Below are 57,671 nucleotides of genomic sequence, written 5' to 3' on the forward strand. Positions count from 1 at the left end.
CATTCGGATGTCAGGTAAATCAGTTCTTCTTTCGGGATAGTTTGTCCCTGCGTTTGTTGTGCTAACAGTAAAACACAACCGAAAGCAAGGATTTTATTAAACTTGTTCAGGAGCATGCTAAAAATTTAGAGTTCTTATTTCCGGGGCGGTAATCCATGCAGGGTTACCGGGGTTGCCCGGGCATTCAGGTCGTATACAATTCGTCCGGCGCGAATCGTAAGTTCACATTCGAGTTTATCAGTTGCCTTTACCTTATAACCGGTATAATCAAAGAGCCCGAAATTTCCTTTGCGAACACCCAGGATCGCAATATCTGCTACAGCACCTTCTGACAGATGCCCCAGTTCCTCGCGTTTGATTACCTGTGCGGGTGTCCAGGTACTGGCTTTGATTACCTCCTGCAGTGGCATACCCATTTGCAAAAACTTCGACATGCAGGTAAGCTGATCCTTCATCGCAGCATTCATACTGCCCACATGCAGGTCCGTTGAAATGGTGGTTGGGAAAAATTTCTCTTTTGCTGCTATCAGTGCCTGTGAGTAAGAGAAACTGATACCACCATAACCTACATCAAATACAATCCCCCTTTTTCGTGCTTCATACACAAAGGGTTTGATTTTTTTGGTAGTTGTATCTGCAATGAATTCACGTCCGTTCACTTGTGCATAACAGTGGGTAAAAATATCACCCGGACGCAAATGCTCAAGGAACAGCGACTTAAGTGAGAGAGGCGGTTGGGAGCCACCAAAGTCGATCATCACCGGAATACCACCAGCGAGATTACCTGCTTTTACCGCATTGTCTACTGGTGTCCAGTCAGGGCGACTGTAATGCGCTACTTTAAAGCCGACGATATGTTCTTTATTGGCAAGTGCCACGCGAGCTGCTTCTTCCGGGATCATATCCGTAGTATCGGACTCGTATTTGCCGCCGCGCATACCGTGTCCAACAATATTCAGAAAAGCCAGCACCCTGGTTTGTGATTGCTGAATGGTCTGTTTTTTATACAGATCAAAGTTCCGCCAGCCAGGAGAACCTGCATCCACCACGGTAGTAACGCCTACCCGAAAGGTGAATCCATCCGGAGGCAGTGCACTCGGGGCATCCATATAGGCCTGATCTGCATGATTTCCCCAGAAATTGTGCGTATGCATGTCGATAAGGCCAGGTGTTACATATAGTCCCTTGGCATCCACCACCTGTACCGCATCCCCCGGAATCGACCTGGCAATTTTTACAATCTTTCCTTTATCAATAGCGATATCCATGATTCCATTGATACCATTTTTCGGATCAATTACATGTCCGCCTTTGATAACAATGGCATAAGTCTGAGCCTGAATCGCGGAACAGAAAACCAATCCGGACAGGCAAAGGGCAAGCAATTTTTTCATCATGCTAAGAGGCTTTGTAATTCTTCTTTGATTCTACGGGCAACGATCTTGTCTTCTCCTGGCTTAAGCATCCAGGCCGTAACATTGATCCCTTTTTTACCACCACCTACTTCAATAGAGGGACTTCCATTTCTAAGACGTTCCTGCAACTCTTTTCCTTCTGGTGTTTTACCGGATTTCTCCCAGCTAATAGAAAGATTCGGTGTGATATTACCACCCTGAGGAACCCAGATTTTTGTTTCCACATCCTTCACAGATTTCGCAGCAGCTTCAATCAGCGCAATGCTTTTTTCCCACTGCTTCCATTCCTTATCGTGATCTCTGGCAATGTATTGCTCCAGTGCTACATACATGCCCAGTATTTCTTCCTTGTTCACTTTCATACCCCGGCCGATGTTGAAACCACGTGGTGGCATATGCAGGCGGGCAGCCTGTATGATGGACTTACGTCCCATTAATAAACCCGCGCTTTGCGGACCGCGAATGGCTTTACCACCTGAAATCTGCACCATATCAAAACCCATATCATTGAACTTCCAGAGATTCGAAACCGGAGGCACATCTGCTGCGATATCAATACTGGTGGGAATACCATGTTTTTTACCCAGGGCCACCCATTCTTCCTGTGAAATTTTTCCTCCCTGTGAGATGTTCAGAAAATGCATCAGGGCTGTTTTTTCATTGATGGCGCGCTCCAGTTCTTCCACTGTTTCAATGGCCACAATCTTACAACCGGTATTGATAAATGCGTGATTGTAGACAATGTCATGCGCTTTCTGACAGATCACTTCTGATTTCATGCCAGTGCCTGCAATATGAGGAAGCGCTTCCACTTTTTTCTGATCCATTCCGGTAAGGATACCGGCCAAACCAAGCGTCATTGCCGAGAAAGCCCCGGAGGTCACAACAGCTGATTCGGAGTGAACCATTTTCGCGATACGTTCGCCGACTTTATCCTGCAATTCATCCAGCATGCAGAACTGATCAGCTCCATAATTGATGGCATCCAGCACATAATCGTGCATGAGAGAACCTGTCATATAGGTCAGGGTACCGGTTGCATTGATAAACGTACGTACGCCCAATTCCTTGAACAGATCCCGCTTGGGTGCTGCCATAGGTGAACCTGTACCTGCAAAAGCGTCTAGACCACCCGCTAATCCGCCAACCGGTAGCAGGCCAAGGCCTTTTATTACATCCCTTCTTTTCATGGGTTGTTATTGTGGGGTTATTTATATGCGATACAATCGATTTCTACCAGAGAATCTCCAGGCACACCACCTTTTGCAACGGCAACGGTTGTACGAACCGGAGGATTTTTACCAAAACGGCCTATGTACACTTCATTCATCGCTTTGTAATCAGCGATATCATTCAGGTATACATTCACCTTCAGCACTTTTTCCATGGATGATCCTGCTTTGATCAGTTCTTTTTCCAACTCTTTTAATACATGGTCTGTATGTGCTTTTACATCGCCATCGAAATGGGCGCCTTTGCCCGCAATAAATACCAAACCATTATAAGTGGTGGATCCGGAAAACAGGGGTACACCCTGGAAATCCGTTACATTTTTCACTTCCTTTTCCGGGGCACTGTTCCCTGCCGCTTTAGCTGCAGCAGATATACCGGTAACACCCAGAATGGATGCAAACAGTGATTTCAAAACAGATCGTCTTTGTGTAGCCATGGTATTCAGTTTTATTATTTAGAAGTTGATTTGCCAGCTTTGAATTCCCTTCCTGGAAATTCCACCCGAAATTGTTCTACATTTCCCTGGTCCTGCATGGTAACATATGCCGTTCTGCCATCCGGACCACCAAATGCGATATTCGTTGGGCGTTTACCCATCAGCGTTATCTCCTCCAGTTTGGTGCCATCCGGTGCAAGCATCAGAATCGTACCTTTTCCAAATCTTGTTACATAAAGATTTCCCTTCTGATCGCAACGCATGCCATCCAGTCCATGATCAGTAAACTCATAGAACAATTGCTTGTTTTTGACAGAACCATCAGCACCCAGGTCATAGACCCAGATTTTACGCTGTACGGATTCACCTACATAGAGCTTTTTATTATCCGGACTCACTTCCACTCCATTCGTTGTGCCCATGGTGTCCAGCAAATGAGTTGTACCATTGGGATCGATTCTCCACAATTGACCGGTACCATTTTTCCAGCTTGGATCACTGGCATATATCCGGTCTTTATTATCAATAGCCAGATCGTTGGGCTGGTTCATGCGTGGTTCATGTGCCAGCAGACTGATCTTTTTGGTACGCGGATCCACTTTCCACACATTATGTTTGGTATAGTCTGCCAGTAATAATTGGCCTTTGCTGTTAATCCGGATCCCATTGGCGATACTGCCTTCCGGAAGCACCAGCCAAACAGTGGCTGTACCATCTGGTTTCACCTGACCAATCGTGCCCTGTTTTTCGTAATTCACGGCATAGAGATTTCCTTTGCCATCTACAGCAGGACCTTCCACGCCGCTGGTAAAGGAATTCACCGGCGTAAGCAGGGTTGATTTATGCAATACCTCAGGCTGCGCTGTTGCCGAGCTCGTCAACATTACCGCTGCTACCAATAAAACTGCCTTCGCTTGTCCTTTCATTATTTCTTTCTGAGTACAGGGGAACTATTTTCCCCTAGTTAGTTATTGATTTTAATCTGTTGCAATCGGCCATCTGCATCTAGTCGCCATTCCCTACCGGATTTTCTTTCTTTACCAACCAACACAAAACCGGTAGGATCTTTCAATAGTTGCACCTGTTTTGCATCCTTCCAGTTGAGGCCCGGATACTTTTTTCTAAGCTCTTCCATTCCGGATGCATATTGTTTGTGTTGTTCCCGGTGATCTCTTTGAAGGTAATAATATTTCCAAAGCGATCGCTGCATTTCAAGTGTTTCAGCAGAAATAAAGGCAGCGGGACCAGCCTCTTCTGAAAACAGTATATATCCCCAGCGTTCCGGCATGTGCAGATCCACTCTGCCCTGGGGTGACCAAACAATGTAATGAGGTTGCGCTATACGACCGGATGCATCCTTTTGTTTCTGATACACTCCATTCACCACATCCAGTTTCCAGTTTACATGAGAAAAATTCATACGTGCAATTTGTCCGTTACGCGGTGCCAGTGGTATAGCCAATTCCACATCCCATCCTTCGTCTATATCACCAGGCTGATTCAATGTTCCGCGCAGGCGAACAGCTTTTTTTAATCCGGGAAATTCAAAATCGGAATCCCCCTTTCCTCCATCGCGGTAAGCTTTGGAAAGTATTAAATCCCAGGTGGTACCAAATGCATTAATCTGGAATTCAATATACTGCTGCATATCCCCGTCCATATCGATGAAAAACTCCAGTGCGTTATCCATAAATACGGCAGTGTCTTTTTTAGTCAGACTTGCCCATAACTGGGGTTGCTCCAACTGTGCAAATACATAGAGATACTGTTCATCCCAGCAGAGCTTGAGTGCTGATTTATTCCCTGTTGGACCACCTGCAATATCCCGGAAATTCGATGTGAACGGAATTTTTTGCCAAATCGCTTCATTGGCAAATCCATCTACCTCAATCGCCTGGTTTGTTTTAACAGCCCGGTATTGCGGAGGTGTAGTTAACAGCGGCTTTAATTTTTCCTCGGTTACTCCATCCGGCAAATAGGCCGCTTTTTGAGCAGCTACCGGTACTATACAAACGAAGCAAAGGCATACCGCCAGCAATCGGTTTATGGTTATTTTTTCCAACTGGTTTTATTTCGAATAAGATAACACAATAGGTCGCGCAATGCCATTCTGGTCGTATACAATCTTTCCTCCAAGGATCGTCATTTCGCAAACCAGTTTTTGGTTGGAGGTGATCTTTGCACCGCTCCGATCCCAGAATCCAAAGTTCCCGGGCATCTGTTGCAATATTGCCAGATCCGCTTCTGCGCCAACACTGAGATGCCCCAGATCTTTACGCTGAATCGCCAATGCAGGCGACCAGGTACTGGCTTTAATTACTTCTTTCAAATCCATCTTCAGGGCAAGAAAGGTATTCATCACATTGAGCATATCTTTCATGGAAGCATTCATACTGCCGATATGCAAATCGGTACTGATGGTATTGGGATAGAACCCTGCTGCCGCGGCTGGTTGCGCCTGTGATAGCACAAAACTGGCACCGCCATAACCCACATCGAAAATGATCCCGCGTTCCTGTGCTTTTTTTACAAAGGGCTTGAGCTTCCGGGTTGCTGGATCTACAATGGGTTCACGACGGTTGAGTTCTGTAAAGGCATGCGTATAGATATCACCCGGACGTAAATGCTGAAAGAACAATTCTTCAATGGAGAGGGGCGGAGGATCACTGCCACCAAAGTCAATGATCACCGGCAGGTTGGTCAGTCTGCCAGCTTCAACTGCCCGATCCACCGGAATCCATTCTCTTCGCTCATAGTGAGCTACTTTGAAACCTACAATATGATCCGGGAATTGTTTGGCAACTGCAGCCGCCATTCGTGCATTCATATCCGTAGTATCCTGTTCCCAGGCACCACCCCGCATACCCTCTCCCACGATGTTCAGAAAAGAGAGGATCCGCGTTCTGCTGTTATCAATTATGTTCCGTTTGAAAACAGTAAAATTTTTCCATCCCGCACCACCACAATCAACGGAAGTAGTAACTCCATTACGCAGGGTGAAGCCATCCGGAGCCACTGCTGTTAAGCCATTGCTCAAATAATGATCCGGTTCCGTTCCAAAGAAATAATGACCATGAATGTCTATGAGTCCGGGTACCACCAGCATACCCGCAGCCATCACCACCTGTTTGGCGCCTGTCGTATCCAACTGTTTTTGAACCGCCACAATTTTTCCATCGCGGATGCCTACATCCAGTATGGCATCAATGCCATTTTTGGGATCGATTACCCTCCCACCTTTTATCACGATGGAATAGGATTGAGCCTGCACCCAGCCGGAAAAAAGCAACAGGCCAATCAGGAGTTGTATACTTTTTCTCATGCTGATTTTTTTAATTCTTCCAGGATGCGTTTGGCCACGATTTTATATTCCCCTTCGCGCAGCATAAAAACAGTGAGGCTGATGCCTTTGTCATTTGCCAGCACTTCAATAGAGGGAGCACCATTACGAAGAGCAAGCTGCAGTTCAGCAGGCTTGAGAGAGATATCACCTGTACTCCATTGAATATTCAGCGTGGGCGTATGATTGGCCAAAGGCGGAATCACAATTTCTGTCTGGATGCCCTTGCGCTGTTTGGCCTGTGCCGCAATGTATTCCACCTGGTTCATCCAGTCTTTCCATTCCTTATCGTGATCAATGCTGACATATTTTTCCAGTGCGGCCAGCATGCCTACAATTTCTTCCTTGTTTACTTTCATACCTCTTCCAATGGTTCCGCCTCTTGGAGGAGCACTTAACCTCGCTGCCTTGATCAGGTCCTTTCTTCCCATGAGGATGCCGGCACTCTGGGGGCCTCTTAATGCTTTTCCTCCGGAAATACAAACCAGGTCAAACCCCATCTCGTTGAAGCGCCAGAGATTTTCTACCGGTGGCACATCCGCCGCGATATCAATCATCGTAGGAACACCATGTTTCTTGCCTGCAGCCACCCATTCTTCATGGGAGATCTTTCCCAGGTTGGCGTGGGCATTCAGAAACCAGAGCATCGCGGTCTGCTCATTGATGGCTTTATGCAGCTCCTCCAATGTTTCAATTTCAACAATTCGTACACCCGTGTTCGTTAGTGCATGTACATATCCGCTGTTATGTGATTTCTGAACCAGCACTACTGATTTCATTCCATCCAGGCGGGGCAGCTGGGCAATCTTTTTGAGATCGGTTCCGGTGAGTACACCTGCGGTTCCCAATACCATGGCCGACCAGCAGCCGGCAGTAACAGTTGCCGCTTCCGCGCGACATATCTTAGCAATCCGCTCTCCCACTTTATCCTGAACTTCGTCCAGCATTACATAGGATTTTGAAACCGCATTGATGGCTTCCATTACTTCCGGATACATCAGGGAGGCTGTCATGGCTGTATAGGTTCCGGCAGCATTGATAAAGGAGCGCAAACCCAGCTCGGTTATATAATCTTTCTTAGGCGCTGGCATGGCAAATCCGCCGAGCGGTAAAGCTGCTCCTGCTGGCGCAACAGATAAATATTTCAGTAACTCTCTTCTTTTCATGTTGGCATTTTTAATAGTTAAATCCTCGAGCTTAGCAGCACCTGTTTCCCCTCTATACTCACTTCAAAGAGACCGGAGGAAACCAGCAACTTCACTACCATTTTAAGATTCAGGCCCGTAGATATAAATCCGGAAAATTGTTGTTCGGGTAGCTGGCCGGTTACAGTAAAATCAACCTGGTATTTTTCTTTCAGCACTGCCAGTAACTGATTGATATCCTGGTCCTCAAAAACCAGGTAACGGGCATCCTGATCCTGGGTTATTTCTTTCAGCAGCGATGCTGATTCAATCAATTTGGATTCAAACCGCAGGTAGCCATCTTCGGTAGTATTTACAAAACTAACTTTTGACAACTGTTGCAGTTTGGGCTCTACATAAAGCGCCGCCAGCATTGCAGAAACCGGCTCCTCGCCTACCCGAAGATCCGCCTGCGTACAGCGATGCACCAGTGAAGCAGGTTTCAGGTAAAAATAGAGGGAAGCAGTAAACAGCAATCCAAAACAGGTAATGGCAAAATGTCTTACCCAATTAATGGCAGGTTTGCGATAGGATGTCTTTTCAGCCTGTTGTACCTTATTCAATAATATCTCCAGCTGTTGTTCCCGCCTGGCTTCCAGGTTCATGATACCTGGATTTGCAGCCCCATCCAATTCACTTCGCTCCATAGTTTCCATCAGTTGAAGCAGGGATGCTTCATCCAGTTCTCCACTTAAAAAGCGGTCAATGACAGATTGGAAAGGTTGTTTATCCGGCATAGGTATGTGCTTAGAAAATATGCAGGAAAATAATCAGCAGGGTATAACCCAATGAATATCGTAGTTCTCTTAGTGCTTTGGTTAAATGATTTTCAACTGTTTTAGGTGATATCTGAAGCAGCGCCGCAATTTCCTTATGACTCAATTGTTCTTCCCTGCTCAGTTTATATACTTGTTTACATTTCGTAGACAACTGATTCACGATGGAATTTATGTGGTGCAGCAATTCCTTTTCTTCCATCTGTTCCTGGCTGCTGACCTGCTGGTATTGGTTGGCCAATGCGGCAAAAGCATCTGCATGTACTTTACCAGCTTTGATTTTCCGGATCACTTCATAGCGCACAGAAGCAGACAGATAAGCAGATAAGGAAGCAGTGATCGCCAATGAATGCCGGTTGTTCCAGATACGCACAAAGATTTCCTGGATAATATCTTCACAGGCAGGCTCATCCTTCAAAAGGGCATACGCTTTGCGAAATAAATTCTCCCAATACCGGCGATACAAGATGGCCAGTGCTTCCTCATTGTTATTCCGCATCCGGATCAGCAGTTCTTCATCCCGAATAGTTGCCTCCTCCATGAGTTCTAGTTTAAGCGTTATTTGGATCCTGTTTGAGTATTGAGTTCTTTTCTTACTTCACTTACTTCTTCCGGACTGATCGCACTGGCTGAATTACCAAACTGTGAACGTATATAAGTAAGCACCTGTGCAATGTCATCATCTTTCAAAAACCGGTGTTGCGGCATATTGGAATTATAAGGTTTGCCATTTACCTCGATGGGGCCATCCATCCCCATCAATACCAGGCGTATCAGGCGATTCTTATCACCAGTCACCCAATCGGTATTTCCTAAAGGAGGAAAGCGGTTTCCATCACCCTGGCCATTTTTCTGGTGACAACCACTGCAATACCGGTTGTATATTTTTTCACTATTGGTAACCAATCCGGCTTCGAGATCATCTTTCTTTATATCGGGAGTACGAATATGCGCCTGCAGTTTTCTCGCTTCCATCGAAGCCAGCTGTTTTTTGCCAAACTTCTTCTTGCCGGTATACATTACCCGCCAGATTTTTCCGTGTTCGGTATCACTGAAATACATGGAACCATCCGGCCCCATACTGATGCCCATAGGACGATAACGTGCATTGTTTACATTTACAATTGGATCCACTTCTGCGAAGCCATCGGCAAACACTTCCCACTCGCCTGTAGGCTGATTGTTTTTAAAAGGAACAAAAACAATAATATAACCCGCCTGCGGGTAAGGGGCCCTGTTAGTAGAACCATGAAAGGCTATGAAAGCACCATTTTTATAGTGCGCAGGAAACTGATCACCGGTGTAAAAGAACAAATCATTGGGAGCCCAGTGCCCGGGAAATCCTATAAGCGGATCTACATATTTACCGGAACTGTCAGCAATTTTTCCATCGCCACCATATTCCGGTGCGAGTATGCGCTTTCCAACCAGTTGATCATAGTAGTAGTAGGGCCATCCTGCATCATCGCCTTCCTTTAGCTTGAGAAATTCTTCTGAAGGAAGCATCGCACTCTGCCAGGGAGTGTAGAGGTCAGGATACAACCGATAGAGATCATCTCTTCCATGATGCACCACATAGAGTGCATCGTCTGCATGATTCCAGTCCATTCCAACTATGCTGCGCAATCCGGTAGCATATCGTACGCCATCTTCCTGGCGCTGGTTGAGTTTATTGGCATCGAATTTCCAGACACCACCATGGTCATCGAGCCAGGGACAGGGATTAATACCCGGGGAGCCCGGCACCCGGTTTTTTTCCTGGCAATTGTTATTGGGTGCACCAAATGCAACATAGATATTTCCTTTCTTATCAAAGGCAATAGGTTTGGCGATATGCTCATGGCGACCATGTGCATGATCATCTATTACCACTGTTTCAATTGGACCGGTTGGTACCAGTTTACCAGGCTCCAGTTTCTGGCGAAACACATATAATTCGGAACTAAAATAAATATAGCCATTATGAACTTTCATGGCAGTTCCATAACTGCCTTTATCCTCGTAATTACCGAATTTAACCACCTGGTCGGCTTTGCCATCGCCATTGGTATCACGGATGGCTGCATTACCACCAATACTGTCGGGGAACCGAAGTTTCACATAGATATCACCGTTAGTATTAACAGTAATATGGCGGGCTCGTTCCCGCAAACTGTCCACCACCACTACCGCCTCGAATCCATCGGGCAGAAAAAGTCCGCCGTTTTCAGGATCGGCCTTGGGCAAAGTGGTTGGACTGATACCCGATGTACATATCAGCAATACTACTAATCCGAGCAATTTGATCCGCCTCATGGTTGGGAGCAATTTAATTTTGGTACAGGCGTGCCATAGGTATGTTACAGAAAGCCTTGTTTTGTAATCAGGTAATTCGATAAATCTCCTGAAGAATACGAATGGCAACAATCCTCCCTAGGAGTCAGAAATGGGGCTGATCCCCTACTATATTTTCAGGATTTTATATTCCCCTGATTCACCAAGTCTTTCACATAAGCAGAAAACATAAACTATCCCTATTCTCTTATTTCTTTTTCCAAATGCTCTCTAGTGGCGTATACCGAACAGCAGGTGCATTCAGGTTGGTATACAAGCTGGACGGGAAAAACAGCGCGGTCATAACAGTGAGGCCATCATCCGCAAGCAATTCAACTGAACTATGATCCATTACTACTGTCCACTTTATTGAATCTCCGGCTGCTATGCGAGGTGCGTAGAGCCGTTTTGCAAAATCCGGATGAAAAGATGCCTCTCCTGCCTTGGTACGGTCTATGTAATAACGATTGCTCTCCTTGTCAAAACCCAATCTGAGTTCTTCCCCGGCTTCATTGGAAAAAATCCATTCTACCTGTTGCAGCGGAATGGCAGCCAATTCAAATCGGGCAGGTAATTGAAGGGCTGCTGGATCTGTAGTAGTTGATCCCGCCAATTGATTCAACTCGTTTAACAAAGTTGATTGCAGGTAATACTCATTTCCAACTTTCTGGAGTGCCAGTTCCCGCACCAGCGTAGTTGCACTTCTCCAGTTTTGAGTAGGCACCTGGTTGGCATAAGCCCAGTTACTCATCCAGCCAATCAATAATGTACGATTACCGGTATTGGACCAGGTTACACCGGCATAATTATCCGGACCAAAATCCATCCAACGGGTATCTGTATGCGAAGCAGTGAAATCCCTGCCATCAAAATCTCCGACAAAATATTGGGTACCGGAACCCCCATTAGGTGCACCCGGATTCATGTTTACGATTAATACCCATTTTTCTTTTCCATCTGCAAGAAATGAAACCAGGTCCGGACATTCCCACACGCCACCATGCGCACCTTTATCCGCACCAAAGGATGATTCATAGCTCCAGCTTTTAAGATCCGGTGAGGAATAAAATTCGATATGATCTTTCACGGCCAGGGTCATGATCCATTTGTTGACACCCGCCATCCAAAACACTTTGGGGTCCCGGAAATCAGTACCCTCCGGTTTTCGCAGTACCGGATTGCCTTCGTATTTGGTCCAGGTTTTACCTTCATCATTGCTATAGGCCAGACTTTGGTATTGAAAATCCTTACCCCGGGTTTTTTCTCCATCCGAAGAATGGTGGGTAAAGATGGCGACCAGTGGCCCTTTTCCATCTTTGCCTAATCCTGAAGTATTCTGCTGATCATACACCGCACTGCCGGAGAAAATCCAACCCAGACTATCCGGGAAAAGTTTAATGGACTGTTCCTCCCAATGCACCAGGTCAGTACTGGTAGCATGCCCCCAATGCATAGGTCCCCATACCGTACTATCCGGATAATGCTGAAAGAAGAGATGATATACCCCATTGATATACACCATTCCATTGGGATCATTCATCCAACCTGATTTGGGCGTGAAATGGAGTTGAGGGCGATAGGGCTCCTCATAAACGGAAGACACCAAACCAGCTTCCGGCGCAGCAGCTTCTCCGCAGGAACTGAGTTTACCAAGGCAAAACAGGAGGACAGATGAAACAAAAAAAGTCCGGAATCTCATGGCAGTAATATTAATCCTAATATACCCATTTATTAAACTGCGGTTACATTTTATTCTCCATCGGCAAATAGTAAGTATACCAATTGTATTACTTAAAAATTTACCGATATGAGACTACTTTGTAAAAAACCAATCTCCCTGATAGCCATCGCATTCGCAGGAACTTTCCTTTTCAGCAGTTGTCAGAAAGAAGAATGGGCTCCGCTCGATGAAGTGTTAAACGGTTCCGGAGAAAGAGGCAATAATTCCTCCACAGGTAATGGGTCCTCTGCTATTCTTTTAGTGATTGATGAGGAAAGCATCGACAACGGCAACCCACCCAATAATTTCTCCGAAAGAGATGTAAACGACCAGATCGCAACAGTCGGACAAAGAAGCACCCTGCGTTATTTCCAAAGCAATGTGGGCAAATCCATCAATCTCTACACCGGAGAAGTTGGAGATGAAGGCTGGCATGCACTGAAAACTATTCCCAATAGCTGGAAAGCAGCCGGACCCACCAGCAACGGATCACAAAATTTCCTTAAGGCCGGACCAGGACTCGGTGGCGGCAATGATGACCGCGAGGTATTGTTGGACAAAATCCCGAATGTTACTCCCCTGCGAGCAACTGGCTTAAAAATGTTAATCGGACAAACCGTATTAGCGGTTGTGTATGACAGTGATATCAGTATTAATTACGGTCCGCTCAATGGAAACCTGCAAGGTGCCAACCTGGGCATGGTAGCACTCAAAGTAGAACAGGTAACCAAGCGCACCGATGGATCCAGTGGTTCCTTACCTGTTGTAAAAGTAAAAATCCTGAGTGTCGAATCCGTGAAAGGGTTACCCCTGAAATTATTCAGCAACGCGCCAGTTCCCCGTTCCTCCTCTGAACCCTTTGATATAAATCCGCCAGCAACAGCAGCTGCTGTACAGCTGACTACTGCTCCATAGTTGTTTTTCAGTTTAGGTTCTGACCGACCAACCGTATCCCACAAAAAAGGCTGCCCTTAATTCGGCAGCCTTTTTGTTATAAGCGTACATTCATTTCCGTTAGTACTTCCTTGATTGCGCTGAGCAAGGCTTCAATATCCTTGGGGAATATATAACCGATATTGCCAATCCGGAAAGCATCCATCAGACTTAGCTTACCCGGATAAATAACCAGTCCCCGGTCACTCAATGCCTGGTAAAACTTCATGAAATCAAAGTTCGGGTCCTGCGGGTACAGGAAGGAACTGATAATATGTCCCTGTATATCGTGCTCCAGGTAATATTTGAAACCCATCGCCTGCATGCCGGCATCCAGCATGGCTTTGTTTTTCTTGTACCTGGCTTCGCGTGCAACAATTCCACCTTCTATATCCAGTTCCCGGATTGCCTGGCGGAAAGCCAGCAAACTATGGGTGGGAGGCGTAAACCGAAACTGTCCATTTTTCTCCAACCCATTCCATTGATCATACAGATCCAGACTCAGACTCCTGGCCTGGCCCTGCGCTTTCAGCAGTTCTGATTTTTTACACAGTACAAAAGAGAATCCCGGCACCCCTTCAATGCATTTATTAGAAGAAGAAACCAGGAAATCAATCTGCATGGCTTTGATATCCATCTGCACACCACCAAAACTGCTCATGGCATCCACAATAAACACCTTACCGGCCTGCTTACAGATCGCACCAATTTCAGTAATCGGATTAAATAGCCCGGTGGTGGTTTCACTGTGAATACAGGCAACATGCGTAACACCTGGATGCTGCGACAATACCTCCTGCACCGCATTCGGAGTTACAATCTCATTTTCGGGAAAGGTTTTTACGATATGCGTAATACCATGCACTTTGGCCATTTTCACAATGCGTTCACCATAAGCGCCATTTACCAAAACCAGTAATTGATCATTTTTACCAACTACGGAGCTGATCACCGACTCTACACCAAATGTTCCGGATCCCTGCATCAATACGGTTTCATATCCTTCCTGCTGCGATACACCGCCCAGGCGCAATAATTCTGACCGGATTTCTTTTACCACTGCAATGAATGCATCATCTCTTGATCCCAGATCATGCAACATGGCTTCTTTCACAGTTGGAGAAGTTGATAGCGGTCCGGGTGTAAATAATAATTTATCAGCCATTTTTATTCAGTTTAATAAATTGAAAAGTCCTGTAATTTTTTTGCAACCGGCGACTTCATGCCCAGTTTGCGATTGAAGAAAAAGGAGAGCAGCAATAAGAGCGCGATACAAAAGAGCGTAGTGAAATAACTGAAGTTCAGCAACACCTTACTCCATTGCAGATCGCGCATGAAGAATTGTTTGTATAAGAGTAATCCCACACTTCCCAGGTAACCGATGGAATCACAGATATAAATGAAAAATCCGGCATTGGCTTTCAGTTTGAATAAGGCGATGATCCGTTCAAACACTGCCACCTGTATGGGGATATAAGCCAGAAAAAGTCCCATCCCCAACAAGAGCATCCACCAATAAGGTTCAATCAGTTTGTACTGAAACAAGAGGGAGGAGAGTCCGCTTAGCAGGATCCCAAATCCCATTAACTGTAAGGTAAACCAGAAACCTTTGATATTACTCCGGAAGAAGGACAGTGAACCTACCACCAAAATAACCACCGCACCGGTTACCAATTCAGTCTGACTGAACACCGTGATATCCCTGCTGGGCTGAATTTCCTCCCAGATCTCCACGGAAAAATTATCGCGAAAATCACGCAGGGTTGCCAGCAAGGAATACAATAATACCATCGAACCAATGCCCCAACCCAATTCGCGCACTACTTTTCTTTTGTCCTCCTGTGTCATGGGGAGGCGCTCTACCCGCAACAATTTGTCGGTATCAGAGGGTGGCGGAATGCGCGATAACATCCATACGAAAAACAGAAACAGAGGTAAGAACAAGGCGCCAATAAATGCCGGCATCCAGAATTCAGAAATCCCCGGAAAAACTTTGGCAATAAACAGGTAAATCGTTTTCAGGATACCGGAGGATACAATCAGGCTAATGCTCAATCCCATGCCCAGCGTTTCGGTAAACCGCCTTCCTTCCAGGTAACTGAATACGATACCCCATACCATGCCCAGGGGCAATCCATTAAAAAATAAAGAGATGAAATTATAAGGAGGTGGTACCAGTCCGAATATTACCAGGCTGATCTCTGCAATCAGGATCAGGCTAACGATCAGGACTATCCGCTTCGAAGCAGTAAGCTCTGAAATCACTTTTATCCCGATAAACTTACTCAGCATATAACCCAATACCTGCGCAATGATCAGCACCGCTTTATAATTCATGCCCATCCATTCCAGTCCGGCATAAGTGCCTGCATTAAAGGGTTTGCGAAAGGCATACACACAGAAATACGCACCAAAAGCCGCCACCATCGACCAGGTTATGAATAAGAGTTTGGAACTTTCCAATTTACGTGTGAGTGCCTGCATCTAGAATATTACCAGGGTAAGGAATAGGTTTTCACGTAACTGAAACATTTCATTGCTTCAATCACGCCTTCTTTAATACCAAGACCGGAATCTTTAACACCACCAAAGGGAGATGACTCAATACGATAACCAGGCACCTCATTGATATTCACCGTACCCATGCGCAATTCCTTCACCAGGCGGATCGCGTGTTGCATATTATTGGTAACTACACCTGAAGACAAACCAAAGGCTGTTGAATTACTGATTTCAATCGCTTCTTCAATGGTTTTGAATTTGATCACAGGAGCCAGCGGACCAAAAGATTCCTGCACTACCATGCGAGCAGTTGGAGGCACATCCGCGATGACGGTTGGCTCCAGCAAGGCACCGGACCGTTTGCCACCAAAAACAATTTTAGCACCCATTGCAACTGCTTCCTTCGCAACGGTTTCCAGGTAAATGGCGGAAGCTTCATCAATAACAGTACCTACAATCGTATTTTCATCAGCAGGATCACCGGATACATATTCTGCAGCCTTTTTCACCAGCGCTTCTACAAACTGATCATAGATAGATTCCTGCACCAGGATGCGCTTCACTGCCGTACAACGTTGTCCGCTGTTTTTGAAAGAACCTTCAGCCGCCAGTGTCACTGCCAGCTTCATATCTGCATCTTCCAGCACGATCAATGGATCATTGCCACCCAATTCAAGAATTACTTTTTTATAGCCGGCTGTGGAAGCAATGTGTTTACCTACTGCCACACTTCCTGTAAAGGATACCAGCTCAATTCTCGGATCCTGCGTCAGGGGTTCTGCGATCTCCTTAGTGGGACCTAACAGCACACTCAACATATGTGGAGGCAATCCTGCTTCGTACAACAACTCCACCAGCTTGATAGCAGTGAGTGGTGTTTTTTCTGATGGTTTTAAAATCACCGGTGTACCTACTGCAATAGCCGGAATAATTTTGTGCACCACCTGGTTCAATGGATGATTAAAGGGAGTGATACAAAGTGCCACGGTCAGGGGCTCCCGCAAGGTAAAGATCTTTCGCGCTTTGCCATTGGGAGATATATCACAGCTGAAAATCTGTCCGTCGTCTTTGAGTGCTTCCATCGCCGCAAAGAGCAATACATCGTGCGCGCGACCTGTCTCATACCTTGCATCCCGGATGCACAAACCAGCTTCAGCACTAATCAATTGTGCAAACTCTTCCTTTCGCTCCATCAGCAATATGCGGGTGCGATCTATAATGGAATAGCGATCAAAACGACTCAGTTTTTTTCCTCCGGCAAGGGCCTTTTCAATAGCTCTTTCGCCATCCTTTTTACCTGCCAGCGCCACTCTTCCAACCACCCGGTTATCGTAAGGAGATTTTACTTCGTGAAAGGTATCTGACAGAATTTTTTCTCCTGCCACATACCCATACCAGTCTTTCAACTGGGTTGTATTAGCACTCATATTGAGTATTTGATAAGATTAAACAATGGTACCGTTGATGGTAAAATCAAATATGTCAAAGTTGCGGGGATCGCCGCCGGCCTTGATCCGATAGGCTGGCTTCAATGGATGAGAAAGCACCATGGGTACCATTTCCTCATATCGACCACCATGGGAACGCAAGGTTCCATCGAGGGCTGCCAGATCATGATAAGAAGCCCGGCGACCGAGAACCACATCACGCGCAGACAATACCACCAAATCACCAATCCGGTCTTCGGGTTGCTCCAGCACATGCACTGCCATGGTCCGATCATACACTTCGGTTATGCCTTGCTGTTGCATCAGCCAGTTTTTCACTTCTTCTACTTTCTCTGTTGCATCCAGGTGCACCACCACATAGGAACCCAATGCTCCGTGGTGTTTCACATAAGGATCGGTAATCGGACAAATCACTCTGAATCCCAGGTCGCCAAATTGCTGCTCCAGCATCTCTTCTACAAATAATACCTGCGGACTTCCATCTGCTTTTACCTTGGCATTCATACCATGATCCGCGGTTGCACCTACCACTGCACCCAGCTCCATGAGTTCACCAATGAGTTTATCCTGCGCTTCATAGAAGGCCAGTGATTCCGGCGCTTCCGGTGCATAGGTATGCTGCATGTAATCGGTAAGAGAGAGATACAGAAAATCTGCTAATCCCGCCTTGATAAAGGCCACACCTGCTTTCAGCACAAACAAGCTCGCATCTGCACTGTAAATGGCAGGCGTAGCTGTTCCTACGATCGCTTCCACATTTTCAATTCCATGGGTTTCCAGTTGTGCAAGATTGGCTTTCTCTGCAGAGATCGCTATGCCCTTCATCTTATAAGAAAGTATATCCCGCAGTTTTTCTTTGGCTGTAACCACCGCTACTTTTCTGCCCGCATCTGCCGCGGCCGCCAGTATGGTGCCACTTCTCAAATAGGAAGCGGAATTCATCATCACTTCCTGCTTCAGCTGGGTATCATAGAGATAGTTCCCACAGATTCCATGCACTTTGGGACTCACCCCCGTTACAATGGAAGAATTATTCACGTTGGTGAAAGAGGGCAATGCGCCTCTTACCATGCCCCGGTATCCGGACACGCTCATTTTCTGGATATTCGGCAGCCTGCCATGTGCCATGGTGATATCCAGGTATTCATCAGCAGATCCATCCATACAAATCACCACTATAGGTTTGGCAGGTGGATCGTAGTGCCGTCCATTTACCTCAAAGGACTTGGTATTCATGTTGGGTTGTTTAGTGATATAAAACTTTTTGTTTAGTATAAATATACAGCAAATAAACAAAAAGCTCCGGAATACACAAGTTTTTTCTGTTAGCTAATTATTAAGGAAGGATTAGCGGCTTATGAAGAAATAAATCACCAGCATCAGGGTATCGCTGGTACCGGGGTTGGAAAGCCGATGCCCCAGGCGCCCATCAAAGAAGATAGAATCACCCTCTGCCAGCAGGTAGTCTTTGCCATCAATTTCATATTTCAGACTGCCCCGAATGATGTATTTATATTCAAAGGCTTCCGTATGAACCAGGCGTTTCCGGGAGGCCCCTTTTTTCAATTCCAGCAATACAATATCGGTGCTTCCCCCGGCAATGGTTCTGGTTAGTATGCGTTTGTATTCAAATCCTTTGTCAGCTTCTTTTTGAATCGTCCGGTAGTCGGATTTTTTCACAATCAATACCGGCGCCTCACCTGAGACGGATCGCAACTCTTCAAAAAAATCAGGTAGATTAATCTGGAGTGATAAGATCACTTTCATCAGAACAGGCAGGGAAGGGATCGCCCGGTTGTTCTCAATCTGGGAGATTAATCCCTTGCTTACCTCCGCGCGATCCGCCAGGGCCTGTACCGTAATTCCTTTTGCCTTACGAACTTCCTTGATCTTGTTGCCAATCTGAATGAGCAGGTCTTCTTGCATCGTTCAAATTACAACTCTGAAAGGAAACTTACCAGGTCACGGATTTCTTTTTTGGAAAGAACATCACCCATTGCCGGCATACTGGATGTGGCATCAATCCGCTTTTCGATTTGTGCCTTCTCATAGTTGACCGGCGCCGCATCTCCTGATTTCACCAGCAGGCTGGTTGCTTTCTCCTCCTGTAAAATGCCAGATATCGTTTCTCCTCCTTTCAATTTCAGGGTGACCATGCCATAACCTGGCGACAATCGGGCACTCGGGTTCACCAGGGCTTCCAGTATCTGTACCCTCGTAATTCGTTTGGAGATATCATTCAACCTCGGACCTGCATTCCCGCCATAATCATCAATTGCATGACATCTTATACACTGTGCCGCCTGGTTGCTATAAAAGATTCTTCTGCCACGTTCCGCCCGTCCGCCATACATGGCTGCTGAATAGGCTGCCAGCGCATTGCCCTGATCCAGTTTCGCAGTGATACCTTTTAACCGATCCTTTAAGGCCGCGGATCCTGTACTGTCAATGGCTTCCTCTAATTCAATCCGTATATCCGGTGATAAACTTCCTGCTTCCAGTTTGCTGAGCTGTTGCTCAAATACCGGCTGTGATTGGGCCACCGGTACTTTCCCCAATGTCAGTAATGCTGCCTGCTTTTCTTCTGTGGATCTGGTATTGATCACATCCGACAAGAGGCTTGCCATCAGATTAGCTGGCAAGGTTGCTTTACCCAAGAGATCAATACCCGCCACCCGTACTTCTTTTTCTTTATCAGACAGCGCCTGCTTAATAGCATCGCCCATGTTTTCATATTTCAGATCAGCCAATGATAAGAGGGCAGCCCTCCGCACTTTGGAATCGGTATCTTTTTTGAGCACGGAACCCAACACCTGGGTAGCCGGACGAATCTGCAACTTGCTCACCGCCTGTGTGGCTGCTAATCGCACAGCCGCATCCCGGTTAGTCATCAACGTTATCAATGGCTGCCCGGCCTGCTGCTGAACAGGAGCCGGATCACGTTTCACTTCTCCTCTTAACCGGCCATCTACCCTGTCCAACACCGAGGGCTTCACCCAGGTACTCAGGGCCGTGATGGCTTCCACCCGCATTGGTGCAGGCTGTGCCTCCATGGCTGCATAAGCCAACAGGTTTTGCATCGCTTTCTCTGTTCCAACTCTCAGGTTGGCATTGATTGCTCTGCGGATCAGCGCTTCATTTTTGAACCTGGTTGTCACCAACAAATCTCCCAATGCCGGCAAAGCTTCGGGAATTGACAAATCATCATTGATCGCACGGGCAGTTTCTGTTACTATAAATTCATTGTTGTCTTTTAAGAAGACCGCGATACCCGGGTTCGCCATCCGGCGCAAGGCTACTACTGCTGCAATGCGCAAGGCAGTGGAACTATCATTCGCCAAGGCCAAAACAGGCTTTGCATCTCCGATTCTTGCCAGGGCCAGACTACCTGCATGTCTTAGATAAGCATCTTCGTCATTGTTTGCACGCAGCATGTCAATGATTGGCTGCACGGCAGGTGCATGTGCTATTCTCCCCAATGCTTCGGCTGCAAAGAAACGTACTCTTGCCTGCTCATCTTTCAACAGGGGAAGCAATGCAGCTCCTGCTGCTTTGTATTTGATATCTCCCAGCCATTTTGCTGTCTGGCTGCGGATTTCGGGATCTGTATCTTTTAAATAAGGCAGTAATACCTGCGCATGACTATCTTTTTTCCTGGCCAACTGACAGATGCCCCAAATTGCGTGTATACGTGCCAGTTGGTTTCCGGTTTGCTTCAGTGCTGCTTCAAAAATTTTCATCGAGCCCTCGCCTCTTTTCGCCAGCTCAAACTGTGCCTTCATGCGTACCCGCATATCTTCATGACTCAGCAATTCACTCAGTTTTTGCTCACCCTCTTTACTGAAATCTGCCGCCAGCAAGGCTTTTACCTGCTTTCTTATTTCTGTTGCCGCCAGCTTCTCATCATCCAGTTTCCAGATCCGGCCAAACAAGCCGGTACCCCAACCATCAATCCAGTCGGCGATATACAAAGCACCATCCGGACCAAAATCAAGTCCCGTTGGCAAAACCCCTCCCACTACTTTTTTAGTGCTGCCCAATTCAAAGCTCGCACCTTTTGGTTTCAGCGTAAATCCATGTACCCCCGAACCAGCCGCACTGCCCACAAACTCCGCAACAAAAAAATGATTTTTATACTCCGGACTCAGAGCCGTACCAGGATTGTACACAAAACCAGCCGGACCGCTAACATAATTCGTAATACAAGGTGTGATATAGGCAGCCTGTCCCTCCCAACGCGGCAGGTACATTTTCTCCTCCATCCAAACTTTATAGGTGTTGTTATCCGGATCATTGTATTTACCATACTGCCAGTTGGATCGCCAGCCTGCATCTGAACCATTCACGATATACACCAGGCGCTCACGCTCACCGGCATGATCGCCATCATTGTCTTCACTGATCAGATTCCCATACTGATCAAAAGCAAATTCATGTGTATTACGCAATCCGTGTGCGAAGATTTCAAAATCAGATCCATCCGGATTGGAGCGTGCTATCACGCCACTGTTTGGATGCTCATATTTGGTACCATCAGGTCCCTTTCCATTAAATCCAATATCCCCAATCTGCCAGTAGATCTTGCCATCGGGGCCCATTTCCACTCCCGACATACCATGCCCGCTGAATCCAATATGAATCCCATAGCCGGTTGAAATGGAAGTCTTTTCATCCGGAATACCATCGCCATTTTTATCTTTCATTCTCCACAAATCGGGAGCTACGGCCACATACAGATCATTGCCATCTGCCAGCACACCACCTGCCACATCGGTTACCTCATCATGAAAATCATTCACCACCATCCTGGAAACATCCGCCACTCCATCACCATCTGCATCCTCCAGGCGATAGACCACTTCTGTCTCTACAGTAAGATCTCGCCAGTCGCGGGAACTATCTCCATTTACATCTGTCAGCCAGCCATTCCGCGCACTATTCTCCGGAGCCAGTTCCGTATGCAGGAATTTTCGTCTATCCTCCACCGTTTGTAAGGAGATGGAAGCGATTTCCCAATCGCGATGCGCGCGAATATCAAATTCCGAATTTACCTGCCGGTTGGTTTTATTGTAATACACTCTACCCAGGTCATCCACATCAATTGCTACAGGTGAAATCACCAGTGAATCTATACCCCAGAGCTTCATAGTCAGGGTACTGCCACTGTCCACCGGCGGATTGATCAGTTTAGCTACAGAATCAGCAAATCGGTTGGTATAGGAAGGTTCAAACTCTTTTACCGGAAGCTGATCCGTTTTTTCCTTACAGGCATACACAAAAAAGAGCAAACCGGCGGCAAGGCAACCATATTTCATAGACAGCGCATTGTTGGATGTTAGGAATAGATGTAAAAATTACGCTTTTTACTGTCAGCAGCAAAGCCAGTTAAGAAATGGATAAAAATCGCTAAAAGATTGGCTATTTTCATCCTTATGAAGCAGTTCCTACTCTCAATCGTATTAGTAATTGTAGTCACTATTTGTTTTGCCCAGGGCGATCAGCGCACAAATTGGTACAACCCATTGAATGCGGGCGTCCCGGTTATTGAAGGCAGGTTGTGGCAATCGGGGCTCGATCAGCCATATGACAGATTACCCGCCCATGCCATTCCGGTGGTGAGAAAAGAAGTGATGAACCTGGCCAGGAATTCAGCTGGCACCTATATCCGGTTTACTACCAGTTCCAACAACATCACAGTACGATACCAGGTAGCAGGCGGCTTACAGCTTCCGCACATGCCGGCTACCGGAGTTAGTGGTGTAGACCTCTATGCATTGGACCAGAAAGGCAACTGGCATTGGATACGCGGAAAGTATTCCTTTGGTGATACCATTCGATATAATTTCAGTCCGGTTGATTCCTCCATTCAACTAAAAGAATTCAGACTTTATTTACCTCTATACAATACGGTTAGATGGATGGAACTGGGAGTGCCTGAAAGAAATTCACTGCAATGGATAACCGCAACCAATGAAGCGCCGATTGTATTATATGGAACTTCCATTTTGCAGGGTGCCTGCGCCAGCAGAGCCGGACTTGCATGGACCAATATTTTGGGAAGAAAACTAAAGGAACCCCTTGTGAACCTTGGATTTTCCGGCAATGGCAGAATGGAGAAAGAATTGATTGATCTGATTGCAGAAAAACCTGCGAAACTGGTAGTGTTGGATTGTATGCCGAATCTCAGCAACCTGGCTACCTATCCAAAAGAAGAACTATTGAAACGTTACCGGTATGCGGTGGAAAAACTCCGGGCGGGCAACCCCAAACTGCCCATACTGTTAGTAGAACATTGCTGCGGATTGCCTGGCACCAACCTGGATAGCGAACAACGAGCTGCCTACCAGCAGGCCAGTGAAACCATCGCATCCATCTATCAGCAATTACAAAAGGAGGGGCACCAACAACTTTATCTGCTAACCGCTCCAACCATCAATTTTGATCAGGAAAGCACAGTTGATGGCACCCACCCCAATGATATCGGTATGATGAAATATGCGGAGGCCTATGAGCAACTCATTGGCCGGATTTTTTCGTCGCTGAACTAGGATTTTTCTCCGGGTATCCATCCTTCGACTTTTCATATGTCCCCTTCTCCTCATTCTGGCTCTCCTTATAGGGAGGCTTTTTTGAAGTAGAGCGGGGTTTGGTAGCTCTTGCTACTTTTTTCTTTTTGTCCAATGTGGAGGAGTTGGTAGACTTTTCCATAATTGAATGTTTTATCAGGAAAGTAAGATGCGACATTCTTCCGCGCAATGCCTGCACAGCGTAGCACATTCCCTGCAATGATCATGATCGTGTTGCTCACATTCCATCGCGCAGGACTCACATATTTCCGCGCATAAGGGTAACAGTGAAAATACAAACGGACTTTGCATCGAAAGCAAATCAGCCATCGCTTTAGTAATACTGGAACATTCCATATTCAGCTGAATGCAATTCCGCATATGATGCAGGTGTTCTTCCTTCAAACAACTGGCTGCGCAGTAGCTGGAAGCTGCATAGGCCCTTAAGCAGGCATCCACACAGGCTTTGTATTTTACGTGAAGATTATCCATGTTATTTGTTTTTAAATTAAGAAACCGTTAATGTCATTGGCGCAAGCATCGACTGAAGCAACTCCTTCAACTTCTGTGTATTGGAATGAATGGACAGAACTACCAGATTCGCTGCTGAATAATAGTATTTCATTAGTCGCTCTGGTTTCTGTCCGGTAAACAACCATTTCCAGCTACAACGCGAATTTTCCATATGCAGATCCAGCTCAGCCAGTCCTTTACAGAAGGACGAATCAGGCAAATCCATTGTACCACCCATGAAATACAATTGCCCCTTTCCTGTTGGTGGAAGGCACTTTAGAATTTCAGGCAATAACTGGATGGTAGCTTCGGGTTTTGAAAAATCATCCTGGATCATCAGAATGAAATCATTGGCTGGTATGCCCAGTGCCTGTCTGGCCAGGATACGATCCATCGGCACAAAATTGATACTTCGATAATCACGGCGTTCGCCGGAAATGAATTGAATATCACCTAGAGTAAAAGAACCTGGCAAGGCAAGTCGGGCTTCATTGGATAAGATAGCGCTGTTTCTCATACCCTATATCCCAAAAGATTGTGCCAGTAAATGTTAAAGGGAAAGTAGGCCAGCTCAGGAGAAACGGGGCATTTTAACCTCAGTTTAATGTGGCATTTTCTACCCTAAGAGCCTGAGTTCCATAGCCAGTTTGAGTAACTGCTGGGTAGTTTTTACATTCAGCTTCTGCATCAGATTTTTGCGATGTGTTTCCACCGTAAACGGACTCAAAAACAGTTTATCTGCAATCTGCGGACCGGTTAGTCCCTCATACAACAGTGTCAGTATCTCTTTTTCCCTCCTCGTAAGAATGGGCTTGGCACTGATCGCGTGCTGTACCGAGTTAAACTGTTCCAAAATTTTCTGGTTGGCGGCCTTACTGAGGTAAATGGCGCCGTTCATTACTTCATCAATAGCTTTTACCAGCTCCTCTCTTTCCATATTTTTCAGCAGGTACCCATTTCCTCCATTGGCCAGGAAGCTGCTGATAATCCCCGCCTCATTGGTGGAGGTTAACCCAATAATGCGGGTTGTTTTATTGAACCCACGAATCGCACTGCACAATTGCATGCCATCCGTATCAGGCAGGTTGATATCCAGCAAAACCACATCGGGTTCCTGCTCACGAATCTGCTCCAGTGCAGCAGCACCGGTTTTGCAAATCCCGATCACCGACAAATAACCGGAGCTTCCTATCATCGTCGAAACGCCTTCCCCAACCAATGGATGATCATCCACAATCAGTATTCGTATCATGCGACTGCTTCTTTTTCATTCAATAAAAACTCCATCAGGATAGTGGTTCCAATACCTTTTTCAGAATCAATGGACAATTGTCCGTTCAGATAATTCACCCGGCTCTTCACAGATGACAAGCCTGCATGCACGCCCCCATCCGATGGCTCCAGATCAAACCCGGCCCCATTATCTTCCACGGTGACGGTCAACCGATCTCCCAGTTTATTAAACTGTATAATGGCTTCGGTTGCGCGTGCATGTTTGATGATATTGTTCAGCAATTCCTGGATGATCCGGTACAACATCACTTCTGTTGATGCATTCAGTCGTTGCTCCATACCATAATCAAGCATAGTCACCTGTAATTGCCGCGATGCCGATATACTATTGCAAAACTCCTGCACCGCCTGCAACAAACCCAGTTTGATCAGCACATCGGGCATCATGTTGTGCGCGATCCGCCGCACTTCCTGTGCCGCAGTATCTACCAGTTCATAACTTTTGGAAAACAGTTGATTTTCCCTGAGCATTTCGTTCTCATGCTGCAAGGCACTGAAATGCATTTTCACCGTGGAGAACAAGCCTCCCAATCCATCGTGCAGATCTTTGGCAATGCGCGACCGCTCCATTTCTTGGCCATTTACCATGGACTGCAGGGATACCACCTGCTGCTGTCTTTCCAGCATATTGATTTGCTCGAATTGCAGCGCCCGATCCTTTTCCGCAATGATTCTTTTCTGCCGGTTGACGAAATACAACAAGCCAAGAATAAACACCAGTGCCGCACCTACCAACCCTCCTATCCACAATTGTTTGTTCCGCTTCGCCAGTGAAAACTGCTTAGACAAATTATCCAACTGCAGGAATGCAATCTCGGTTTCCTTTTTCTGGTGTTGGTATTTTGATTCCAGGAAATTGATCTCCCTGGTTTTCTCCTGGTCATAAATCAACCCACTGATCTGACGCGCCTCCCGTTCAAATTGATACGCTTTTGCATAGTCGCCTTTTTTCGCATAAGCTTCTGCCAGTAAGCTGGCTGATTTCCGCATGATGTTTTTCAGATTAGACGCAGCCGCAGAGTCATACGAAACATGCAACTGACGAATGGCAGCGGGTATATCCTCCTGTAAATAAGCAATTCGTCCCGCCCGGTAATAGCCATCTGCCAGTTCATTTTTCAACTTTAATTCCTTCGCCAGGTTAATCGCATCCTGTGCATATCCCAAAGCAGCCGGGTATAGTTTCTCCACATCCGCATAATAATCGGCACTGAGTTTGGCATGCATCATTGAATAATCTTTTTGCTGAAATGCACTCCAGTCGTAATTCTTAACCCCCGCTCCCATCTGATCCAGCATCTGTTTGGCACGCGCCAGGCTATCCGCCGCGAGATAATTCAGGTGATACTCATAATAGTATTCCATCTTCAGCCGGTTGCTGATGGAATCAAAATAGATCCTGGTCTTATTGAGGTAATCAATCGCTTTAACAGGAATCTGCAATTGCCGGTAATCACTCGCGATATTCAGGTAAATGAGCGCCCGGTTATTATAATTGACCGGAACAATTTTCTCCACTATTTCCATGGCCCTCAACCTGTTTTCCAGTGAGCTGCTGAAATCACCATTGATATTATAAATGCCTCCCAGGTTGTTAAAAGCCATCATCTGGAATCGGTTCTTCAAACTATCATTTGAAAGTTTTTCTGCACCGGCAATCACTCCATTAAAGCGTTCTATACTTTCCGCCCAGTTGGATTTACTGCGTTGATAATTGCCAAGCAGCAACTGCCCCTGTAATACGCCCGCGGCATACTTGACTTTTTCCGCCAGCTGTATGGCAGCGTTGAGTCGTTCAAGCCCTACACTATCCTGCTGATTCTTCAGTTCATAATTGGCTAATGTTTGCATGGCATCCACCCGGGCAGTGTCTGAGTTGGCCGACTGAATTACTGCCTTTAAACTGTCTTCGTTTAGCTTTTGTGCCATTGCAGTGCCACCTCCTAACATCAAAAGAAGTACCCCTGCCACCAGTAACCGGGATCTGATTCCAGCCATATTGTTTTCTTAATTGTGCGATAAGTTATAACTGTTCTGCGGATTCCTTTCTACCTCCATTCAGGTATTTTTTTTGGCCAAAATCCACCCGGTTCCGGTATTGAATCGGGCTGACCGAAATACAAACTTTACAGCAGAAAATTTATTGTATGTCGCTTAGAATTAGCTTATTGATAGCCGTTATGGCAAGCTGTTTCGCCTCCCTGGCGCAGGAAGAACCCGCCAATAAAAGGGTTTCCCCCAAGGAGTTTGCCATCCCCGCCTCCCCCATTTTTGATATCATGGGTGTTACCCCCTCCCAGGTGAACCGCACAGCTGATATCAAAGACTTCAAGGTGGATTGGTCTTTTAAATCATGGCGACTCAATCCCAATCTTGCCCTGCAATCGCAGCCGATCTGGGAACTCTTCTACCACCGGAAAGACCTTACCAAGTACCAGGCGGCCTCCAACTTTATGCGCAAGCTGGCTTCCCTGGATCTTTCCATCGGATCGATTCAGGATGAAAATGAAGACCGCCGGATTGGCTTTGCCCTGAAAGCCAACCTCTTCCGGCAGCATGATCCCCTGATGGCAAAAGATCTCTATGCGGATATCAGTGACCGTTATAAGCAGGAAAAAGAAGACCTGCAGGCCACGCTCAAACAACTCGAGCAGCAACTCGATAGCACCACCAACATCCTGGAAAAACCGGGACTACGGGAGCAGATCCGTTCCACAGAAGAACAATTATTATCCATCAACTCCAGGCGCAACAATGAGATCACCGAACGTGCTAAAATCTTCACTGCCGAACACTGGAATGCCAGCTCCCTGGATATCGCCTTTGGTCGGGTCTATTCTTACCAGACCGATCCTGAAGGATCGCTGAAATCACTCCGACTCAATCGCAACACTGCATATGCCGGCTGGATCAATGGCAGTTTAGGACTTGGAAAAAAGTTCCTCTTATCCGGCCTGTTCAGAACAAGCTGGTACGAAGAAGAACTGGAGTTCCAGTTGCGCAATACTCAAACCGGTGAAGAACAGACTACCCTTGCCGTGGCAGAAAACATGCTCTTTACCATGGGCGCGAATATCAGATACGGAGGCCCTTACTTCAATTTCTTCGCCGAATTCCTCTATGAACAAAAAGGATTGAAGACACCCCTTGAAGCGTTGGAAAAAGCATTTGGTGCACCCGCCGGATTTGAAGTAGTTGGCAATACCGTGAAATGGGATGTGGTACAACCGAATACCATCAGCTTTGGTGGCGACTGGCGATTCAACCGAAGTGTAGTGCTCAACTATGGCATGCGCTGCATCTTTGACAAGAGCTGGACTTTCACGCGCTTTATTCCTGTAGTATCCATCGCCTGTATGATGCGATAAGTTATAGCCCCTCAACCATTACCATAAACATAAATTAACCTGTATGAAGAAGACGAATGTTCTCATCGCTAGCAGCCTGCTGTTCAGCAATGCGCTGCTGGCTCAATTCTCTGCAATCAAAATGCCAATGGCACCTGGTGTGCGCAAAGCAACTGCTACTGTCAACCTCAATGGCCTGAGCACCACCCAGGCAAAAGTGTCGGTTGTATATGGCACCGATTCCATGGCAGTGGTGAATGCATTTAATATGCAACGTCGAGATCCATCCAAATATTTTGAATCACCAGCAACGCTCACTGCTGGAGCCAATGGCACAGCTAATGCTACTGTGATATTTCCCCACAAGGACAAAGCTGCCGGCAGAAGAGAACGGGTCTTTAATCCGGGCACCAAACTTTTTTATGCCTGGGCAAGAACCAACACGCCTGCAGGAGCAAGCAGTGAATTGACCCTGAATAGTCCGGTTAGAAGTTTCACTATGCCGCGCCCACTCACGATTGCTTACCTGGGTGATTCCTATGCATCGGGAGAAGGAGCCAAAGGGCAGGCCTGGCTGAATGAAGCCTGCCATCGCTCCGCTAATAGTGGAGGTGAACTGGCCATACGCAAATTAAAGAGAGAAAGAACCGATATCGAAATTGATTACATCAATACTACCTGCAGTGGAGCAAGATTGATAGATTTTTATGCCGTTGCACAACCCATAGAGCCTGGTAAACCTGGAACAAAACAAGGACTCCAGGTAGATCTGGTGGATGCCTGGCTAAATAGAAACGGATACGACGCATTGGATATTCTCCTGGCAGATGGAGGAGGAAATGATGTTGGCTTTGCGAATGTTGTAACAGCGGGACTGCTTTCTTTCTTTCAGAATGTGAGAGATGATCAAACCCTGATGACCACCGCACGCAACGCCCTGAACAAACTGCCTGATAATTTCAGTTTGTTCAAATTATACCTGGAATCAAAAATGGAAGTAGGTCGTGTCATCTGGTTTAACTATCCCAACCCAATGACTGGTAACCCTATAGGTAACGGCAGACACGATGCCAATCTTTGCAAGCAGGATCATATCAGAGCAGGTAATCCGCTTGATTGCTGGGGAGTGTTGGAAAACCAGATGGACAATACAGACTGGCAATTTGTGCACGATAATATTTTCCTCGTTTTAAATCAGAAAGTTAGAGAAGCTGCTACTACACACGGGTGGGATTTGGTAGATGTTTCCAGTCGCGCTTTACGAAATGGCATCTGTAATTGTGAAGGTTATTTCAATACAGTTGGGCAATCATTAGCATCACAAGGAGATCAAAACGGTACCATGCATCCGAATGCAACTGGTTTTAGAGAAATCTACCGCGATCCTTTATACACCCAATTAAATACCTCTATTGACCGTGTACAAAAAGATTATATCGCGGATGCCAAAGCAAGAGCCATAGAAGCCGCCAAGCAAAAAGCAAGGGCACAGATGGCATTTAAAGCCCGAATGAATCAACTGACACAGATGGTATCGGAACAAAATCAATTCAGCAGTCAGATTAAAAAACTTCAACTGCTGAAACCCCAGCCTGCGCTTACCCCCAAATCCCTCAAGCAATAAACCTGTCACTATGACCAGATTCAGCACCACCGGAACAGCACTGTTGCTGTTCCTCCTCATCCCCCATCTCTCCAGGGCACAGAATGCCGCCGAGAACAATTGTTTCCGACATTTTAACCCCACTGCCACCGGCCAGCATAACGCCAACCAGTACCTGATCTCACTGATCAGCAGGCTTACCTATCCGGAGCGATTGGGTGCAGATTTGCGGGCCGACAGAAGAAGAGTGCCTGTTCCGGAAGCTGAGTTTGAAACCAAATTCAGAGAGCGAACGGCCAACTGGTTTTATGATCCGGCTACTGAACCCAAGGAACCTGTGTTCAATGAAACCAGCTGGTTACAACTCTCCAACAATTGCAAAGGGGATATACCCGCGGCAGACTGGACAATGCTGGAGGACCTGTACTACAATGCTACCAAAAGACCGAGGCCTACTAAATTAGCGGCGCCTGTCCTGGCCAATAACCGGCCCCTCAGTACAGTGAATGATCAGATCAAAGTAAGGCCGGTCAACCAAAGCCCGACATTGGACCCGCCGACCTTTAAAAAAACCGCAGATGGAAGAATTGTTGAAATGCGCAGTTTCACTACGCGTGGAGAAGAGATCATGCGCAGAAATCAAAGCACCAAACACGATTGCCAGCGCATTCGTGAAAACTTTGTGGCGGAGCTCAACCGGTATAAAATAGCCCTGGATCAATACCGTGCAGCCGTGATCAGTTTTGAAGCAGCTTTGCCGCGTATTCATTATATCAGCACCAATACCATGCAGGATCCGGAAGCAGTATTGATCTCCACTCCGCAATACATAATATTGGCGTTTCGTGGGACGGATGAGTACCTGGAATGTTATCCTTCCACCAGTTGCTGGCCACCTTTGAAAGCACAAACCTTATTTGCCAACCTGCAGGTGTTTCCGATACCGGCGATCCGGCATCCCAACATACCGGGACGAATACACAGTGGCTGGTATGCTTCTGCTGAAAAGATTGAGGCGCAGCTTGTTCGCCTGCTGAATCAATACAATGCCAGGAACAAACGGGTATGGTTAGCCGGACATAGTAAAGGCGCAGGCGAAGCAATTATCTTTGGCGCGATGTTAATCCGCCAGCACAACATCCCTGTGCAAAGCATTTATACCTTTGGTGGCACCAGCACCGTAGGCGATGCGACCTTCAGCAATTTCCTGAACAATTATTTCTGTTCTAACGGTCAGGCAAGGTTGCAGCGATTTGAGGTAATTCATGATTATGTAGCCAGCAGTGATTTGCATTTACTGGATAAAGCGCTCTTCCCCTATGAGCCGGCAGGCAAACGATGTTTTTATGACAACATCACACCGCAAGGCAGGTTCTTTTTCGCCAAAGCAGAAAGAAACAGTGCCAGCAAACTGACAGACGGAGAAGCAGTATTATCACTCACACTAAATCCCTGTCAGCATATCATTGATAATTACTGCAGGTCTGCTTATTACTTATTGCAGCGAACCAGCGGTGTTCGACCTAATATGCCCAACCTGCCTGCCTGGCATGGAGATGATGCCAAGACCTGTACGACGAATTGAAAGGGGGAAGAAAGGAGGAAGGGAAGAAAGGACACGGGAAGAAAATATGCAACCTGTCTTATGGATTGATTTTCCAAATTTTATCGGAGGATGGCAGGTACTCAGGCAAGGCCGCCGAACCATACCAGGGAAGCAAATCGTAGCCGAGCAGGTTGTTTTTGATGGCAGGATCTGTTTGCAACAGTTCTTTCGCCTCTTCTACCGACTTGACCTTATCGAGGATGAAAATACCCCTATACCCTAGTTCATTCTTGCCAAAAGGTCCGGCTACGATCAGCTTACCCGCAGCCACCAGTTTATTCATGTTCTCCATATGTCCTCTGAAACTTTCACTAACCAGGGTTTTATCAGCAGTGGTATTGCTGCCTGTTTTCAGAATAACCAGGAAATAACTTTTCATACCATAGTCATCGGCACCTAATTTTTCGGCCAGGGCCTTATCGTAGTTAGGGTTCCCAACAGTAGAGTCTTTTGGAGACTTGGTTTGCGCATTGGCGAGGTTAACTGCCAGGAGAGATAAAAGGATGTATAGGTATTTCATTATTGATTCTATTGATTACACTGAATAAATTTCCACTTTTTTGTAGATTTTAATTGACATTTTACCCTTCCAAACGATTGTACCGCTCCACTAACAACTCCCTATACTTTTCCTTAAACTCATCTGAAAGAAAAGAGATATCAATCAAATCAAGCGCCAGTTGTTTATTCTTAAAAAGACGTGCAAACACACCCTCAATCTGGCGATTTGTTAGCCCAAGGTTTTGACCATATTCAATAAACCGGGTTCTATTGAATTTACTTTTTCTTGCTGAAATGGTAAGTGCCAATTCTTCTTTATCGGCGGGATTAACAATGGCTACATTGAGCAGATCATAAGCTGGAGCCAGGCTCCATTCCCCATTCGCCTGCGCGATCATGGAAAAATTTTTTAGATGCATGTCATTGTTGCCGGTTAAAAAACAGAAGACCGTTAATTCGAAAAAATCCGAAATATCAAGAAGTGTATTAGCTGCATAATTAGTGATGGCCTTTCCAACTTTCTCCATGGATCCTTTATACTTATCATAAGCTTCCAGTATTTGAAACATATCAAGCATATGAATTTTATCACCTTCAGGAGTCCGGTCTATTCGTTTTGTTATATAGGCCAATTCACCCGATGACAAACGAATCAAACTGGAAGGAACCACCTTTAAGCCAAATGCTCCGGCCATTTTCATGGTCAGGTGTTCATTTGCCGGCATTTCAGGATAATCGGAATGAGGTGGTTTCAGGATATAATTCCCTCCCAGCGTTCCAACAATAGTAAGTCGGGGTTTATTTTCTCCTCCTAATATCTCTTTAGTAACAGTCAATGAGAGTTTAGGTTGAACACCAGGAACTGACACACTTCGTTGTACAATACTTGTTGCCAGTTCTGCCATTTGACCAAACGTGTAGCCGAGTTCCGGCGCTTCATCTGATCCAAAAAAGGCTCTGCTGCAGCGTGTATGAAAATCACGCTTGCTCTCCTCCAGTGGTTGATAACAATATAAACAACGATTACTCATTTTCATTTTCAATTGGGATGACACTTACAGCTCCAATACAATTCTGGCAACAAGCCAACAATAAGCCCATTCTATCATTGGGATTCAGCTTCCAGTTCTTTGTTGCAATATCAAGTAACCAACCCTCTGGAATGAGTCCTTCAAAAAAAGGAAACAATCTTTTATCCCTATAAGGCTCCTTTTTGACTGGCATTGAAAACGTCAAAAACTGATGCGAATGGTTATCTACATAGTTCAGGTCGTATTGAAATACATACTCACCATCATCTGTTTCTGTCAAAACCCCTGCAAGCACATCCCTGTAAACTATTTTAGCCTTTCTCATCAATAACTGTTTTTATACTAATTGGTGCAAGTACATGGCCAAACATTTTCAATACCTGGTTCACTTTTTCCAATTGAAGGTCATTTTTGCCCTGCTCGATTTTTCTTATGACAGTTAAAGCCACTCCGGCCTTTTCTGCAAACTGCTGCTGCGTCAGGCCGGCCTCTTTTCTTTTTGCCTTTACAAAAGCCTGAAGTGAAAACATTTTTATATGCTTTTCCATATATCTCTACATCAATTTACAAAATTATATGGAATTAAATATAATTAATCGAATATACGGTTGAATATATGTATTTAGATATAATAATATTAGATAAGCTGGATTTTTTGCGACACCAATATTGATATTTTGTCGCTAATTAAATTTTAACCGACAATTATTGCTTATTTTTGTCGCAATACAAGAAGCGCGACAATGGCTAGTTCGGAACAAATCAGGAAGGATTTTCAGCAAATCCTGCATGCCCTAATCGGGGAGGCAGAAGGGCTGTCTATTGAAGTCCTTGAAGCCAGACTAACCAATCCTCCCGACCGCCGCACGCTTCAAAGACGCCTGAAAGAATTACTACTCAACGGAGATATAGAAAGCTTTGGAAAGAGCAGAGCCGTGCGGTATAAACTCCCTGCCAACTCTGTAGTTGAAGAACCGGAATTTGCTGAATCGGATATCATACCGCTATCCAAAACCAGTAAAGAGATTCTGCGCCTCATTATGCAACCAGCCGCAAAACGTACATCTGTTGGTTATAATAGAAAATTTCTGGAAAGCTATGAGCCGAACAGGAGCAGCTATTTAACAACAGAAGAAAAAGAAAAACTAGCTGGACTTGGCATTACTTCCCAAATGAGTGCAGCTGCCGGCACCTATGCCCGGCAGATACTGGAGCGACTGCTTATAGACCTTTCGTGGAATTCCAGCAGACTGGAAGGCAATACCTATTCCCTCCTGGAAACACAACGCTTATTGGATAAGGGTATGTTAGCAGGAGAAAAATCGGCAGCAGAAGCACAGATGCTCCTGAATCACAAGGATGCAATTGAATTTTTGGTCGCTGATTCACCCGAAATTGGTTTTAACCACTATACGATTCTAAGTCTGCATGCATTGTTGTCCAACAACCTTTTACCAAATCCTTCTTCATCGGGAGCCCTTAGAAAACACAGTGTCGGCATAGCAGGATCTGTTTACACGCCATCCGGTACACCACAGTTGGTAGAAGAAATGTTTGAATTGTTTCTTGAGAAAGTTGCTTCCATTGAGGATCCGTTTGAACAGGCATTTTTTGTGATGGTTCAACTCCCCTACCTGCAACCCTTTGAAGATGTCAATAAGCGGGTATCCAGATTGGTAGCCAATATTCCATTAAATAAAAAAAATCTGGCACCCCTCTCCTTCGTGGAAGTGCCAGATCAATTATACATCAATGGATTGCTGGGGGTATATGAATTAAACCGGGTAGATCTCTTAAAGGATCTCTTTCTGTGGGCCTATGAGCGATCTGCCAAACAATATGCTGCGCAACGTCAGACACTGGGAGAGCCTGATCCCTTCCGGATGAAGTATCGGGATAGTATTCGCGCTATCATAGCTGAAATCATTACAAAACCTCATAAAAAGGAAGAAGCCATCCAACTGATCAAAGTCCGCTCACGCAGCCTTCCGAAAGCTGACCAGGAAAAATATGTGTACACTGTTGAAACGGAACTGATCAGTCTTCATGAAGGAAACTTCGCCCGCTATTTTGTAACGCCCTTACAATTTAAAAACTGGCGGGAAGTATGGGATTGAACTTAAATCTTATTTACATTTTCTCCTACTACCGTTTTTACCTTCAACGCTCTCTTAGTCACTTTTAAATTTCTGAAATACCCAATTGTGCCTATATCAACATACAATCCGATCGAACCTTTTTTGTTGTTGCTTAGGCGCTTATCAACGATGAAACTGGAATACTTTGCATCATTGATGAATAGTTCGGCTATTTCACCATTCACTTCAATACGCATTCTGATCCACTCATTGAGGGCAACCGGGGCAGATCCCTCATATTTAAATGGTGCAATTTTTCTCAGGGTATCAAATTTGTAATGGGGATACGAAATGTATTGTACCGCATGGTTTCGGAAAAGCTGATTGTTGCTTCTACCAACCTTCGGTCTGACATAAATCCCCTCAAAGGCTGTATCGACTGGCTGAATGTTGAAATATATACCAATAAACCCTGCAACTCCGGAATAAGGTGCCGGGTTCTGCAATTGACTATACATTTCCACCACAATGGTTCCATTTTCAAAATCCTCCAGGCCCACCAGCTTTGCATAATGCGCTTCATCCACTGTTGCTTCAATATTAGTACTGTCAAAAGGTAAGGAAACTAAATCCCTTTCAATTTTCAGCACTTCTTTACCCTGAAAGTTTGTAATTACTCCTGTTACATTATGTAATTCAAATTGATGTTTACCAAGATGCAAGCTTTTATAGTTAGCCTTCGACTGGGCAACTGCACCAAGCGAGCTGATCAAAATCGAAAACAGTAATCCAGCATATTTCGTACGTTCCATAATAACCGAGATTTTAGAATACAAATCTCTGTCATTGGCAGGCATCGTACCAATGATCCTGTTTAAGAAATAACCTTGATCTGGTTTAAGGGTTTATTGGCGGGAAGTCTTGCTGCGCTTATTACGTAACCTGCTTAAAAACTCCGGAGTGATACCTAAATAGGCGGCAATTTGGACCTGGGAAAGCCGGTTAATTAAGTGAGGGTACAAGTCCAGAAAAGACTGGTACCGGTCCTCTGCGGTTGAGCTGATATTTTGGAGCAGTCGGGCCTGCAACCGAACAAAGCTATTCTCCAGCAGGACCCGGAAGATCCGGTCAAATTTTGGAGCCTGCAGGTAAAGGGAGATCAAATCATCCCGGCTTATTTGTAATACTATTGTATCCTCCAACGCATCAATAGCTAAATCGGAAGGTTTCATACCGTGAAAACTTCCCAGGTCATTTATCCAGTAATTTTCGGTGGCAAATTGAAGGATATGAATAGTTCCTTTTTCGTCAATCTTATACATCCGTAAGCAGCCCCGAACCACAAAATAAAACTGTGTGCATATATCACCCTCCTGTAATAGATATTGCCTTTTCCGGTAAAGCCTGGATTTGAATAAAGATGTTACCAGTATTTCCTCTTCTGTATCGAGAGGAATCAACTCGTTGAAGTAGGCAAGTAATACCTCAAAACTGGTCTGTAACTGCTCTTCCTTACTCATTGGCTGAAATTAAACATAAATTGCATGTAGCTTAATCCTCAAATGCCTTTTTGCTCTCCAGTAAATCAATTAAACCGGCAATCTTTTGAGTCATCTTATGAACGAAGGTGGGAATATTATACTCGTAATTAACATTCTCCTGAAAAATCTTTATGTTTCCGTCCATATCGCGAATATGAAAATCATCAATGTGATCATACGTATACCAATTATCGATTTCATTGGTACCCCAAACAAACCGTATCTCTGTATAACCGGGATGAGAGGATCTAATTTCAGCAATAGTATCTCTTAATCCGGTATTGTATTTCACTAAAGGTGGCTTTACTTTTTGATACTTCAGGAGCTCCAGGTTATTCACGATCTCCTTGTATATTTCCTGATCAGGACTCAAAACACTATTAAAGACAGTATCAAAACCCAATCTCCCATTGGTACCAAAGCAATAAGCTGCTTTCGTAATAAAAACATCCTTCTCCTTTTTCCAGAACAAATAAAATGAATACTGAATTTCATACTGAGCAGTATCAAAGGGTTTATAACCCGGTTGAAAAGGGGTATAACAAATAATTGAATCAATATTCGATTGCCGGAGCTTATCCAATGCAGCATCCAGGGTACTCCTGTAAGGTTGGGAGGAAGCTGACAGAACAACCAGCAGAAAAAATGATATGGAGAATAAATGCTTCATATCACCTAGACTTTCAATCCATCCTTAAACGCTGAAATGAGCTCTTCTGTACTCCTGTATAATAAAGTTTCATTCACTGTCAGTTGTACTTTACCCGCAGCATCAGGTCTTCCCAGGACTATCTTATGGCGCTCCCGCATTTTCTTTTGAAAGGCCGCGCCATCAGTGCCCGCAGGCAGGGTAAGTAAATATATATTGGTACCATCAGGATACGCAGTGATCTGTACCCCCTTAATTTGCTCAACCCCTGCCTTAAAAGCATTAAAAACCTGGATAGATTTCTCTAACCGATTTTCAAAACCTTCCAGGCGATGCAGTGCCATAGCAGCATTGGTCCAGTTACCATACATCGCACCACCATGTACTTTAATCAGATGAGGTACCTGGTTGATAAGAGCAGCCGGACCGCAAAGCACTGCACCAGCCGCGGCACCCAGGTATTTATAAAGTGAGATATAAACAGTATCGAAATACTGGGAATAAGCCTGGATGGAAGTACCGGACCACGCAGATGCCATGAAGAGGCGGGCACCATCCAGGTGCAGGGGAATTTGTCGCGATTTGCAGAAGGCACTGATGGCTTTTATTTCCTCCATGGGCACCATCCGGCCATCTGCTCTTCTAACAGGATGCTCAATGGAAACAGCACCGATACCGGCATCAAACACTTCCTGTTTAGGCAGGTCATTAACAGCTGCGATCAACTCCTTAGCTGTAAAATGGGAGGCATTCATGCCCAGGGGTACCAGCCGTTTACCAAAAACAGTTTGTGCAGCATCTGCTTCATCGCGGTAGACATGACTAAGATCCTGCACAAATACTTTGGATCGTTGCTGGCTGAGCAGGGAGATGGCCAGCTGATTGGCCATGGTACCACTAGGCAAAAAGATCGCTTTTTCTTTTCCGGTACGTCGCGCCATTTCTTTCTCCAGGGCTTCTACCGAACCACCTGTTCCATAGCGATCTTTTTCAATCAAACCCTTCACCTCCAGCTGGCCCAGGATTTCCAGATACTCCTTTGGTTCGAAAAGCTCGCCATCGCCATAAAATTTGACAAACCTGTTAGACGGATCAAAATTATCCGAATTGAAATCTCCGGCCATAGCAGGCAAGCCAGGAAACAGTGCTGGCACTAAGCCGAGTCCGGATGTTTTCAGAAAAGAACGCCTGGTGTTACTCATCAGTGAATTTAAACAAATTCAATGATTCTTGTTGAACACGCCAGGTTCCTATCAATCAATAAAATACTTCAGAATTTCTTTCGCAATTACAGCATGGCCTTTTGCATTCGGATGATTGATCTGCGACATATAATCCTCGATTTTGCCCCCGGCAACTTTAATAGCCCGGAATTGCGCATAGCTGTCAACCAGGCCGAGTTGGTATTTATTCGCAAGTGATCTAATCTGTTTAGCATGTTGTTCCAAATCAGAATTCGAATCCAATAGATCAACCGAAAGGTCCGGGGAGGGTGTCAACAGGAAAATTTTTATCCCTCTTTTTCGGGCCTCTGCAATCATTTTCTCCCAGGCGGTTTTCGCTGCTTCCAGTCCGAGTCCCCGATCATTTAGAGCATAATCGATAAACAATATATCTGGTTTATGGCAGAGTACGTCAGTCTCAAAACGCTTTTGTCCACTCTCAGCATTTTCCCCACCTATGGCGGTATTGATCACATTAATTACTGCATAGGGATATTTCTCCTTTAATAACCGCAGCACCTGATAGGGATATGCATCCATCGTATTAACAACCGGCGTTTTAAAATACCCGGATGGAACACTATGACCATGGAAAACCAGATTAATAGTGCGGTTATTAGGCCACTCCTTTATAAGTTCTTTCTTTAAGGGTTCCAGGTAAACAGCCAAACCAGGAAGGGAAGCTGACTTTGGTTGAGCAATCAACATAACTGGCAATAAAAAAAGCAATAGAAAGGCAGTAATTCTCATAATTAGTCGCTGTTTACAGTTTCTTTAAATTCATCCTGATCCGATTTATAACTTCCTCAAAAGAGGGTTGACCTTCATAATAAAGACTCTTTGTAGACTCATACCGTTTTTTAAAATCTGCACGAATCCCGGCATCAGACAATAAAAAAGCTTCATTTTCAAATAAGGGAATTTGCAAATCTACTTTTGGAAAACGCTTTAGCTTGTGCGCCTCATATTCCGGAGTGCCAAGAAAATTTTGTACTTCGGGGTGATTAAGCAGGCAATAAATATCATAATACTGCCGCATGTAGTTTAACTGCTTTGCAGCACCTTCCTGTTCCTTGCGTAATTTAGTTGCAATGGTTTGCAGTTTTTCCACAAAAGTGTAACCCGGATGATAACAGGCTATCGCTAAGGCCTTGTTATTGATGATTCCTGACACTTCTTTTTCTAAAGCAAAGTCCAGTACCCAGGACGAAATAGCAACTTCTTTATTTGGAGTGACTGTATCAAAGCCAGCCTCTAATAATATTCCGGATTTCAGTCCTGTGATTGTTTCTGAAATGGACTTGTAGAGAAGGCGTATTCCACCACTTCGATAAGCATCTTCATCATCAAATGCGGTATCACGCGCTGATTTTTCAATTCCTTCAATTTTCAGGTTATCGGCCAGCCAATCATAAAAACCTTTCCGGGAAAGAATATGATGCGCTTTAGTTTTCTTTGGGTTTATCTCAACTCCCAGCTCTACAGGTGGGTGTATATGAATATCGATGTCTTCTGAAAACCGTTGAATAATGCCAAAACCTTTTGATAGAGAAGTGCCGCCTTTAAGCTCAAACTGAAATCCCTGCTTCTTTAGGCCGTACAATACATGCATGATCCAATAATCTTTCTCCACCAAAACAGGTAGTATTCCTTTCGCTTCAGCAACGATGGCTAATAACTCTCCAAACTGCGGATGCTGGTGCAGGAATATAGAAGACATCAGCAATTTTTTTCCAAGTAGGTTGAAAACAGTTTTTGAGTTCGTACATTACCATACTTCTTTACTGCAGCTCTCAATTTTGGACCATCCATCTCTTTCGCTTTTTCTGCAGCCCTGATTGATATCTCTTCCCCATTTTCAGCCAGCTGATTCAGGTTATTAATCAGATCAACAAGCAGGAACTCCTCCGTTACTTGCTTTGGAAAATGAGGTTTTACCCGGAAACTATAAGTCCTGTTTCCAAGCTTAAAATCACCATGACGCTTGTGATTATAAACAACTGGTAGGTTATAAAGCTGCGAAGTACCCACACCCAGGCTGTTATATGCATTTGGTGAGGTAAGCAGGAAACGATTGTCTTTCAAAAAGCCACGAACCAATTCCTTATCCTCAGGGGGCGCTGGTCCGAAAGCTGTTTGACGAGGAACATAATAAACACCCCGCGCTGCTTTATGCAACACACCTTCCTTAACCAGATTGCTAAGATCACGGTCAACAGCAGCTGAATACCGTTCCAGGTCCTCTCGTCGGTACACCTTTCCGGGTGTTAGCTTTTTCCTTAGTTGTTCTCTTTGTGCCAATGGATGTTAAATCTTAGTAACACAAATTAATAAAAATAAACTTATTTAAATGAAATCTTAATGATGTTTCATGCAGTTAAAGACCACATATGACTGATTATCCATTATTTACAGAATATTTTACAGAATCTAATATTCTAATCATTTAGTAGAAAAGGAAGCACTATCAACTTAACCATCTCCGGATAAAACAACAATCCAATATGGTTACAATTCGGTAGGATGGCCAACTGGGAAGTCGGAATCAGTTGGTGGATTCGATCAAAATTTTCTACTGCCATATATTCGTCCCGATCCCCTCCGACTATCAGAACCGGACATTTGACCTCTTTCAACTTTACCTCTTCAACATATACAGGTTGTAACCAGGCCTCTTTCAGCTTTTGGATCAGCTCATTGAAGCTATTAGGTTTAGGCATCAATTTCTTACGATCCTTTACCAATTCAGGAAGCATCTGCTCATATGCATCACCTGTCTTACTTTTTAAATCATTTAGTATACCTGGCTTATAGCTAGATGTATCAATTGCCCCAGCCAGAACAACCGCCTTTTTAATACTTTCCGGATAATAAGCTGCCAGATAGCAGGCAGTAGTAGCGCCTGCGCTGAAACCCATGATTGCAATCTTATCTATCTCTTCCTTATGTAGAATAGCCAATACATCCTGGGCAAATAATTTATAGGAATACTTCTTTGTTCCAATTTCTGACTTACCATGACCGCGCATGGCAGGAATAATAACTTTGAACTCTTTGGCTAAAATGGGAATGTATTGTTCAAATTCAGTGATATAACCAAACGTATCACCATGTAATAATAGTAAAGGTTTGCCAGTACCATACACCTCATAATACAAAGTAGCGTCCTCTACAAGCAGGTATTTACCTGCCTGAGGATTGTTTCCATAGTTAATCACCTGGGAACTTACAGATAGTCCGAAAGATAGGAATAAGAAGAAAATTAATAACCGAATCATTCAATCATACTTATTATGAAAACCTGCAATTTTTAATGCCAGATAAAAAACAAATACAGTCCCCAAATACAATAACAACAAAATCAACAACAATTTAAAAAGAGGGTGAAGTTTATTCCAAAATTTATAAAGCCAATTTGTCATATAGTATATATAATAGTAGACCTAAAATATTTAAATTCACCATATACTCTTTAGCAGATTCAAGAAATATAGAACCATAAATAACTGCATTTATTATCTACAATATTTGAGATCCTCAATAGTAAGTCTTCCTTCAACCATAGACATTAAGTAATTTGATTCGAACATCAATTTCATTATAGCTCCAATCTTGTATTGCTGAACATTATGTTTTAATACGGCATAATTATACTTTTCAGAAACATAAAAATAGTTATTCAAAAAAACACCGTTCTGTAATTGTATAGAATCTAATAAAATACTATCAGAAATAATTGTTCCAGCATCCATTTTTTTATACTCCGAGTCTGTAAAAGAAAGGGATTTATTAGCAAGAATCATTTGCTTTAAATAGTTCTTGTAAACTTCTTTATCCTTAAATTTTGGATCTTTTAACTTCATGATATCAAGCAAACTCTTATTAAGAACGACTATCTCTTTTTCGACCTCATTTATTTTAGCCTTTATGACAACAAAATAACGATTATTGCTATCGCTATCTAAAACTCTGTTTAAATAATTTTCTCTACAATAAATAAAAGCAGATGGAACATAATAAAATCCAATAAGATTTCTAGTATTGTATAAACGATAGTGAAAGCGTTTTGTAAATTTTATTTTACTGTCACCCCAGTACCTACTTTTCTTAACATGTAAATAATTTGAGATTCCAACTAATGGTTCAACATTAGCAGATGTATCCATATCCATTATACCCCAAATAAATTTATACTTGTTTCCCTTTCTAATAAGCTCCAGGTTAGAATTACTATCTAAAGTAACTACTCTTGAAACAATCTTAAATAAAGAATCATTTCTCTGCGCCCGTATGACATAATAGTCGCCTCTTGTTTGAATCCCTACTATTCTATACAAAGAATCTGTATTCGTAGTGGCATACAAATTTGCAGACAAAATAAAAACCAACCACACCAATACATATTTCCGGCATATTTTCATGAAATAATATTATCAGTATTCTGTCTATTCTAATCTATCAATTAATTCCGGATTAACATAAACAAATACCCATGAACTCACTTTTTTCCATCTATTCTTAACTTTAACTATAGCTGGCTCCCATGAAATAGAATCTTTTGCAAAATCAGAAATCCGAATGAGATCATTTTTTGAAATTGAAGGAGCATAATAATTTTTTAAATATTGCAAATCTCTAACCTTCCCCTTTCTACTAATTTTCATTCGGAACATCATTGTATCTAATCCCGGAATTGAATCTTTGAATCGTTTTTTAACTAATAAACCAAAGTCCTTATTGCCAACTATTATTGCGAGTTCAACTTCCTCTTCAATTATCCCTACTTGTGCGATAACTGGATTTGACCAAAGAATTAAAATAGTTAATATGGCAACTATACTTTTAGTCAATTTGTTTAAATCTCTCAAATTCAATAAATAATATTTACAATAAGCTACTCGGGAGCTCTTTTATAAACGAAAATTGAAATATTCTTTAAATTATAAATGTTCATAATCCTTCAATTTTATAAATAAATATTCTTATTGACTACAACAAGGATAATCAAAGGTTGCAATAGAATCATTTCGATAAACATTTACTGTTAAACTATTTGAATCTTTAAATACACTATCTCCCAATTGTACATACTTCCATAATGCCTCATTTTCTGGAACACAGTAACATATATTTTTCAGTGTATCCAATTTTTTATCCTGCCTAATAACTAAAAGTCCAAAACATCCAATATTTTCCTTTTGTTTACCAACCAATTTTCCTGATATTATTAATGGTCTTATATTCTTGTCCAGATAAGATTTACAATTGAATCTACAAGTAGTTAATTGTAAAAAACATAATAGTATTAATACAAGTATATTTTTCATAACCAATAAGGAAACTAGCTAATTCTCTGATGGATATCAGCTACAATTGGGTTAATAATAGTAAAATGCACCAATTTAGTCTCAAATTTTAAACCCAACTTGTCCAAGAATTAAGGGGTCGATACACTACTACAAATGCTTTTATTGGTGGCTGGCTCTATGCACTATTAGTCACTTTAAAATTGCTTATGGTCCACTTGCGTTGGTTTATACAAACTTTCTAAAATCCTCCTGTTTCTCATATTCATTAATTCTAATGTATGATCTTTATAATGCTTATACTCGTCAGTAGTCAGAGGTAATGGTGACCTAATAAAATTGTCAAATGGTAACGAAAACTCAACTTGCTTTTTTGGGTTAATAAAGTCTTGTAAATGAAAGAAATCAATATAACCGTTGAAGTCAATAAACAAGTCAAAAAAGTCTTTGTAGTTTGTTAAGGTCTTAGAAAGTGGACTTTCTTCACCTTGGTAAAAACGTCTAATACATTCCAAGGTCAAATCAAACCTGTCACAAATTAATCTGTTTATACCTCTGGCTTGATTAATTGTGAAGCCATTTTTATTATGGGCAGGGAATAGAATATGTCCACCAACTGTTCGTACTTTATATTTTAGTTCATCCCGTTCCAAATCTGATAGCGCCCCGACAAACTTATTGCGATATTTTCCATCATAATGCGGACACATCCTGTCACTTGACAAATTCATACACAAATTATTTTTTATTAGCAACCTTCTATAACTTTTACTAATAATTTCTAACGAAAAGGTTTTTCCGTTTGGCAAATCTTTGCCCCATAGTAGTTTGTGTGCTTCGTATAGTTTTGGGCTGTCAGTATCAGGATCCCCACATTTGCTATCTAGTCGAAAGTCATAATCTATATCTAATATTGTCATTTGTAAAAAATGGGGTTCAGGCTAATTTATAATTGTAGTGACGGTACTCAAGTTTGCCACTACCATACGTGTATTGGCCAAGGCACGGCATTTATTCTATGTTTCCTGTAACCAAAGTTGATCCTTTATAAATGGTTGATTGAATATACTAATGCAGTTGTTGGAGGATGGGCATTGTCGGAAATGTTAGATATAGTAGTTTTCGATTCCAATACCTATAGTCCAGAAGTTATTAGCTTTAATCAAATCTTCCTCAAGCCATTGTTTATTCTCTTCATACTCATTGTTCGCTTTCGATTCAGCGATACTTTCTTCTACGTCTTCTGGAGTTACATCTCTCCAAACTCCAACTGAAATATTTATAAAAGCAAAAGAGTAGCCTTCCTCACCTTAGTCTATTTGTCCATTATTTTTTTTGTAAGGACTTTTAACAATTTATCAGCATCCACTTTAAAAGGGTCAATACATTCCACAATGCTATTTTCAGCTGAAATTGAAGCTAAATAACGAATAAAAGATAAGAATAGTTTGGCTATCTAGTCATATTCCCAATCAATTTTAAATATTTTTTTAAGCATTCTTGTCCGGTTAAAAACAGCAATTCCTGCGCTGTAATGTAGATCCAGCGTTGGTTTCAGTTGATTATTTGCTTGTTTCATTTTCAGGGGTAGTACCCCGGGTATCCGTCAGGTAGTAAATGCAAAAGATGCATTGTGTGTTTTTCTCCAAGCTTTGTAGGTGTCTTTTATGAACTCCAGCAGATTCACATAGCTGGTTAAATGCAGCCGGATGACGGTTATCATATTCGCAAAGGATTTTTTTGTAGCTGCTTTTTTCCGGATAACCACCATCAATAGTTGTGCGATCAGCACACAATACACCTGGATCTTAATTGCGTTTGGGCTTTCACCCCAGAAGTAGCGCAACGGAAAGTTTTGCTTGATTTGCTTAAACAGTAATTCAATCATCCAGCGATTCTTGTAAATCGTTGCGATCTGTGTGGCCGGCAGCGTAATATTATTGGTGATGAAAACATAGGTTTTACCTTCTTCAGAGAGATAGGTTATCCTACGTAACTTCAGTCGTTGAACAACAGTGCCATTTTGTTTTACGCCCACTGTTACCAGTTGTTCTTTTAATACACCCTTCGATTTTCGCTGCCGGGTTTTATCCACCAGTACCTTGGTTACATGAAAATCAGCATTGCCACGCTCGCGGGTTACAAACCAGATTTTCTGATCCGCCCATTTGGCGAACTGGTTGTAGGTAGTGTACGCTTTATCAAAAACAATCCAACTGTTGGGCACCAGTTTTAGGTGGTAGAGGAACTTGCGGTCATGCTCCCGGGCTTCTGTAATCCGGATAAACTCGGTTACCCCACTGAAGGCATCCATGAGCGCATGTACTTTGATACCTCCTTTTTTTCGGGCACCATCCAGCCGGTTGCGGCCCACACCTCGAAGGATTTCACTGAATAATTGAATTGTAGTACTGTCTATTACTTTCAAATTTCTGATACTCAATCCTTTTAACCGGCTGTCCGAGATAAAGCTATGGTACTGCCTGAGCAATCCGTAGTAAATCGTTTCAAAGACCTGATAGTGGCGATTGCTGTTGGCATCGGATAAAGTACTGCGTGCTGGCGCCTTATCCAGTCCTAAATGGGAGAGCTTACCTTCACAGGCTAGCAGCCCTTCACACAGCTCCCGTAGCCCGTTACAGTAGCTGAATACCCCGAAGAGCATACTCACCAGGTGGACCCGGAACGACAGGGTTTTATAGTATCGGTTAGCTTTGTGTTTGCGGTTGGCTGGAAATTCCGGATAAACTGACCACTGAGTTCCGCAAATAATTGATAAATTGATTCTGGTTTAAATTGATTACCGATTTCCAAAGCCAATTCATAATTGTTGGTGATATGAACGAGGCGAATTCAGATCCTATTTTGCATCTTTCAGGAAAACCAAACTAACTTAAAAAGTACTAAAATGGCACTAACTTTTAGTGTTCAATTTGCCCCGGAATAAAGTGGTCAAGCTTGGAGGAATATACAGGAAGATATCTTAACGCACAAACAAGTTGCGTAAATCCTCTTCCGTCATGGCAACAATGTGGCGATCATTGATGACAAAATCCTTGCAAAACCAATATTGCATATAGTTTACGGTATCCGGACATACAGGATGCCTTTAGTGTGGCTATTCTGCATATTCCGCTTAACCTAATCACTATTCTCCATGCAAAACTGATCATTAATTTCCCGGGTAAATTCAACCATTAATTTACCTAAACAATTTCGCCATTCATCGTGAACAAAATCAACATCCACTTACTACCATGCTCACCAAGAAAAAATCCAAAGACTTCTTCCACAAAAATATTACTACCCTATAAAAAAAACCTCCTTCCGGAAGCGTTTTAACAAATAATACTTACTAATTCCAACGAGGATAGTATCCTTCTTCCCACGCCTCACCCTTAATAATATCTAATGAGTACGTCCTTAAAGATTTCGAAATTTCCCCTATAATCAGTTGGGCCTTTTCTTTTGAAAATTCATTTACCATTGATGCTTTCAGGCCTTTACCGAGCGACTCCATGAATATACTTTGGCTGAAAAAATCTGTCCTTGGATCCTGATAAGGCAATTTGACTATGCACAACTGAAATGATCTTTTTATATCATCAAATACTTTACCCTTAGTGTAACTTATACTTACATTACGATTCTTCTGCAAATTCTTATATTCCACTTTGACATACTCTAAAAAATTTTCGTCAACCGGATAGTTAATAAATGAGCTATATCCAAGGTCTTCCAAAAACCTAAACTCATTAACTATTAATCCAGTCACATCTTGAATCTCACTTTTGTTCTCCATATACAGCTAATTTCTCCATGTTATAAAATGTACTTGTATTTGCTCCGCCAGCATCAATTATATTATGACCTGCTTTTTTAACCCCCTCAATCCAGTCAACATTTTCCTTAAACAAGGAAGTCTTCTTTACTATTTCGTCAGGTATTATTTTTCCCTTATAATCATTTAGCAAACTATTCCAAGCATCAACTGCTTCTCTTGATGGCTTAAAAACCTCCGGATTATTCAACCCTTCAGCAATCTTTTTGACCATATCCATTCCTTGTCCGATCACAGCAGTCTTTTCACCTACCGAACCTTTTATGAATTTTACGGTCTGGGAACCAGCCTTCTTCATCCATCCAAGCGGAGAAATCGGCGATTTAAATACACCTCGTAATGATCGTGCGGCATCATCGCCAAAAGTACCCGGAATATCAGGCCCATCATAACCTGTAGCGGCGGAAAAGATTGTAAAACCAATAGTTCCTGCAGTTTCTGGATTCGCAACTGCACTCCAAAATAATGGCCTTAACAATGGCGCGGCCCTTCCACCAGTTAATACTGCTCCTCCAGCAATTAACCAAACACCCATAGCTTTATTCCAAGCTTCTCGTTCCGATGCATCAACAACCATATCATCATTCACATCACCTTGGATCATATATTTTCTGGTAGAAGGACTCCATACACCAACCATCGGTGAACCCATTCCTTCCAAGCCATCAATATCAATATTGAAAATCGGATTGTTACTTGCAAATTGATACGGTGTCAATTCAGGATATGATTTTGTAATAGGATCAATGCTCAAAAACCTTCCCAACCTTGGATCATAGACCCGCATTCCATAATCCTGCTGATTTCCTGTTCCCTTCACCTCATTGTCATTCTCCTTCCCATTAAACCCATACCTAAAACTACCCGCATTAAACTTCCTACCTGGCATCAACATACCAAAAGGATAGTAATCATTGGCGCTGCGGATGTCTGCCAGGTAATGCCGTACGGTATCGCTGGTTACTTTTACCTGCTGCACCCGATCGGATAGGGTGACCAGTACATTACCCAGATGGTTGCTTAATTCAAAGAGCTTCTCGCCTCTCGTAAATTTATAACTATAAATTTTACCAAACGAATTCGCCAGGGCAAAACTGGAATCCGGCACCAGATGCCGGGTTACAATACCCAACCGGTTGCTACCGTATAGATGTACTTCTTCCTGGTTGATTTGTCCGGCTGCAGGCTTGCGGTACACACTCAACACATTTCCGGATGCATCCCGAACATAATAAGTGGTATCAGCAGTAGTGGCCTTGATGATGCGATTGCCGGATGCATCATACGTGTAACGGATCACCTTGGCATTTTGGGTAATACTTTCAATTTTGCCATAGACATTCCAGGTGATATTAGTAATGGTATCCTTCACATCCTGAATCAGGTTGCCAATGGCATCGTACACATAGTTGTTATCTAATTGGCCTGTCCGGATATCATTATACTTGGGATAATTGGCAGCATTAGCATCAGCTGTGATATCAACTACCTTATGCACCTGATTGGTATTCGGCTTGTATGAGTAGGTCAAATTATCCATGCCGGATCTTGTAGCATCTGCATTCCGCTGGTAGGTCAGAATATTCCCATTTGGATCATAACTAATCCGCTCCCTGTAGTCCGTGCTAATGGAGGCCGTAAAACTGCCAGCTACCGGATTCAGCCCGTTGAACATATCCATTATGACCAATCGGTTCAATTGATCATACTTGTAATTATACACCTTGGTTGTACCTAAGATGGGAATATTTACTGCCATCGCTGCAATGTTTCCATTGTAAAGTGGTGCAGCATAGGTTGTTAGGGCGTTCAATACCGAACTTGCCTGGGGATTGAACCAGATCGCCTTATAATCACTTTTATAATAATGCAAACTGAACTCAAATACATCTTGCGCTACTGGTTTGGCTTCGGTGGTATCAGTGCCATTGGTTAAACTTCCTCCCATAGCAGGATTTATCCCCTTTAACCAACCCTGTAAGGTGTAGGCGTGATCCAGCCCCTGCACATTGAGTTTGCCCAGGATAGTCCTGGCCAATGGGCCATGGGCATAGTACTCATAACTTGCCTCCCGCTCTGGGAAAAGAAGCAGCATGATACTGTCTCTGCCACTATATACCTGGGTCAGCCGGTTTTCAGCATCGTACTCATAGCGATGATAATAAGCATCCGGCTTGCCCGGTTGGTAACTGACCTGATTCACTTTACCACTAATAAGATCATAGTCATACGCAATTTTTTTATAACGATAACCCGGATCGGAGGGGATATTGTTCATGCCATTTTTGACGCCATTGGGTGACCCAAAGTCCTGCACAATGGTATCTACATTGCCCTGGATATCGTAGGAATAGTAAGTAGCGGATGCCGGCAAGGTTTGGGTCGCAAGGTTGATCACTTCCGTATAGCTAACCCGGTTACGCAGGTTTCTTTGTTTTAAAGCGGTTTCCGGTAATAAAGACATCGGTAAATCATACACCGTCTGCGTTATCTGGTTTCTGCTATTGGCTGCAGCATTCAGCCAGTTCTGAAGACTGGTAGCATTTTTGGCGATGGCAGCCGTCATGGCTGAGCCTCCGGTAATCTGTCCTACCTGACTAATTCTGCCTAATGCATCATATAAGGTGTAGTTATAGACATTACCCGCAAGTTGCTGCTTGGCATTCTGACTAATCACCAGCCGTCCCAGGCGATCATACCAAAATGCAGATCTTACTTGATTGAATCACTTTTAATAAGCTGTCATGGGCAAATAATTCTTGGGTATCAAGATCAGATTCAGATGGCCGCCCTTCCATTTCAAAAATAACAGCTAAATTGGCACGGAATTCAGCTTCCCATTTGGAAATAAATACCTGGTTAACTTTTTTACTTCTAAGCCGGTTCTGCTAGGTGTACTGGCCTTTTTTGGCCTGCAACTCAACTTTAGCTTTGAAGGCGGGTTTAAATTGAAGACGTTTTTGTTTTTTCGTCTTGGCTTCTTTAAGAATTGAATATTTTATAACAAAGCCTGCTGTCTGATATTGTAAGAGTATTATAAACTATTTAAAAATGCTTTTGAAAGTCTTCATTTTTTATTCAAACTAGTAGCATTTTCATCCACATTGTTCATTAATATTATATTCAATGTATTTAAAGAATATTTTTAATAATTCATCAATTTCATGCCTATTATTATTGTATATATCTACTTTCAATTCTCCATTTATAAAAAGCTGAACTCTACGAGCATCATAAATAAAACCTCCGACATCTTTATCTGAAACAGAATACTTTTTAATTTCACTTTTCAAAAACAATAAATCTTTTATTGAATCAACCGAAAATGTGTCTTTTTTTAGAATCTCATAGAAAGAGACAAAGCTATCCTGATAGAATTCTTTACTTAAACCTTGCATCGCTATCCCAAAACCTAGAGAATCAAATGAAATTTTCTGTACACATTCTCCTGGTCCCCTAATTAGTAAATAAACTTCATTGCTTTCCTGGCAAGGTTTTTCCGTTGAATAATTAATACAACCAATAAAAAATAGTAGCAGAATTATGCAATTAACTATTCTCATATTTATTAATTAAACATTATTGTCCGACTAAAGTAATTGAATTCAGGGCATAAAAAAGGGCAGTTCCGAAGAACCACCCAGATTATTTAAGTTTGGTTTACCATCCCATCCATATTGATTTGTAGAAACATTTGAAATTGATTCAAACCTTTAATATTATCGAATGATTACTGTTTACTTCTTGTAAATAATTGGCTATACATTTTGGGCAGCTTCTTGGAGAATTTGAAGCTTTTGTTCTATGCTCTAAACACGTCTTGTTTTTTCATGACACCCTAAATTTAATGTACTTAACTGATTTTTAAATTCAGTCCAGTCATTTAGGGGGCTAAGACATTTGTATTTGCTGTAGTGTAGTAAAACTGTACACTCGCCTGTATCTTATCCCCACTCATTACCTTTAAAAGTTTAGCGGCACCGATGGCCCCCAGGCTTTTCCGGGTCAGCATCGCATTGGTGCCTGTACTGTGGGCGGTTCTGCTAGCAACTACATTGATGCTTTGTCCGGATTTGTTCTCCCAGATGTAGATTCCGGACCATCTTGACCCCCCTGTTCCGATTCAAGTTGACCCCCTCATTCCGGAGCAACTTGACCCCCCGGATTTTTACATGATTGGCGGCATTCTGGGATGTTGACCCATCAGTTTGCCAACTTATTCTGGATGATCTTGACCCCTATGGTTGTTTTTATCCACTGTCATTCCGGCACAAGTTGACCCCCTAAAGGATGTAAAAGAGCAGTTGTAGTTGTAGACTTGCCTCCTTAAAAAACAGCGTTAAGGATGGCAGCAAAACCAATTGCAATGGAACAGCTCAAACAAGTGCTTAAATTGAAGCAGGAAGGTCACTCCATTAAAAGTATAAAACGATTGACCGGCCTGGCCCGCAATACCGTAAAAACCTATCTCAAACGCATGCCGGAAGCTACTACCGGCACTACTACGGATAAAGAACTGGCCGGTTTATTTTATAACCAGGATACGGCGCTTCAGCAATCATCCCGCTTGCAACACCTGCTTCGCCATTTTGTAGGTATTGACAAGGAACTCACACGGCCTGGTGTTACGCGGCAACTGCTCTGGGGCGAGTACAAGGAACAGCATCCGGATGGATATGCCTACAGCCAGTATTGTGAACACCTGAACCGGTTCCTGAACAAAAAGGACGTGGTTATGCACCTGGAGTACAATCCTGGTGAAGAGATCATGATTGACTTTGCCGGCAAAAAATTCAGTTACGTTGATACCACAACAGGCGAGCTGATCCCTTGTGATGTGTTTGTTGCCACTCTTCCTTACAGTGGCCTGATTTTCTGTATTGCGCTGGAACACCAGAAAACAGCCGACCTCTTACATGGCATCAATGAACTGCTCCGCTACCTGCAAGGCGTAACACAAACCATCACCTGCGATAACATGCGTACAGCCGTGACTAAAGCAGACCGATACGAACCTGTATTTACGGATCTCTGTTATCAGATTAGTGAACACTATGGTACTACCTTCTCTGCCACCAGACCCGGTAAACCCAGAGACAAAGCGATGGTAGAAAAAGCCGTCAACCTGGTTTACAAGTATGTGTATGCGCCATTACGGAACCAACGTTTTACTTCTTTGTCGGAGATCAATTATTACTTCCGGATCCAGCTCGATCAACTGAACCTGCGCAACTACAAAGGTTCTTCGTTTAGTAGAAGAGAGCTGTTCGACCAATACGAACGTCCGCTGCTGCGCGGGTTACCTTCCAAGCCCTACCTGCTGAAAAAATGTACGATCCTCACTGTGCAGCGCAACTATCATATCCAGCTTCGGGAAGACAGACTCTATTACAGTGTGCCCTGGCAATATGTGGGTAGCAAAGTCAAAGTCTGGTACGATCAGCAAACTGTTGAGATCTATCACGATTACCAGCGCATTGCACTGCACATCCGGGTAGCTGGTCGCGGATACCATACCATCGGAGAACACATGCCGCTCAATCACCAGCAGGCTAAGTCTGCAAAAGGCTGGACCAAAGAAGAGTTGCTAACCAAGGCCCGGCATATCGGAGTTGCTACTGCAGCCGTAACAGAAAGCATGCTGGGCAACAGCATTTATATGGAACAGAACTACAAAGCCTGCTTCGGGATGTTGATGTTTGAGAAGCGCTATGGTAAGCAGCGTCTCGAAGCTGCCTGCAGCCTGGCCCTGACGGGCTCCAGGGTTACCTACACCATGATCAAAAACATACTGGCTGCCGGTATCGACAAGCAGGTTCGGATAACCGTAGACCAACCCTTACCCCTACACGATAATATCCGGGGCGCTCAACAGTATCAATAAGCTTTAATCAAACAAATATGAATACAACCGCTTCACTGCAACAAATGAAAGAACTGCGCTTACATGGCATGGCACATACGTACGGCCAGCAACTGGAACTACCCATCCATCAACAACTTGATGCTCATGAACTGGTTGGTCAGCTCCTGCAAAGTGAACAACTCTTTCGGCAGCAGGAGAAAACCGCCTATTACCTCAAGCTGGCTAAACTCAGACTCCCCGCGATCCCGGAACAGATCAGCTGCTCCGCAGCCAGAAACCTAACCAAGCAACAACTGGCCACCTTACTGGAAGGACAGTACCTGAAGCAAGGCGAGAACATCTTGATTACAGGTGCTACGGGTTGTGGTAAAAGCTACCTGGCTTGTGCACTGGGTAACCAGGCATGCCTGATGGGCATGAAAACAACCTACTATAGCATGAACCGGTTCATCGAGAAAATCACGCTATCCAAACTGGATGGATCTTATCTTAAACTGCTGAACCACCTGGAACGCCAGGCATTGCTTATACTTGACGACTTCGGTTTACAACCCATGCAACAGGATGTAAAGCTCGCTTTGCTGAAGATCCTGGAAGAACGCCATGGCAAACATGCAACACTGATAACCTCACAGTTACCTGTAAGCGCCTGTCACGAGTATATCAACGAACCTACGATTGCAGATGCCATAATGGACAGATTGACAGCCAAACGCACACCGGATAGAATTGAAAGGCGACTCCCTGAGGAGAAAAAAATAACAAGGTATCGCTTAAGATAAATACTTTTGAATCCTACAACTGCTCTTTACATTACTGCACTTTTAGGCCCTATGAAAAAGGGGGTCAACATCACCCGGAATACCGGGGTCAAGATCATCGGAATTTACAACGACGAATAGAAGAAAATAACAGTAATTACTTAATACGGTCAAAAGAGAACTCCCGAATTTGCAATTTCTTAAAATTCGGAGAAAACCTAAGTGTATCCCTTTCTATGTCAGGAAAAACATACTGGATCGCATTATTGTCAAGCGGATAAGAAATGTATTCATACGGTTTTAAATACGCCGTTTTACTGATACGCCCAACATTACTTTCCTTTAATTTACCTACAACTATACTACCAAGAGGACCCATGCTATAACTATACTTCATATCAAAGTTCACAAAATTATACTGATGAGCAATACTAGAAGTATTAGAGATACTAAAAACGGAGTCATTTAAAAATTTAATGCACAAATTCCTATTCCCACCATCAGAGAATCTATACCTGAAATTAGCATATCCAGTTTGATACAAATCTTTATATGTTCTGTTTTCACTAGATACCTTACAAGAAAAAATAAACAAAATAAATAGCCAATATATTTTCATAGTTAAGTTATTAGTTTTCCCACCATTCTTTAGGTCTATCCAGATATATATATCTTTGATTTATTCCAGGCTGATCAACCATTGAACGTAACATATCATTTGTGATCCCGCCTATATTGGTTATTGATTGCCTAAACCCGCGGACTCCGCTCCCCAGCTTAAGTAGATTATCTTTATTGGTTAGATCAATTCCTGGTACATATGACAATCGACCTCTAAATGCGTATTCTGCCCGGTATGCAGAAATCTCTGATTGTGCCCCATATCCTTTGGTCGTATTACCAAATAAATCAGTGTCATATTCTCCTCGTGCAATTTGTCCACCATGCCTTGGCTCATGATAATTCTTCTTACTGTCCATAAACATTGTAATCTGATTAGACCCGGTTCTTTTTGTAACAGGCAAACCGTTGCCACTCTCATCTCTTACTGTGTTTAGTCTGTCATTCACTTTAGCAAATCTAAATTCGGTCTCAGACCCTCTCATATCTCTAATATCACCAGCAGATTGGCGTAACTCAGATGCCCGCTCACGCAAATCCCCAATATCTCTGCCTTTTTGCTCAAGACGATCTGCTTTCTTTTCTAATCGATCAGCTCGCCTTTCAGCTCTTCTTTCCATCCTCTGAGCCGTTTTCTCATTTTGCTTGTCGAAATACCGACCGTCAACTTCTATATGATTAATAGGACTATTTTTCACAAAAGCGTATGGAGAAACATCATTATATTTTTCTGCCAACGGATCTATCACATGCCACCTACCGATCTGCTGATCATACATCCTTGCGCCATAATCGTACCAATCCAAACTTGCCCCATCACTAAACTCTTTCTCTTGCTTTTCCTTGCCATTGAATTCATACTTATTATCCATTTTTCCCATAGCCCTGGAACTAATCCCCGCCATCGTCAACCCGAACGGATAATAATGCGTTTCCTCCAATATTGGGCCTCTTTCATGCGTCAGGTTAAAGTTATCAAAATATACCAATTCATCCGACTCATTGCTGAAGTAAACATAGGCGTACCCGTTCTTTTTAACAGGTACGGCATTGGCACCAATTCGGGAGATGGTTCCCCAACTGCCCACCTGATACGACACTGGGACTACTCTACTGTTTACCTGATCGAACTGGAACTGTTCATTAAAAAGCAGGATGTGCAAGTACGCCTTGGGAGCATTGTTAGCACCACTGGTGCTGTTGGGTGTATTTAACATGGTAATTAATGGGTCCTGAGCTGATAGCGTGGCGCCTACTGCACTAGCCCCATTTTTGATTACACCAGCGGGCGTAATCGAGTTGCCTATCAAGGTAGCAATATTGGCGGTCAGGCTGTTTATACCACTGGCACCCGTATTATTAGTATTTGCAGTAGTGTAGTAAAATTGGACACTCGCCTGTATCTTATCCCCACTCATTACCTTCAAAAGTTTGGCGGCACCGATGGCCCCCAGGCTTTTGCGGGGCAGCATCGCATTGGTGCCTGTACTGTGGGCGGTTCTGCTAGCAACTACATTGATGCTTTGACCGGATTTGTTCTCCCAGAACTTATCCTGGTTTTGTACTTCAGCACTTCCGGAAGCACCTTCAAAAGTTAAGGTGGGATAAGTTTCCGAAGCAACCTCTTCCGTTAACACCATCCGTACGTTACCCAAATGATCTTTCAGGAAGTAATCATAATCCAGCTTAGCCGGAGCAGCTCCAATGGCTGGAGTAAAGCGGATCCTTCCTTCCTCGTGACTGATCAGTTGCAGGCGATTGGTATAATCATTTGCTGCATCGGCAGGACTGGTGATTCTTGTTTCATATACCAAGCCCATCAGGTAATTGGTAGTGGTGGTAATGGTTTTACCAGCTGTACTGATATCTGAAGTTTCCTTTCGGAGCTTGTTTCCGCCAGCATCATACGTGTACGTAATGGTGCCCCGATTGGAATTGGTATTCTTACGGATTGTTAGCTGCGTTGGCAGGTTCAGGTGGTTATAGGTAATCGCATTACCCCCGCTCATTGTAGCTATGTCCTTA

The 57,671-nt window shown here is 43.7% G+C and carries 52 protein-coding genes (2 of these 52 cut by a window edge); 8 read left to right on the forward strand and 44 right to left on the reverse strand.

What is annotated here, in order from left to right; all coding sequences use genetic code 11:
- From L0U88_RS05830 to L0U88_RS05885, 12 genes are all read right to left on the reverse strand, one after another.
- On the reverse strand, positions 1–116 hold the beginning of the coding sequence (locus tag L0U88_RS05830) for an RraA family protein (RefSeq protein WP_234864666.1). It extends 817 nt beyond the left edge of the window; the window shows 116 of its 933 coding nt (coding positions 1–116); it begins with the start codon at positions 114–116; the stop codon falls past the left edge of the window.
- An 18-nt stretch (positions 117–134) separates the two neighbouring features.
- Entirely contained in the window at positions 135–1,397 is a 1,263-nt protein-coding gene (locus L0U88_RS05835; protein ID WP_234864667.1) for an amidohydrolase/deacetylase family metallohydrolase, read from the reverse strand.
- Positions 1,394–2,605: an aminotransferase class V-fold PLP-dependent enzyme gene (locus L0U88_RS05840; RefSeq protein WP_234864668.1), complete on the reverse strand. Its 1,212-nt coding sequence runs from the start codon at positions 2,603–2,605 to the stop codon at positions 1,394–1,396. Before L0U88_RS05840 ends, L0U88_RS05835 begins: the two co-directional genes overlap by 4 nt.
- Before the next feature lie 17 nt (positions 2,606–2,622).
- Positions 2,623–3,084 carry a RidA family protein gene (locus L0U88_RS05845; protein WP_234864669.1) on the reverse strand — a complete coding sequence of 154 codons (462 nt, stop codon included), beginning with the start codon at positions 3,082–3,084 and terminating at the stop codon, positions 2,623–2,625.
- Positions 3,085–3,098: 14 nt separating this feature from the next.
- Positions 3,099–4,010: an SMP-30/gluconolactonase/LRE family protein gene (locus L0U88_RS05850; protein ID WP_234864670.1), complete on the reverse strand. Its 912-nt coding sequence runs from the start codon at positions 4,008–4,010 to the stop codon at positions 3,099–3,101.
- Positions 4,011–4,048: 38 nt separating this feature from the next.
- Positions 4,049–5,146, reverse strand: a complete 1,098-nt coding sequence (locus L0U88_RS05855; protein WP_234864671.1) for a carbohydrate-binding family 9-like protein — start codon at positions 5,144–5,146, stop codon at positions 4,049–4,051.
- Positions 5,147–5,152: 6 nt separating this feature from the next.
- A complete protein-coding gene (locus L0U88_RS05860) occupies positions 5,153–6,406 on the reverse strand; it encodes an amidohydrolase/deacetylase family metallohydrolase (protein ID WP_234864672.1) in 1,254 nt (417 codons plus the stop codon).
- Entirely contained in the window at positions 6,403–7,590 is a 1,188-nt protein-coding gene (locus L0U88_RS05865) for a selenocysteine synthase (RefSeq protein ID WP_234864673.1), read from the reverse strand. Before L0U88_RS05865 ends, L0U88_RS05860 begins: the two co-directional genes overlap by 4 nt.
- A 17-nt stretch (positions 7,591–7,607) precedes the next feature.
- Positions 7,608–8,345, reverse strand: a complete 738-nt coding sequence (locus tag L0U88_RS05870; RefSeq protein WP_234864674.1) for a DUF4974 domain-containing protein — start codon at positions 8,343–8,345, stop codon at positions 7,608–7,610.
- Positions 8,346–8,355: 10 nt separating this feature from the next.
- Entirely contained in the window at positions 8,356–8,925 is a 570-nt protein-coding gene (locus L0U88_RS05875) for an RNA polymerase sigma factor (protein ID WP_234864675.1), read from the reverse strand.
- A 17-nt stretch (positions 8,926–8,942) separates the two neighbouring features.
- A complete protein-coding gene (locus tag L0U88_RS05880; protein ID WP_234864676.1) occupies positions 8,943–10,679 on the reverse strand; it encodes a PQQ-dependent sugar dehydrogenase in 1,737 nt (578 codons plus the stop codon).
- Between the two features lie 226 nt (positions 10,680–10,905).
- Positions 10,906–12,396, reverse strand: coding sequence for a glycoside hydrolase family 32 protein (locus L0U88_RS05885; protein WP_234864677.1), 1,491 nt, complete (start codon positions 12,394–12,396; stop codon positions 10,906–10,908).
- A 108-nt stretch (positions 12,397–12,504) separates the two neighbouring features.
- Here L0U88_RS05885 and L0U88_RS05890 point away from each other — a divergent pair, with 108 nt between their 5' ends.
- Complete coding sequence (locus L0U88_RS05890; RefSeq protein ID WP_234864678.1) at positions 12,505–13,332, forward strand: hypothetical protein; 828 nt, start codon at positions 12,505–12,507, stop codon at positions 13,330–13,332.
- Positions 13,333–13,408: 76 nt separating this feature from the next.
- On the opposite strand, the gene L0U88_RS05895 is transcribed toward L0U88_RS05890, so the two are convergent.
- The 6 genes from L0U88_RS05895 to L0U88_RS05920 all read right to left on the reverse strand — a co-directional run bounded on the left by L0U88_RS05895 (position 13,409) and on the right by L0U88_RS05920 (position 22,615).
- Positions 13,409–14,515 carry a 2-aminoethylphosphonate--pyruvate transaminase gene (locus tag L0U88_RS05895; protein WP_234864679.1) on the reverse strand — a complete coding sequence of 369 codons (1,107 nt, stop codon included), beginning with the start codon at positions 14,513–14,515 and terminating at the stop codon, positions 13,409–13,411.
- A gap of 11 nt (positions 14,516–14,526) precedes the next feature.
- The gene (locus tag L0U88_RS05900; RefSeq protein WP_234864680.1) at positions 14,527–15,834 is read right to left on the reverse strand and encodes a DUF5690 family protein; all 1,308 of its coding nucleotides are present in this window, start codon (positions 15,832–15,834) and stop codon (positions 14,527–14,529) included.
- A gap of 8 nt (positions 15,835–15,842) precedes the next feature.
- Positions 15,843–17,279, reverse strand: coding sequence for a phosphonoacetaldehyde dehydrogenase (phnY, locus tag L0U88_RS05905; RefSeq protein ID WP_234864681.1), 1,437 nt, complete (start codon positions 17,277–17,279; stop codon positions 15,843–15,845).
- Between the two features lie 18 nt (positions 17,280–17,297).
- Entirely contained in the window at positions 17,298–18,536 is a 1,239-nt protein-coding gene (gene phnA / locus L0U88_RS05910; protein ID WP_234864682.1) for a phosphonoacetate hydrolase, read from the reverse strand.
- Positions 18,537–18,647: 111 nt separating this feature from the next.
- The gene (locus L0U88_RS05915) at positions 18,648–19,226 is read right to left on the reverse strand and encodes a helix-turn-helix domain-containing protein (RefSeq protein WP_234864683.1); all 579 of its coding nucleotides are present in this window, start codon (positions 19,224–19,226) and stop codon (positions 18,648–18,650) included.
- An 8-nt stretch (positions 19,227–19,234) separates the two neighbouring features.
- On the reverse strand, positions 19,235–22,615 hold the full coding sequence (locus L0U88_RS05920) for a HEAT repeat domain-containing protein (protein ID WP_234864684.1): 3,381 nt from the start codon (positions 22,613–22,615) through the stop codon (positions 19,235–19,237).
- Positions 22,616–22,732: 117 nt separating this feature from the next.
- Here L0U88_RS05920 and L0U88_RS05925 point away from each other — a divergent pair, with 117 nt between their 5' ends.
- On the forward strand, positions 22,733–23,848 hold the full coding sequence (locus tag L0U88_RS05925) for an SGNH/GDSL hydrolase family protein (protein ID WP_234864685.1): 1,116 nt from the start codon (positions 22,733–22,735) through the stop codon (positions 23,846–23,848).
- On the opposite strand, the gene L0U88_RS05930 is transcribed toward L0U88_RS05925, so the two are convergent.
- The 5 genes from L0U88_RS05930 to L0U88_RS05950 all read right to left on the reverse strand — a co-directional run bounded on the left by L0U88_RS05930 (position 23,817) and on the right by L0U88_RS05950 (position 27,670).
- Positions 23,817–24,008, reverse strand: coding sequence for a hypothetical protein (locus tag L0U88_RS05930; protein WP_234864686.1), 192 nt, complete (start codon positions 24,006–24,008; stop codon positions 23,817–23,819). The two genes, L0U88_RS05925 and L0U88_RS05930, sit on opposite strands and share 32 nt — an antisense overlap.
- Before the next feature lie 14 nt (positions 24,009–24,022).
- A complete protein-coding gene (locus L0U88_RS05935; protein WP_234864687.1) occupies positions 24,023–24,358 on the reverse strand; it encodes a four-helix bundle copper-binding protein in 336 nt (111 codons plus the stop codon).
- A gap of 16 nt (positions 24,359–24,374) precedes the next feature.
- Positions 24,375–24,896: a hypothetical protein gene (locus tag L0U88_RS05940; RefSeq protein WP_234864688.1), complete on the reverse strand. Its 522-nt coding sequence runs from the start codon at positions 24,894–24,896 to the stop codon at positions 24,375–24,377.
- A 99-nt stretch (positions 24,897–24,995) separates the two neighbouring features.
- Positions 24,996–25,631 carry a response regulator gene (locus L0U88_RS05945; protein ID WP_234864689.1) on the reverse strand — a complete coding sequence of 212 codons (636 nt, stop codon included), beginning with the start codon at positions 25,629–25,631 and terminating at the stop codon, positions 24,996–24,998.
- Entirely contained in the window at positions 25,628–27,670 is a 2,043-nt protein-coding gene (locus tag L0U88_RS05950) for an ATP-binding protein (protein ID WP_234864690.1), read from the reverse strand. Before L0U88_RS05950 ends, L0U88_RS05945 begins: the two co-directional genes overlap by 4 nt.
- Positions 27,671–27,819: 149 nt before the next feature.
- Between L0U88_RS05950 and L0U88_RS05955 the strand changes: the two genes are divergently transcribed.
- From L0U88_RS05955 to L0U88_RS05965, 3 genes are read left to right on the forward strand one after another with little or no spacing between them, the layout of a single operon-like run.
- On the forward strand, positions 27,820–29,040 hold the full coding sequence (locus tag L0U88_RS05955) for a hypothetical protein (RefSeq protein ID WP_234864691.1): 1,221 nt from the start codon (positions 27,820–27,822) through the stop codon (positions 29,038–29,040).
- A gap of 43 nt (positions 29,041–29,083) precedes the next feature.
- Positions 29,084–30,643 carry an SGNH/GDSL hydrolase family protein gene (locus L0U88_RS05960; RefSeq protein WP_234864692.1) on the forward strand — a complete coding sequence of 520 codons (1,560 nt, stop codon included), beginning with the start codon at positions 29,084–29,086 and terminating at the stop codon, positions 30,641–30,643.
- A 10-nt stretch (positions 30,644–30,653) separates the two neighbouring features.
- On the forward strand, positions 30,654–32,207 hold the full coding sequence (locus L0U88_RS05965; protein WP_234864693.1) for a lipase family protein: 1,554 nt from the start codon (positions 30,654–30,656) through the stop codon (positions 32,205–32,207).
- Positions 32,208–32,265: 58 nt separating this feature from the next.
- Here the strand turns inward: L0U88_RS05965 and L0U88_RS05970 are convergent, their stop codons facing one another.
- The 4 genes from L0U88_RS05970 to L0U88_RS05985 all read right to left on the reverse strand — a co-directional run bounded on the left by L0U88_RS05970 (position 32,266) and on the right by L0U88_RS05985 (position 34,308).
- Positions 32,266–32,748, reverse strand: a complete 483-nt coding sequence (locus tag L0U88_RS05970; protein ID WP_234864694.1) for a YciI family protein — start codon at positions 32,746–32,748, stop codon at positions 32,266–32,268.
- A gap of 61 nt (positions 32,749–32,809) precedes the next feature.
- Positions 32,810–33,760, reverse strand: coding sequence for a HipA domain-containing protein (locus tag L0U88_RS05975; protein WP_234864695.1), 951 nt, complete (start codon positions 33,758–33,760; stop codon positions 32,810–32,812).
- Entirely contained in the window at positions 33,753–34,085 is a 333-nt protein-coding gene (locus L0U88_RS05980) for a HipA N-terminal domain-containing protein (protein ID WP_234864696.1), read from the reverse strand. Before L0U88_RS05980 ends, L0U88_RS05975 begins: the two co-directional genes overlap by 8 nt.
- Complete coding sequence (locus L0U88_RS05985) at positions 34,072–34,308, reverse strand: type II toxin-antitoxin system Y4mF family antitoxin (RefSeq protein WP_234864697.1); 237 nt, start codon at positions 34,306–34,308, stop codon at positions 34,072–34,074. The genes L0U88_RS05980 and L0U88_RS05985 overlap by 14 nt, the downstream gene beginning before the upstream one ends.
- Positions 34,309–34,503: 195 nt before the next feature.
- On the opposite strand from L0U88_RS05985, the gene L0U88_RS05990 reads away from it, so the two are divergent.
- Positions 34,504–35,877: a Fic family protein gene (locus tag L0U88_RS05990; RefSeq protein ID WP_234864698.1), complete on the forward strand. Its 1,374-nt coding sequence runs from the start codon at positions 34,504–34,506 to the stop codon at positions 35,875–35,877.
- Between the two features lie 2 nt (positions 35,878–35,879).
- On the opposite strand, the gene L0U88_RS05995 is transcribed toward L0U88_RS05990, so the two are convergent.
- The 16 genes from L0U88_RS05995 to L0U88_RS06070 all read right to left on the reverse strand — a co-directional run bounded on the left by L0U88_RS05995 (position 35,880) and on the right by L0U88_RS06070 (position 51,961).
- The gene (locus L0U88_RS05995; RefSeq protein WP_234864699.1) at positions 35,880–36,650 is read right to left on the reverse strand and encodes a DUF1080 domain-containing protein; all 771 of its coding nucleotides are present in this window, start codon (positions 36,648–36,650) and stop codon (positions 35,880–35,882) included.
- A gap of 93 nt (positions 36,651–36,743) precedes the next feature.
- On the reverse strand, positions 36,744–37,358 hold the full coding sequence (locus L0U88_RS06000; protein ID WP_234864700.1) for a Crp/Fnr family transcriptional regulator: 615 nt from the start codon (positions 37,356–37,358) through the stop codon (positions 36,744–36,746).
- Between the two features lie 31 nt (positions 37,359–37,389).
- Positions 37,390–38,049, reverse strand: a complete 660-nt coding sequence (locus L0U88_RS06005; protein ID WP_234864701.1) for a hypothetical protein — start codon at positions 38,047–38,049, stop codon at positions 37,390–37,392.
- A gap of 5 nt (positions 38,050–38,054) precedes the next feature.
- Positions 38,055–39,230: a threonine aldolase family protein gene (locus L0U88_RS06010; RefSeq protein WP_234864702.1), complete on the reverse strand. Its 1,176-nt coding sequence runs from the start codon at positions 39,228–39,230 to the stop codon at positions 38,055–38,057.
- Between the two features lie 51 nt (positions 39,231–39,281).
- The gene (locus tag L0U88_RS06015; protein WP_234864703.1) at positions 39,282–40,001 is read right to left on the reverse strand and encodes an SGNH/GDSL hydrolase family protein; all 720 of its coding nucleotides are present in this window, start codon (positions 39,999–40,001) and stop codon (positions 39,282–39,284) included.
- A 13-nt stretch (positions 40,002–40,014) separates the two neighbouring features.
- Positions 40,015–40,971, reverse strand: coding sequence for a nucleotidyl transferase AbiEii/AbiGii toxin family protein (locus tag L0U88_RS06020; protein WP_234864704.1), 957 nt, complete (start codon positions 40,969–40,971; stop codon positions 40,015–40,017).
- Positions 40,971–41,507 (reverse strand): hypothetical protein, encoded by a 537-nt coding sequence (locus L0U88_RS06025; RefSeq protein ID WP_234864705.1) that lies wholly within the window; start codon positions 41,505–41,507, stop codon positions 40,971–40,973. Before L0U88_RS06025 ends, L0U88_RS06020 begins: the two co-directional genes overlap by 1 nt.
- Positions 41,508–41,689: 182 nt before the next feature.
- Positions 41,690–42,529 (reverse strand): alpha/beta fold hydrolase, encoded by an 840-nt coding sequence (locus tag L0U88_RS06030; protein ID WP_234864706.1) that lies wholly within the window; start codon positions 42,527–42,529, stop codon positions 41,690–41,692.
- Between the two features lie 237 nt (positions 42,530–42,766).
- Positions 42,767–43,672, reverse strand: a complete 906-nt coding sequence (locus tag L0U88_RS06035) for a hypothetical protein (protein ID WP_234864707.1) — start codon at positions 43,670–43,672, stop codon at positions 42,767–42,769.
- A gap of 24 nt (positions 43,673–43,696) precedes the next feature.
- Positions 43,697–44,119 (reverse strand): hypothetical protein, encoded by a 423-nt coding sequence (locus tag L0U88_RS06040; protein ID WP_234864708.1) that lies wholly within the window; start codon positions 44,117–44,119, stop codon positions 43,697–43,699.
- A gap of 114 nt (positions 44,120–44,233) precedes the next feature.
- Entirely contained in the window at positions 44,234–44,578 is a 345-nt protein-coding gene (locus tag L0U88_RS06045) for a hypothetical protein (protein WP_234864709.1), read from the reverse strand.
- 176 nt (positions 44,579–44,754) lie between these two features.
- Positions 44,755–45,477 carry a DUF6994 family protein gene (locus L0U88_RS06050; RefSeq protein WP_234864710.1) on the reverse strand — a complete coding sequence of 241 codons (723 nt, stop codon included), beginning with the start codon at positions 45,475–45,477 and terminating at the stop codon, positions 44,755–44,757.
- 686 nt (positions 45,478–46,163) lie between these two features.
- Positions 46,164–47,342, reverse strand: a complete 1,179-nt coding sequence (locus L0U88_RS06055) for an IS4 family transposase (protein ID WP_353620638.1) — start codon at positions 47,340–47,342, stop codon at positions 46,164–46,166.
- Between the two features lie 570 nt (positions 47,343–47,912).
- The gene (locus L0U88_RS06060) at positions 47,913–48,359 is read right to left on the reverse strand and encodes a hypothetical protein (RefSeq protein ID WP_234864712.1); all 447 of its coding nucleotides are present in this window, start codon (positions 48,357–48,359) and stop codon (positions 47,913–47,915) included.
- Entirely contained in the window at positions 48,343–51,075 is a 2,733-nt protein-coding gene (locus L0U88_RS21040) for an RHS repeat domain-containing protein (protein WP_234864713.1), read from the reverse strand. Before L0U88_RS21040 ends, L0U88_RS06060 begins: the two co-directional genes overlap by 17 nt.
- A 418-nt stretch (positions 51,076–51,493) precedes the next feature.
- Positions 51,494–51,961 carry a hypothetical protein gene (locus tag L0U88_RS06070; RefSeq protein ID WP_234864714.1) on the reverse strand — a complete coding sequence of 156 codons (468 nt, stop codon included), beginning with the start codon at positions 51,959–51,961 and terminating at the stop codon, positions 51,494–51,496.
- A gap of 803 nt (positions 51,962–52,764) precedes the next feature.
- Here L0U88_RS06070 and istA point away from each other — a divergent pair.
- Both istA and L0U88_RS06080 read left to right on the forward strand, forming a co-directional pair.
- Complete coding sequence (gene istA, locus L0U88_RS06075; protein WP_234864715.1) at positions 52,765–54,282, forward strand: IS21 family transposase; 1,518 nt, start codon at positions 52,765–52,767, stop codon at positions 54,280–54,282.
- 17 nt (positions 54,283–54,299) lie between these two features.
- The gene (locus L0U88_RS06080; RefSeq protein WP_234864716.1) at positions 54,300–55,046 is read left to right on the forward strand and encodes an ATP-binding protein; all 747 of its coding nucleotides are present in this window, start codon (positions 54,300–54,302) and stop codon (positions 55,044–55,046) included.
- A 608-nt stretch (positions 55,047–55,654) separates the two neighbouring features.
- Here L0U88_RS06080 and L0U88_RS06085 read toward each other — a convergent pair.
- Positions 55,655–57,671, reverse strand: the final stretch of a protein-coding gene (locus L0U88_RS06085) for a DUF6443 domain-containing protein (RefSeq protein WP_234864717.1). Its footprint extends 2,375 nt past the window's final position; 2,017 of the gene's 4,392 nt are visible here — the last part of the coding sequence; its start codon lies off the right edge, out of view; the stop codon is at positions 55,655–55,657.

The organism is Flavihumibacter fluminis, from assembly GCF_021491375.1.
GTDB classification, from domain to species: Bacteria; Bacteroidota; Bacteroidia; order Chitinophagales; family Chitinophagaceae; genus Flavihumibacter; species Flavihumibacter fluminis.

Coding starts and splice junctions, on each gene's coding strand:
- L0U88_RS05950 (WP_234864690.1), bottom strand. CDS start 27,670: ATGGCTGGAATCAGATCCCGGTTACTGGTGGCAGGGGTACTTCTTTTG.
- L0U88_RS05860 (WP_234864672.1), bottom strand. CDS start 6,406: ATGAGAAAAAGTATACAACTCCTGATTGGCCTGTTGCTTTTTTCCGGC.
- L0U88_RS06000 (WP_234864700.1), bottom strand. CDS start 37,358: ATGAGTAAGGAAGAGCAGTTACAGACCAGTTTTGAGGTATTACTTGCC.
- L0U88_RS05985 (WP_234864697.1), bottom strand. CDS start 34,308: ATGGAAAAGCATATAAAAATGTTTTCACTTCAGGCTTTTGTAAAGGCA.
- L0U88_RS05915 (WP_234864683.1), bottom strand. CDS start 19,226: ATGCAAGAAGACCTGCTCATTCAGATTGGCAACAAGATCAAGGAAGTT.
- L0U88_RS06045 (WP_234864709.1), bottom strand. CDS start 44,578: ATGAAAAATATACTTGTATTAATACTATTATGTTTTTTACAATTAACT.
- L0U88_RS06060 (WP_234864712.1), bottom strand. CDS start 48,359: ATGGAGAACAAAAGTGAGATTCAAGATGTGACTGGATTAATAGTTAAT.
- L0U88_RS05965 (WP_234864693.1), top strand. CDS start 30,654: ATGACCAGATTCAGCACCACCGGAACAGCACTGTTGCTGTTCCTCCTC.
- L0U88_RS05900 (WP_234864680.1), bottom strand. CDS start 15,834: ATGCAGGCACTCACACGTAAATTGGAAAGTTCCAAACTCTTATTCATA.
- L0U88_RS05835 (WP_234864667.1), bottom strand. CDS start 1,397: ATGATGAAAAAATTGCTTGCCCTTTGCCTGTCCGGATTGGTTTTCTGT.
- L0U88_RS06020 (WP_234864704.1), bottom strand. CDS start 40,971: ATGTCTTCTATATTCCTGCACCAGCATCCGCAGTTTGGAGAGTTATTA.
- L0U88_RS06010 (WP_234864702.1), bottom strand. CDS start 39,230: ATGAGTAACACCAGGCGTTCTTTTCTGAAAACATCCGGACTCGGCTTA.
- L0U88_RS05995 (WP_234864699.1), bottom strand. CDS start 36,650: ATGGAACGTACGAAATATGCTGGATTACTGTTTTCGATTTTGATCAGC.
- L0U88_RS05925 (WP_234864685.1), top strand. CDS start 22,733: ATGAAGCAGTTCCTACTCTCAATCGTATTAGTAATTGTAGTCACTATT.
- L0U88_RS06030 (WP_234864706.1), bottom strand. CDS start 42,529: ATGATTCGGTTATTAATTTTCTTCTTATTCCTATCTTTCGGACTATCT.
- L0U88_RS05880 (WP_234864676.1), bottom strand. CDS start 10,679: ATGAGGCGGATCAAATTGCTCGGATTAGTAGTATTGCTGATATGTACA.
- L0U88_RS05945 (WP_234864689.1), bottom strand. CDS start 25,631: ATGATACGAATACTGATTGTGGATGATCATCCATTGGTTGGGGAAGGC.
- istA (WP_234864715.1), top strand. CDS start 52,765: ATGGAACAGCTCAAACAAGTGCTTAAATTGAAGCAGGAAGGTCACTCC.
- L0U88_RS05875 (WP_234864675.1), bottom strand. CDS start 8,925: ATGGAGGAGGCAACTATTCGGGATGAAGAACTGCTGATCCGGATGCGG.
- L0U88_RS05975 (WP_234864695.1), bottom strand. CDS start 33,760: ATGAGTAATCGTTGTTTATATTGTTATCAACCACTGGAGGAGAGCAAG.
- L0U88_RS05935 (WP_234864687.1), bottom strand. CDS start 24,358: ATGGATAATCTTCACGTAAAATACAAAGCCTGTGTGGATGCCTGCTTA.
- L0U88_RS05840 (WP_234864668.1), bottom strand. CDS start 2,605: ATGAAAAGAAGGGATGTAATAAAAGGCCTTGGCCTGCTACCGGTTGGC.
- L0U88_RS05955 (WP_234864691.1), top strand. CDS start 27,820: ATGTCGCTTAGAATTAGCTTATTGATAGCCGTTATGGCAAGCTGTTTC.
- L0U88_RS05890 (WP_234864678.1), top strand. CDS start 12,505: ATGAGACTACTTTGTAAAAAACCAATCTCCCTGATAGCCATCGCATTC.
- L0U88_RS05930 (WP_234864686.1), bottom strand. CDS start 24,008: ATGGAAAAGTCTACCAACTCCTCCACATTGGACAAAAAGAAAAAAGTA.
- L0U88_RS06005 (WP_234864701.1), bottom strand. CDS start 38,049: ATGAAGCATTTATTCTCCATATCATTTTTTCTGCTGGTTGTTCTGTCA.
- L0U88_RS05850 (WP_234864670.1), bottom strand. CDS start 4,010: ATGAAAGGACAAGCGAAGGCAGTTTTATTGGTAGCAGCGGTAATGTTG.
- L0U88_RS05845 (WP_234864669.1), bottom strand. CDS start 3,084: ATGGCTACACAAAGACGATCTGTTTTGAAATCACTGTTTGCATCCATT.
- L0U88_RS05960 (WP_234864692.1), top strand. CDS start 29,084: ATGAAGAAGACGAATGTTCTCATCGCTAGCAGCCTGCTGTTCAGCAAT.
- L0U88_RS05970 (WP_234864694.1), bottom strand. CDS start 32,748: ATGAAATACCTATACATCCTTTTATCTCTCCTGGCAGTTAACCTCGCC.
- L0U88_RS05920 (WP_234864684.1), bottom strand. CDS start 22,615: ATGAAATATGGTTGCCTTGCCGCCGGTTTGCTCTTTTTTGTGTATGCC.
- L0U88_RS06080 (WP_234864716.1), top strand. CDS start 54,300: ATGAATACAACCGCTTCACTGCAACAAATGAAAGAACTGCGCTTACAT.
- phnY (WP_234864681.1), bottom strand. CDS start 17,279: ATGAGTGCTAATACAACCCAGTTGAAAGACTGGTATGGGTATGTGGCA.
- L0U88_RS06035 (WP_234864707.1), bottom strand. CDS start 43,672: ATGAAAATATGCCGGAAATATGTATTGGTGTGGTTGGTTTTTATTTTG.
- L0U88_RS05885 (WP_234864677.1), bottom strand. CDS start 12,396: ATGAGATTCCGGACTTTTTTTGTTTCATCTGTCCTCCTGTTTTGCCTT.
- L0U88_RS06070 (WP_234864714.1), bottom strand. CDS start 51,961: ATGAGAATAGTTAATTGCATAATTCTGCTACTATTTTTTATTGGTTGT.
- L0U88_RS06050 (WP_234864710.1), bottom strand. CDS start 45,477: ATGACAATATTAGATATAGATTATGACTTTCGACTAGATAGCAAATGT.
- L0U88_RS05980 (WP_234864696.1), bottom strand. CDS start 34,085: ATGAGAAAGGCTAAAATAGTTTACAGGGATGTGCTTGCAGGGGTTTTG.
- L0U88_RS05895 (WP_234864679.1), bottom strand. CDS start 14,515: ATGGCTGATAAATTATTATTTACACCCGGACCGCTATCAACTTCTCCA.
- L0U88_RS06015 (WP_234864703.1), bottom strand. CDS start 40,001: ATGAGAATTACTGCCTTTCTATTGCTTTTTTTATTGCCAGTTATGTTG.
- L0U88_RS05865 (WP_234864673.1), bottom strand. CDS start 7,590: ATGAAAAGAAGAGAGTTACTGAAATATTTATCTGTTGCGCCAGCAGGA.
- phnA (WP_234864682.1), bottom strand. CDS start 18,536: ATGAATACCAAGTCCTTTGAGGTAAATGGACGGCACTACGATCCACCT.
- L0U88_RS05870 (WP_234864674.1), bottom strand. CDS start 8,345: ATGCCGGATAAACAACCTTTCCAATCTGTCATTGACCGCTTTTTAAGT.
- L0U88_RS05940 (WP_234864688.1), bottom strand. CDS start 24,896: ATGAGAAACAGCGCTATCTTATCCAATGAAGCCCGACTTGCCTTGCCA.
- L0U88_RS05990 (WP_234864698.1), top strand. CDS start 34,504: ATGGCTAGTTCGGAACAAATCAGGAAGGATTTTCAGCAAATCCTGCAT.